Consider the following 57671-nt stretch of genomic DNA (forward strand, 5'->3'; position numbering starts at 1 on the left):
GACCACCGGAACCCATTCGCCTCCTCCTGAGCCAGGCATGCGGCGCGCGGTATCGCGCTGGGAAATCGTCGGGTTCTCCATCAACGACGTCATCGGCAGCGGTGTCTACCTGCTGCCCGCGGCGGCCGCCGCGAACCTGGGCTCGGCCAGCACCGGCGCCGTCGTGCTCGCGGGGCTGGCGGTGCTGCTGCTCGTGCTCTGCTTCGCGGAGGCGGCCAGCTATTTCGACAAGCCCGGCAGCGCCTACCTCTACACGCGTGAAGCCTTTGGAGAGCGGGTGGGATTCCAGGTCGGCTGGATGACGTGGCTGGCGCGCGTCTCGTCCGTGGCCTCGTTGTCCGTCGGCTTCTCCCGCGCGCTGGGCTTCCTGTGGCCCGCGGCGAACTCGGGCCTGGGCCAGGGCCTGGCCATCGCCGTGCCCCTGCTCGCGCTCACCGCCATCAACGTCGTGGGCGTGAAGGGCGGCGCTCGCACCGCGGTGTTCCTCGCCGTCACCAAGACGGTGCCGCTGCTGGTGTTCATCGCCGTGGGCCTCTTCTTCGTGTCCGTGCCGATGGCGACGTCGGTCGCTCCCAGGGATGGAGGCAACCTGGGGTCCGCGGTGCTGCTGCTGCTGTTCGCCTATGCCGGCTTCGAGAACACGGCGGCTCCGGCGGGCGAGTTCAAGAACCCACGCCGCGACGTGCCCTTCGCGCTCATCGTGCAGATAGGCGTGGTCACGCTCATCTACACGGCGGTCCAGTGGGTGGCGCTGGGCACGTTGCCCGGGGTCGCGGATGCGCAGACACCGCTCGCCAACGCCGCCGCGCGGTTCCTCGGAGGCTGGGGTGGGCTCCTCATGACGGTGGGCGGGGTGCTGTCCATCCTGGGGACCAACAGCAACACCGTGCTCGCCGGGCCGCGCTACCTGTACGCGCTGGCGCAGGACGGCTTCGGCCCCGCCGCGCTCGCCACGCTGCATCCGCGCTACCGCACGCCGGCGGTCGCCATCCTCACGCAGACGGCCATCGCGCTGCCCCTCGCGTTCTCCGGCTCGTTCGAGGTGCTCGCCACGCTCTCCGTGGTGGCCCGGCTCGCCACGTACTTCGGCACGGCCATGGCGGTGCCCGTGCTGCGCCGCAAGCTCCAGGCGCCCGCGAACGCGTTCCGCATCCCAGGGGGGCCCGTGATTCCCCTCGCCGCCGCCGCGCTGTGCGTCGTCTTCGCGCTGAGTGCGGAGCGAAAAAACCTCGTCGCCGGGGCCATCGCGCTCGCGGTGGGCTTCGTGCTCTACCGGTTCCAGCGCAAGCCGGACGGGAAGGCGGCGCTCGGATAGCGCGGGAGGTCGCTCAGCGCCGGACCGAGAAGAAGAAGGTCTCCTCGCAGGTCGGGCAGTACTCGATGGTGGCCGGGGCTGGGTTCGCACAACTCCAGCCCTCGGCCTGCCGCAGGAACTCGAGCGGCTGCTGGATGAAGAACTCGCCCTCGTAGCGGCAGATGCCCTCTTGCTTCAGCAACGCATAGACGGGGGCGATGTCCTGCAGGTGCTTGGAGGTCTCCTTCCGCCAGCCAATCCTGAAGTCCAGGGGAGGACGTGGCGGCGAGCCCAGGCTCCACCAGGCCACCGCCTGGGTGACCGCCGCGAAGACGAGGGTGGCGGCGAGCAGCCGCGTCCGGAGCCTCGGGAGGTGGCTCGGGATGAGCACGGCGCCCGCGTAGAAGAGCGCCAGGGTCAGCAGCAGGTAATGGCGCGGAGACTCCCGGCTGGTGAAGAGCGGGAAGCAGGCCGCGTAGAGGGGCAGCACGAGCGCCCAGAACGTGCCGTGGGGGTCGGTGGCATCCTGCCGGAAGGCCCTGACCGTGCGAAGGCACGCGACCCCGACGGTGGCGAGCAACACGCCCACGAAGAGCAACCCCACGAGGCGGAGCGCCAGCGGCGGCACATAGCCAAACAGCCGGCGGTAGAGCACGTCGTTGCCAAGGACGCCCAGCAGCCCGATGCCGTGCATGATGACGAACGGCACCAGCGCCACCCTGAGCCAGACGTGGGGCTTGCGCAGGCGCGAGCCCTCGAATCGGGCGGAGCACCACGCCTGAAGGGAGGGAGCGTGGCGCTCGAGGACGGGCACCAGCGCCCGCCACAGCCCGGTGGCCAGGAGTGGCAGCGCCACGAGGCCAGACAGGACGAAGGTGGGGTGGTGCTGAAAGGATTCGTCGTCCAGCGCCCACTGGAGCACGCAGGCGATGAACACCGGGACCAGGCCCACCGCGTTGAGCACGAAGAAGCGGGAGGTGGCGGCGTCCGCACGGCCACGCCACCAGAGCACCGCCGAGGCCAGCGCGAACGCGAGGCTCCAGGAGACGAAGACGAAGTGGTTCAGCACCCCCACGAGGTTCACCGCGAAGAACAGGAACGCGGTGAGGGCGCTGGAGCTCCCACGGACCAGGAACGCATGCGCCACCGCGACGAGGCACGCCATGCCGAAGAGGTTCCAGGCCATCACCTCCCAGGCGATCCGTGCCTCCAAGAGCAGGAGCAGCGAGGTGCAGCACAGCGCCACGAACAGCCCCGCCGAGCGCACCGACTGGCGGAGCAGCACCAGCAAGAGGATGCCCAGCCCCGCCCCGTTCAGGAGCAGGCCTGGGAGCCGAAGCGACTCGACCGAAGCGCCTCGCGCCTTGAAGACAAGCGAGAGCGCGTAGGGATAGAGGCTCCCCGCGTAGTACCGCATCCCATGGAGCGTGAAGAAGCCTCGCTCCTGGTGCTCCAGGGCCCGGATCCCCACCCACGCTTCATCCGCGTGCAGCCCGGGGAAGGAGGCGAAGTCATGCACCATCATCACGACGGCGGAGAGCCCGAGCGCGAGGAGGACAGTGGTCTGGAGGACTGATCGGATACCCATCGCGCTTCCGCTGCCGGAGCGCGCGCAAGCTAGCGCACGCCTTCTCGAACTGTCGACCCTTCGCCAATCCAAGCGGGGCGTGCGCTCCTTGAGTGGAAGCCCTTCGGTCTCCTGGGCTGAGGCCTGGGCCAGGAACAGCAGGCCCCATGCGGAGTAGAGTGGCCCTCCGGAACGGCTCATGGCATCGCGGCGGATCTCTCCCCAGACCCTCGAGGAACTGCGCCACCGGGTGGACCTGCCCGGCCTCATCTCACGTCACGTGGCGCTCACTCCAAGTGGGAAGGAGTTTCGCGGCCGGTGCCCCTTCCACGAGGAGCGCACCCCGTCCTTCTACGTCGTCCCGGAGAAGGGCTTCTTCTTCTGTCACGGGTGCCGCGCGCGCGGAGACGCGGTGGACTTCCTCCGGCGCATGCTCGGGCTCTCCTTCGGGGAGGCCGTGCGTCAGCTGGCACGCGAGGTGGGACTCCCGGTGTCCGAGTCCGAGGCCTCGGCGGCGGACTCGAGCCAGCGCTTGCGCGACGTGACGAGGCTGGCCCAGGAACATTTCCAGGCCCTGCTCTGGAGCAGTGAAGGCGCATCGGCGAGGGCCTATCTGGAGGCGCGGGGCGTCACGGAAGAGACGGCGCGCGCATTCGGGTTGGGCTGGGCTTCCGAAGCCTGGGACCGGCTCACGGAGCGGCTCGAGCGCGCGGGGCTGCGGGAGGCGGGACTCGAGACGGGGCTCGTGCGGCCGCGCAAGCAGGGCGCGGGCTGCTACGACTTCTTCCGGGGCCGGGTGATGTTGCCGCTGCGCTCGCCGGACGGACGTCCCCTGGGCTTCGGGGGGCGTCTCATGCCCGGTGGCGCCGGGGGAGCGAAGTACCTCAACTCGAAGGACAGCCCGCTCTACCACAAGGCGGACACGCTGTTCGGGATGGACCTCGCGCGGGCGGAGATCCGCCGGCTGCATCGCGCGGTGCTGGTGGAGGGCTACTTCGACTGCGTCCTCCTGCATCAGGTGGGGGTGCGCCATGCCGTGGCGCTCTGTTCCACGCACCTGACGCCGGGCCACCTCCAGCTGCTCGCGCGAGCCGAGGCCCGCGAGCTGGTGCTGCTGCTGGACGGGGACGCGGCGGGGCTCGCCGCGGTGGAGCGCCTGGCCGGACCGCTGCTCGCCGCCGGAGTGGCCACCTCCGTGGCGCTGCTGCCCCAAGGGGAGGATCCGGACACCTTCGCGCTGCGGGAGGGCGGAGCAGGAGTGTCGCGTCTGTTGGAGGACGCCCGTCCGCTCACGCGCCACCTCTTCACCACCGTGCTGCCCGAGGGACGTGAAGCCAGCTTCGAGCAGAAGATGCTCGCGTTGGGACGGCTGCGCGACGTCGTGGCGAAGATTCCCCCAGGCCTCATGCGCACGGCCTTCCTCGACGCACTGTCCGCTCACGTGGGTCTGCCCTCCGCGGAGCTGGAGGACGTGCTCACCGGGGCACCGGGAGCGACGGTGGCCCAGGCGCCCTCCCCTCCCCCCGCGGTCGTCACGCCAGCCGAGCGCGGCGTGGACGCGCTGGAGGCCCGCGCGGTGGCTTGTGTGCTGCGCAATCCCAGCGTGAGGGAGCAGGACGCCTTCGCGGCGCTGGAGCATCTTCAGGAGGCGGGGCTGCGAATGGCGCTGGGCACCGCGACCACCGGAGGCCTCGCGGCCACTGGCGTGGTGGCGCGAGCCCTCGCGGGCGCCACGCGGACCCTGCCCACGGAGGAGGACGCCCTGGTGAAGGTCTTCCGCGTCACCTGTTGTGAGCTGTCCCTCCGCAGGCTGGATGCGGAGCTGGCGAAGCTGACCGAACTCACTCGCGACCCCCGCCCCAGTGGCGCGACCCTCGCGCGACTCTCCCAGCGCTCGGAGTTGCTGGCCCTGCGGCACCGGGTGCTCCAGGTGCTCCAGGACCTTCGCTGAGACGCTAGCGGAGCCGGACCCGGAGCTTGACGTCCGCGACCATGAGCTCGTCGCCATCGGCCAGTCGCTGGCGGCCGGTGAGGGGACGCTGGTTGTGGAAGGTCCCCATGGCGGAGCCCATGTCCTCCGCGAACCAACCCTCCGGCTCGTGGCTCAGCAGGGTGTGCCGACGTGAGATCTGCACGGAGTCAGGCCGGTAGTGACAGTCGAATTGCCGGCCAATGGTGAAGGAGGTCCCCGTGACGGGAATCTCCTGTCCTACCGCCGTGACAAGGGTCAACGCGACGTACTTCGGAGCATGGGCTTGGGGCATGGTGGGCAGGATATCCGCTCGGCCCACCGGCTGCCCTCCCGGCACGGAAGGCCGGAAGGGCAATGCCTTTCAGCCTGTCAGCGCGTGAGGGTGTAGGTGTACTCGATGAAGCCCACCTGGCCGAAGAAGTAGTAATTGCAGTCGACCAGCCGCGTGTACTTGCCGAAGTTCTTGACCATGTGAGCCTCGGCGGCCTCCACCTGCGAGGGAGAGCAGGGGGACGCGACCGCGCTGGTGGCCTTCACCTCGAAGCGGGCGTACTGAAGGGCGGCGCTGGCCGTGACGGTCCGCTCAGCGCCCGTCCTGGCGCCGTCATCCATCGTCACGTCCGACTCGGCGCCACCACAACCGATCATCAGCCCACCGGCCAGAAGTCCCACGGCGATCCGCATGTGCATTTGTCTTCCCTGGTGCTGGTTTGGTTCCACGGCGCGCCCCAGAGCAGGCTTCATGCCAGGCGTCGCGAAGCGCCATCCCTCCTGTCGTGGACGTCTCTCCCGTGACAGGAAATGTATCATTTTATGTCACGGCTTCCGGCCCGGATGTGGCGCTTCGCGCTACACCCGTGGCCCCTGTCGGAGCAGAACAGGTTTGTCAGCACCAAGGATTGGGGCTCACTCGGGAACGGCGCGAGCGTCGGACTGGGGGCTTGGGTTGTCATGGGCCCGAACCCCTCCAGCCATGTGTCTGCTTGACATTCAATCCGCCCGCTCTGTGTAGAAAGTCTTCACCTGAAGCCTCGAAAGTAGGAATATCCGATCAATCAGACTTAGCCCCAAGAGAGGATCCTGCCATGACGTCCTCTTCCCGCTCTCTTTCCCTGCTGTTCCTTGGCACTGTCCTGATGGGCGGCTGTGAAGCGGAACAGACGACGACGCCCACAAGCGAAACCACCCTCCTCCCGACGGATGACATGCGTTCGGTCGAGAGCCACGCGACAGGCATCGAACCCTGCCTGCCGTCGCCCACCGCCTCGGCCGCGCTGGAGAGTTCCGTGTTTTCGCTCATCAACCAGCGACGCGCCGTGGGTGCCACCTGTGGTGGGGTGGCGAAGCTGCCGGTGCCCCCGCTCACCGCGCAAGTGCTGCTGAACTGCACCGCGCGCGCGCACGCCCAGGACATGGCCATGAACAGCTACCTTGGCTACATCAGCTTGAACGGCTGGACCCCCTTGCGGCGGGTCACGACCAAGGGCTACACCCCGCTGTCGTACGTGGAGGAGAACGTCGCCTCGGGCTACAGCACCGCGGAGGCGGTGGTGGATGCGTGGATGGCCAATCCCCACGATTGCAACAACATCATGAACCCCGCGCACATTCACGTAGGCATCGGTCACTCCACCGTGCCGGGCAGCACCTACAGCTATTGGGTGCAGGACTTCGGCCGGCCATAGCGGCACGGCCCACGCGGCTACTACCAGGCTCGGACGGTGGGCGCTGGCGTCGAGAGCCCATCCCGGGCCCTCCTGTCCAGGTGTTTCGGTGGGCATGGGGCCGAGGGATCCCGCCCGTGCCTCGCGGCTCACGTGCTGCAGCGCGAGGTGCCGCCCGTTCTGCCCGGGCGAGCATCCGAAATTCAGTTGGCCCAGCTCTGGCCGTTATAAGTGAAGAAATACCAACCACCGTCCGCCACGGCGCAGATGCGATTGACGTGGTCGAAACACTCCTGGAGCGTGGCTGCGTAAGGCGCCGCTGTAGTCCCGGCGGCGGGCCCGCCCCAGCACTCGAGACGGCAGATGTTGTCAGGAGGAAGTCCTGTCTGCCTCACGGCTGGATTACCGCTTGCGGCCTGGGGAGCTCGCTCCGCGCCGCTCGTGCCATCCGCCGCTGCTTCGGGCCCTCCACAGGCCGCCATCAGTCCCACAGCGACCAGTCCAGCAATGATTGCCGCTCGCATGTGCTTTTCCTGTCTCGAAAGGTTGTCCTACCTTGCCAGGATAGCACCGTCGGGGTCATCCGACCTCGAAGTCCCGCTCACTCCTCCTGGAGGATGAGCAGGCCCCGGTTCGTGTCCACCACGTAGATGAACCCGTCCCCGGGCACGCGGATGCCAATGGCGTTCGAGAAGAACTCGGAGCCCGTCCGGGTCGGCGGGGTGTCCTGGTACGTGTTGAAGTACGCCACCTCGCGCGGCCGGGGCGGCACGGACACGTCCAGCACGCGCACGCCCTCCTGGTAGTACGCGATGTAGAGCTTCGTGCCCACCAGCACCATGTTGTGGATGGAGTACTCGGGGCGCAGCGCGTACTGGCCGATGAGCCGCATGTTCGCGGGGTCGGTGACGTCCAGCACGCGCAGGTGCGCGTTCAACTGCTCGCCGCCCTCGAACGCGATGGTGCGTCCCGCGAAGGTGCCCACCGCGTTCGCGTGGCTGAACGCGTCGCCGTAGGCGTAGCGCCCCAGCTCCCGGACGCGCGTCGGGTCACTCACGTCGAAGGCGATGTAGCCCTCGGTGGTGTGGTTGACGTAGAGGGTGTCTCCGTAGGCGAAGGCGTCGTGCACGCCCCCAAAGCTCTCGTCCGGAATCGAGATGCGCTCCAGCAGCTGCGGCGAAAGCGCCGAGCTCACGTCGAACATGAGCGTCTGGCTGGAGGACGAGGGCGCCATGCCGTAGAGCCGGTCTCCGCGCACGTGCACGGTGTGCACGTTGAGGGCGCCGCCGGGCAGCGCGCGCACGTACTGCGGATCCGCCGGGTTCGTGATGTCGTAGACGATGACGCCGGAGTTGCCGCTCGCGATGTAGAGCGCGTCGTCCTTCGCCCAGGCGCCATTCCAGTAGGTATCCCCCTCCAACTGGATTCGCTTCTTGAGCACCGGGTGGGCGGGGTCCTTCACGTCGTAGACCGCCAGGCCTCCGTCCCCGGTGTTGTCACCAATGGCCACCACGTACGCGTGTCCCTTCGTGACGTAGATGTCCACCGGGAAGGCCAGGGGGACTGCGGACTCGGAGACGAGCCTCAGGCCCGAGGCCTCCCTCTCGCCCCGTCCCCATCCGTGGCGCAGCGCCGTGAAGCTGCCCTTGTTGATCACCCGTCCCTCGGGGGTGCACTGCGCGAAGCAACCGTTGACACGGCCCGGCTCCGGCCGCGTGCAGCCGGCGAAGGTGTAGTGCCGGAAGTTGGGGGTGGGGAGCTTCCGCAGGACCCGGGTCCCGAAGAAGAACTCCCCTTCCCCCACGTCCTGGAAGAGCAGCGGAGTGCCATCGCTCGCGCCCACGCCCCCATCCGAAGGCAGCCGCAGCGTGAAGCCGAGTTGATAGGGATTGGTGGAGGGCAGATGGCGCACCTCGTACGCGCCCGAAGCCCCCAGGCCGTCGAGCGCCCCGGATGGGCACATGGACCTGTCGAACAGGGCCGGGTCCGAGCACGAAGCGAGGGTGGTGCCTGGCTCTGGCAGGAAGGTGCAGTCCGAGTACGGCGCTTGCTCCACCACGTCCCCCGGGTCCACCAGCGTCTGTGCGCCGCCATCCCAGACCTCGCCCGCGTCGGGAGGCCCCGCGTCGGGAGGCCCTGCGTCAGGGGTGCCGCCGTCCACGGGAGGCGGCGGCGTCCCGGCGTCGTCGCCGGAGGAGGAGGAGCAGCCACCCAGGACCAGGGAGGCGGTGAGCAACAGCCAACGGGAGGGATGGGTCATGGAATGGAAAGCCATAACCAATCGAGGTCTGGGTTTACCAGGGCCTCCGGAAAGCACTTGCCTCAGGCAACCATCGGTTGAATCAACCGGCCCTTCCCGCGTTGTCTGTGCACCAGCCGACATGGAACGCCTCCGTCCAGGGCCTGGTGAGCGGACAGGAGACGCGGGCCCACGCGCTAGGGAACAGGCGGCGGGGCGTAGAGGATTTCTCCCGTCTGGCTCATGACCATCGTGACGCGGTCCCAGGACACGGGATTGAAGAGGATGACCTCCGGGGCGGTCTGCGGCTCCCGCAGGTACCACTGCTCCCGCGTCAGGCTGGCGCGCCCCATGCTCCCCTCCGTGAACGTGTGGGCCTTCACCTGGAGCACGTCCGTCGAAGCGGGCTGCATGAAGATGTACACGAGCGCCGGGTTCTCCGTGTCACTGCGTCGGGCCTGACCGAGGAGCACGTCGCCCAGCAGCGTGTTGGACCGGTTGCGCGTGACGAGCCAGTCCGGCTGATCATGCGAGCTGACGGTCCAGCTGGCCATGAGCATGTCCGGGTCCTTCTTCGACGTCGTCAGGCCCTCGACGTCGGTGGGGAGCTGGCCGTCCACGAACGTGTCTGGAGGTTGAATGGGACCGTAGGGCTGCAAGCCCTTGCCGGCGATCAGCTCCTGGTATTTGGTGGCGGGGGTGAGGTGGACGTAGAAGTCCGTGACGGCGCCGTCAGTGCCCTGGAAGTAGAAGGCGCCCGTCGTCCTGTCCACCAGCACCGAGCCCCCTTCCACGGCCTGGAAGACGCGCAGGTTCTCGGGATTGAGCCCCTCGAGCCCCGCGGCGGCGAGCGAGCCCTCCTTGATCTTCGCCGGCATGACGGAATACGTGCTGGCGAGGAACGTCTGGGGCACCTCCCGCATGCCTTGCGAGCCATCGTAGATGTACCGCGTGCCATTCGGGGCCGTGTAGACGGGACGCCCTCCCAGCCCCGTCTCCATCCGCACCGTCAGGGGATCCACCCCGACGCGGATGAGCTCCTTGCTCTCGTAGACGGCGAGCTTGGGCGGCAGGGCCATGCGCGTGTTCCGGGCGCTGTCCACCGTGCTGGGGCGCTGCATCCACTGGACGTAGTCCTGGGCGACTTCCGGGGGCACCTTCGTCGCGTCTCCTCCCGACGCGGCGACCGCGCTCCGGTAGGCGTCCTCCGGGGACATGCCCTGGCCCAGGTGGTAGCGCTGGTACAGCGCCAACGCCTGCGGCGTGTAGAGCCGCTCGGCGCGGACCACCTGGTTGAGCGCGCGCTCCGCGTCGGTCAGGGTCTCCGGGGCCGTCACCGCGCGGTTGGCGATGTCCGCGACCTGTTCGAACGTGTAGCCGCCGGACTGGAGCTGCCGCAGCGCGGTCAGCGTCGCGTCCGTCACCTCGGCGCCGTCGTCCAGCCGGCTCGCCAGCCGCAGGCCCAGCGGCGACGCGAGCAGCTGCTCCAGCGAGCCGAGCATCCGTGCCGCCTCCGTGGCGGCCGTCGTGCCGCGCATCACGCGCACCGCCTGCGCGATGTCCGCCCCGTCCATCACGATGCCGAACAGGTTGAGTCCCTGCTCCAGCAGGTACTGGAACGCGCTGGGGTCCTCCACGCCGGAGAGCTCTCCGAACCGCGCCAGCCGCTGCGCATCCACGAAGCGCTCGTGGGTGCGGAACATGCCGTAGCCGCCGGCCAGCATCGACGTGCCCGCCATCGACGCGATGAGCAGCGGCGCCGCCGCTCCGCCCGAGGCCACCGTGAGGATGGTCGCGCCCAGCCCCGCCACCGCGCCCGTCAGCCCGATGGCCAGGTCCTGGCGCGCCTGGGTCTGCTGCTGCTCCGCGTACTTGTCGAAGAGCCCACCCGTGAAGATGAGCGCGCGTCCCAACGGACCGGGCTGCCCGTTGGCGCCCCCGGCCTCGCCCGGTGACGTGAGCCGCGAGGCCAGGGCCTCGAAGGCGCGGCTCGCGGACGGCAGGAGGTCCATCGCGGTGGGCGGCGGCACGGCCTTCGCGAGGTTGCGCTGCAACGTCACCACGTCCGCCAATGCACCCTGGAGCAGCGCCCCGTACCCCTGGGTGAGGCCCGCGGTGGTCCCCGCGAAGCCCGGCTGCGAGGTGATCCGCTGGAGCATCTCGGCGCTGGAGGCGGGGCTCGCTTCCGGGGCGAAGGTCGTCGAGCCCAGCTGCACGGACGGGCTGAGCTGTCCGTTGGAGACCGTGAAGCGCGCCGTCATGCCGGGCGCGAGATCCTGGACGAGCCGCGCCGGGTCCACTACGCCCAGGAGCGGGTTCTGCTGGTAGAGCGCCGAGACGCGCGCGGAGGCCTGGTCCTGGTATGCCTGGAAGGTGAGGCCGGAGGCGCGCAGCTCCCCGGCCGTGCTCAACGCCTGCGTGAGGCGCTGGCCCGCTTCCGTGGTGCCGAACGCGGGGGCCGGGCTGACGGCGCCGCGCCCCGAGTACTGGCTCATTGCATCCACGACGGCCTGACGCTGGGAGACAGGGAGGGCCAGCAGCGCCTCGGCCGACACGGGCAGGCCGGTGATGGCTCCATTCGTCAGGCGCGACAGCTGGGGCCCCAGCGCCGCGGGCTGCCCCGTCATGCCGGCGGGCGCGGCCTTCCAGTCCCGCTCCACCCCCTGGCACTGGGTGTTGAGCGCCTGCATCTCCGTGGTCAGCGTCAGGAAGGGATCCGGCTGCTGGAGGATGCCCATCAGCGCCTGGAGCTCGGCGGCGGCCACCGCCAGCGCGCCCCACTGCTCCGGGGTGGCGTTGGGCAACTGCAGCGCCGCGCGGTTCAGGTCCGAGCGCTGCGAGGCGAGCTGCGCCTCCGCGAACTCGCGCACGTACGTGTCAAAGCCCTTCTCCGAAGGGGCATTCACGTAGGCGGACATCGCCACCAGCGCCTCGGACTGCGCCTGCACGGCCTGCGCCTCCAGCACCGCCTGTCCTGCCTGCGCGCGATGGGGACCGGGAGGCAACAGGGCCTGGGCCTGCGCCATCACGCCCGCGAGCGCTCCCGCCTCCGCCGCCAGCGCGGCGGCCGGCGCTCCGGCCAGGTCCGAGGGCACGTTGGAGAGCGTCCCCGATGATTCGGCCAGCGCTTGCTGGCCGGTGGTGATGAGGAAGGCGAGGACCTGGGGGTTTGGCGGCTTGCGGGCCAGCTCCAGCTTCAACTCCTCCCGCACCGAGGCAATGGGCTGCGTCAGGCCCTGGCTCAACGGATCCGTCGCGCCGGGAGCACGCGTCGTGGGCAGCATGCGCGCAAGCTGCTGGAGCGCCTGCGCGCCCCCCATGAGCAGGGAGCCCACGCTGAAGCCCGGGGTGGTGCCCGCACGCGCGTCCTGCTGGGGCGCCGCCGTTCGGGTGGCCGTGTTGACGAAGGTGCTCACCGTGCTCACGACCTGCTGGAGCGCGAGCAGGCCCTTGTCGACCGGGGGTGTGACGACGGGCGGAGGCGGAGGCGGGGCGGCTTGCGTCGCCGCCGGCTGCGGCTTGATGACAACAGGTGCCAGTGGCGTGTTGCCACGGATTGGACCAGCCATGCGTGTTCCCCCTTGCGTGCGCCCGGCAGGTCCGGGCGCGCCCAACACATGCCGATGTCCCGGCATCCCCTGGGAGGAATACATCAGGTGTCGACAGGAAAAAAAGGCCCGGCCCGGTAGTCCCCCGACACAGAGCGACTCATGATGCTGGAAGACGTGCCCCGGAGAGGCGTGCCTCCGCCCTGGCCGCCGAGCAACCTCGCGATGAGGGCCGTGCGGGACTGCACGCCAAAGCGCCGGTAGAGGATCTTCGTGTACTGATTCACGGTGAAGCGGCTGATGCCAAGCCGTGCGGCGATCTGCTTGTCGCTGAGCCCCTGCAGGAGCAGCCCCAGCGTTTCGCGTTCGCGCGGCGTGAGCCGCACGCCCAGGGCCCCCTCTTCCGTGGGCTCCGGCAGGCCGAGCAAGGCCCCGCATTCGGCGTGGAACAGGTGCAACAGCTCGCGGTCCGCTTCATCGAAGGGGCGCTCGCTCCGCCCACGATAGATGCCGATGCCCCGCACCGCTCCCGGCACCTCGGACCACCGGAGCGAATACACCGAGTCGTCGAGATTCGTCGGCCGCAGGTAGTGCTCGACGTAGGGCGCGCCGTACCAGGTCCGATCTCCGACGAGCTCCCGCCGTAGCGCGGTGACGACAGCGCCGGGCACCGGAGTCAGCTCCATCAGCGAGCGGATGCTCGGGTTGCACGCGCTGCCCATGCGCTGGAGCGCCTCGAGCGCGGGCCTCGCCGCGCCGTCCCAGCCCTCCAGGACGACGGCCGTGAAGCCTCCACGACCTTCCGGTCTGAAGTCGCCTTCCAATACGCAGGCTCCCGCATCAGCGCCCAGGAGGCGGCACATGCCGGAGAGCAGATGACGCGGCCTCTCCCCCTCCGGCAGTTCGTGCGCTTCGTTGACCAGACGAAACAGGGCACGGACTTGAGAACTTCGAAGACTGCCAGTGGCCATGGGACCTCCAGGGTCGCTCTCTCAGGGAGCGTGTTCCCTCATTTTAGGGATGGCTGTTTCAGTGGCTCGCACTGACTGTTCGCGCGAAGCACCCCACCCAGGAGTGAAACGCATGACGAGGCGGCTCAAGCAGGCATTTCTCACGATGGCGGTCCTCCTTCCGGTCGCGGCGATGGCTCGCTCCGTGCCCGCGAGCGCCGGAAGGCCCGTCCTCTGGAGCGACGGCCCCTGTTTCCAGATGTCATACAGCACCATGACCAATATCTGCTCGACCCGGAGGAGCTACGAGATTCCCCTGACGGCCGACAGTGCCGGTAACAAGACGGTGGTCGTCACTGCTTTTGGCTCGACGTCGTCGAGGAACGTTGGCTGCATGGCGGTGGGGATGAACCGCGAGGCCACCGTCGTCTGGGGAGGTTCTCGCAGGTGGCTCCCCGCCTTCGGCACGCCGCAGCTCATCACGCTGACCGGCGCCTACATTCCCAACAGTGGCTACCTGTACGCCAATTGCCTCGTCGACCCGGGCGGCCAGGTCAACGCCGTTGACTACAATCCATAGCAGAAGCCGGATGAAACCATGATTCTCGGGGCGGGGTGCCCGCGTATTCGTGGGCGCCCCGGTTCATGCGGCATGACAAGAAATCAGGGATGGGTTTGCGCGGTCCTGTTCGTGGGGCTGCTTGCCTACGGCGTGTTTCGGCTCGCTGTCGCAAGCGACGTGAATACATGGGAGCCCGGTGCGCGCGACGCCCCCGAGTTGCAGCGGCTGAAGGCGCAGGTTCGCGAGCTCGAGGCCTCGGTCGCCCACTCCGAGCGACTGGCGCGTGAGGCCCAGGTGGCGGTCCGGGCCGCGGGCCCGCGCGTGGACATACCCCTGGCTCCAGAGCTGTCCTCCGTGGCCATGAGCCCACCCGACGCGGGCCTCTCCACGGAAGGCATGGCGGCGGTCCACCAGGAGCCGACGCCGGACGAGGCCGTCGCACGGATGGACGCGCGCTTCTTCGGTGAAGGCGTGGACACCGCCTGGAGCCCTGCCGCCACACGGCGCGCGGAGCGGCTCGGTGCGGTGCTGCCTCAGGGCGCGCGCATCGTGTCCCTGGAGTGCCGCAGCTCCATGTGCCGGCTCCAGATGTCCCATCCGAGCCAGGACGCCTTCCGGAAGTTCCTTCGCGAAGGCCTGATGGATGACGCGGAAGCGTGGGATGGGCCGTTCATGGCCGCGCTCACGGGCACTCCGGGACGGTCGGGAGAAGTCGAGGCGGTGGCCTACCTTGCACGGGAGGGAGTGGACCTGGCGCCTTGAACGATTCGGGGGTCGGCCTGCCCTTCCCCACCGCCCGACGCGCTTTCCCAGACGGCTGACGCGTCATGCCCCTTCGTTGACATGTCACACCGCGACGAAGACGACGTGCCGTCACACGACAGCCAGGGCACATGAGCGCGGCATGTCGATTGCTGTCTTACTCCGCACTTGAGCCAGGAGGATGCATGCGCTTCATGAGCGGAGTCGTCGTCGCGGTCGGTCTTCTCGGGTGCGGGGGTTCGGAGCCCGGACAGGACCCGTTCGAACCAGTGGGTCACACGGAACAGCAGATCGTGGGGGGCATCGAGGCCCGGCCGAACTCCATCCCCTGGATTGTCAGCCTGAAGCAGGACGGCAGCCATTTCTGCGGGGGCAGCCTGGTGCGGGTGAGCAACAAGGAGGAGAGCGACATCGTCCTCACCGCGGCCCATTGCGTCTATGACGGTCTCTCCAACGCCACGGCATCCGCTGGGGCGCATGACCTGAACCGCCCCACGTCCACGCAAGAGACAGTCGGGGTGACGAGGGCCGTCTACCACCCCCAATACAACCCGGACACGACGCTGAACGACATCGCCGTCCTCAAACTCGACAAGCCCATCAAGTTCGACACGGCCGTCACCGGGGCTTGCGGCCAGTCCTCGGGCATGCGCCCCAACCTGGTTCCGCGGCTCGCGGGCGGCAACACGCGCGTCCCGGTCTGCCTTCCAGCCTCCGGGGAGCGCGTCGCTGAAAACACGATGGCGACGGTCGCGGGCTGGGGCCTGACCCGCGAGGGTGGCTACGACACGTCCAGCATCCTGCTGCAGGTGGGAGTCCCCGTCCTCGGGCATCAGGAGGTCGCCAACAGCTACAGGTCCCAGGGAATCGTCATCGACGAAAACGCCATGTTCGGCGCCGGGTATCAACAGGGAGGCAAGGACGCATGCCAGGGCGACAGCGGCGGGCCGCTCGTCGTCCAAGGCGCTCAGGGCTACGTGCTCCAGGGCATCGTGAGCTTCGGCGTGGGCTGCGCGCGGGCAGGACTGCCCGGCATCTACACGCGGGTCTCCCACTACATCCCGTGGATCCACACGCAGATCCGCAGCCTCAGCGCCGTCAGGTAGGGCGTGCAACAGGAACGGTCGCCCCCATCAGGGGAGGTACAGCTCCACCGTTGGTGCCGAGCCTCCCACGACGAGGACCTTCGGGTTGGGATGGTGAGGCGCTGGTGGCGCAGTTCCTCGGCGACGGCTACAACGTCAGCAAGGCCCTCCGGCAAGGCAAGTCGTGGGAGCAGATGAATCCGGAGCAGCAGGCGGAGTTCATCGAGCTGGCCTTCGGCCAGGGCTGCTTCGAGACGCCTCCGGCGCCGTTCGAACTCGACGGCAAGGACTCCACCGAGCAGTTCGAGGCCGCGAAGAAGTCCCTCCGCGCCGGCCAGTGAGCACCGTGACCATGCGCCTTCACAGAATCCTGCCGCTCGCGCTCGTTGTCCTCCAGGTGTCGCTCCTCGCCGCCTGCCAGCCGCCGCTGGAGGTGACGCTCGCCTCCAGCAACGAGCGCCTGCCGGGTCCCGCCTTCCTCGTCGACGAACCGTCACAGGACGGGGGCCCGCCGCGGTACGACGTCATCCGCGTGCTGGCCGAAGACGGGACGCAGGTGTGGCACGTCCGAGCCCTCTCCTTCGGCGGGACGCGCGGACGCCGCGTTGTCTACGGCGAGGCGCCGGAGGGCTTCGAGACGGTACAGCCCCCACTGCCCTTGGAGGACGGGCGGCTCTACAGCATCGGCGTCTCCGGCGAGGCCTCCGGTGCGCTGCGCTTCGTCGTAGGCCAGGACGGCGGCGTGCGTCCGGAGAATGAGTAGCGCGCCTGGGTCATCCCGCGCGTCCTACCCAACAGACCACACTCGCTCCTGTGACTTAACTTTCTCGTTTTGCCGTGCTGGCATGTTGAACCATGTCAGCCGTCCTCACCCTCCACCGCGCCGCAAGTGTCACCGCCCTCCTCGCCCTCGTCGGGTGCGGTTCGGCCACCGTCGGCGGCGGTGGCAGCCCTGCGCGCGCGAAGTGGGTTGGCCCGGTCTTCACCACGCCGGACGGAGGCCAGCTCCGGACGACCATCTACTACGGGCCCTGGCAGTGCAGCGCCGCGTTCATTGCCCGCTGCGAGTCGAAGTGCGCGGCGCAGGGCTACCCGCTCATGGGCTGCATATGGCTGGCCGACATCAAGGGCGACTGGCAGGGCCGCTTCCTCCTCATGCCCGCGGAGGCAGGCGGCCGCATGGCCATCACCCACTGCTGCTGCGACTACCCGAAGATCAGCAACACGCAACGCCTTCGAGACCAGTGGTCCAACGCCAGGGACCGGTTTCGCGACGAGTGGGCCTCCGAGTTCGGCGCGTGGCCCACAACGAGCGCAGGTAAGAACTTCCCCGGGCACCACATCTTCGACCTGGGCCACGGCGGCCCTCCAGTGGCTCCGGGCAACATCCTCCCCGTCCCGGCCGACATTCACCAGACGTTCAACGACGAGTACCCCGCCTGCTACGCGCCTGGCGGAAAGTGGCTGACGCCCGGGCCCGCGCGTCCGTACGTAGACTGAGGACGCGCTCATGCTCATGGACAACCTGTTGGCCGAGTTCCTCCGGCACCACCATCCGAATCCTCCTGCGAGCGCCCAGCAGATCGCCGCCTTCGAGGCGCGCGTGGGATGGCAGTTGGATGCGGAGATGCGCGCCTTCTACCTGCGCTCCAACGGAGGGGGGCTCTTCTCGCTGATGCCGAACCCGAAGTACGGCATCCTGCCGCTGGACGGGATTCAGCGGGCTCGTGTCGCCATCCGGGGCCGAGACCAGGGGAGCGCGGGTCCAGCCTCCCACTTCACACTGGTGGACATGCAGGACACCGACTTCGTCATCGTGGACGTGGCCAGGCGCGAGAACGACAGCTACCCGCTGCTTGACGCCTTCCATGAGACGTACCCGGACGAGACGCCACGCATCGCGTCGAGCTTCGGGGAGTTCCTAGAGAAGGCCCTTCGAAGTCGGGGCCGAACCTTCTGGTTAAGCGAGTGAGCACTGGTCGCGCATGGCGCGCATCCCTCATGCGTGCGATGTCCGCGCCGTGCCGACCCACGACAAGACGAAGACGCCGCTGGAGCGGCGCCGAGTACCCGCCGGCACCACCGTGCGCATCGACAGGCTGCGCCTCTTTCGCGAGGCGTGGGCGCAGGCGGAGTCCTTGACGGCCCAGCCCCTCCGCGCGGGCATCCCCTGCGCCCGCCCGTCCTGCGCGCTCGAGCTGCTGGTGCCGCATCCGGAGGCAGCCGCCCAGATCCTGGCCGGAGGCTGCCGCGTCTACCGCTGCGCAACCCGCGATGCCTGGCTGGATGCAGCCGGCGCCATCACCCATCAGGACGCGCTGACCGGGCACGAGGTGCAAGGGGCAACGTGACGACGAAACGCATCGTCACGTGAGCATTGCCAACTTACGACATCTCGAATTCTGACAGCGTACAGCTCATGAAGTCGACCAGCCCTATCTTTCGCAAGAACTCACATCGACGCAACTGATTCCCATCGTTCGTTACAAGAATATCGGAATACGCAGCAGCACTCGCGACAGCCAAGTCATACTGGGTGCCCTTGCCCTTGTCACCAGCCTTCGTGCGCCATGTGCCCAAAACGTCTTCATGGCTCTTGTCATATGCCATCTCGGCAGTTGAATCTGGGCGGTCAATGCAATTTGCCAACATGGTTCTCCACTCCAGATTGGCCATGAGGTGCGTCGCCTTGAATCGCGTCGGATTTCCGGTAATCGCCCTGACGCTCAACCCCCCTCGAGACAGTTTCGCCACTTCACAAAACAGCACATAATCAGGCGGAACACTGTCAGCGCGCTCAATCGCCTGGACGACAAGATCCGATCGCTGTTCGATGCCGCTTAAAGACAGCTTCCGAGGAAGCGATAAATCACGATCCAGAAGACTACTCTTCTTATCTTGAAGCCAGCCATGCGCAAATGGAGAAAGAACTGCCTCGCTGTGCAGTTCAGACAGTCCCGCCGCAACAAACGACTCCCAGCCTCGCGAATACACCAATGGAGTCAACACGTCGCCTTCGACCTCGGCCTCCATCAACTCCATATGGTCATAGGAAGGGCATGCGCGACGACCAAGGAGCTGGAACAGCAGCTGAAGTCGCCTTATCATCCCAAAACTATACTCGACACGCGAAATGGCAGTAATCTCGAAGAGAACGATCCGAGAGACAAGGACTACTACACGACGTTTCCGCGCAGTAGCAGCGAAGGAGGCAACGGATTCATCAGCCTCAAGCACGCGGCTCAAAGCCGATGTGTCGAGGGATAGAAATGCGTCGCGCATCGCAGCTTCTCCTTCTGAGGAGACCATAGCGGCCGAGAAAACCACCTCCAAGAAAGAGGACGATGCACAGCGGCCCATCCTCAATGCCAAGGACGGGCCGCAGCACTACAGGCCGAACGTGTACCGGATGCCCGGCGCCTGCTCGCGGAGTTCTACGCGCGCACGCCGGAGGACCTGGACGCGCGGCTGGAGCTGGCCGCGCTGCACTGCAGGGCCGGCGCCCGCGAGGCCCTGGCGGACCTGCTGGTGGAGCTGCGGCCACGCCGCTCCGGAGACGCCCGCCGTCAGGCCCGCCGCGAGTTGGCGGAGCTGTGCCTCTCCCTGGGCCGCGCGAGCGCTGCGGCGGATTCGCTGCGCAGCCTGCTGGAGGAGGAGTCGCAGTACGCGTGGGCGGCGCAGGCGCTGCTGGAGCTCTTGCCCCGGCCCGGCACGGGCACCTCGGAGAAGGAGGCCGAGGCGCGCGCCCCGGGACGCGCACGGGCTCGGGGCGGATCGTCCAGCTCGGCCTGGAACTCACCGCGGTGGAGTCGCGCCGGCCCTCCGCGTGGGGCGCGTATCCGTGCCCGTCATCGTCGCGGCGAAGGCGGGCACGTGCACGGCGGAGGGGTGCAGCGGCGGCTCCTCAAGGGCGAGTTCGTGGAGTACTCGGCGGCTACCGGCACGCTGAACCTGGAGTGCGGTGCAGCCCAGGGCCAGCGGCCCCACCGATGGAGGGCGGGGCGCGGACGCCTTCACCCGGCACCCCATTCGCCATTGATGCACGTCGCGTAGCAATGCCCATTTGACACGCACGCGTTGCCCGCGAAGGGGCCTCCGATGCAACGCCCATTGACCTTGGCCGAGCAGCTGACGCCCGAGTAGTAGCCCTGGCCATCCCCATAAAGCACTCCCTGAAACTCACACTGCTGGCAGGCAGTCGATGCGCCATCACAATTCACGTAGCCCGTAGCGCCATCCACTGCGGAGCAGACATTGCCCGTGCAGGTCAAGGTCGTGATGGGACCGCAGACGGCCGAGCAGGTGCTGAGCTGGGACACCGTCCGCGCATCGGCCTCGGGGCCCGCCGAGATGTCGAGGGCCGGGCCACCGCAACCCAGCAGGGAAAGGCCGACAACCACTACTGCCGCAAGTGAGCGCGTCACGGGCAACTCCTCGTAGTCCTTCGAGTGAGGTTCAAATCCTACCGCCAGGGAAAGGATTTACTGCGCGCATCAGTCGAGCAGTGCGACTGGCAGACACTTCCTCCGGGGAGCCGGTGCGGTCGCAAGGGACACAGTGGAGTTGGCACGACCCAGGAGGAAAGACATTGGCACCACCCATAGAGTCCCCATTCCTCACGCTTCCCCCTGGAGGTTTCCATGCTGTTCCTTCGTCTGGCGGCCCTGTGCGTTGGCTTGGCGCTCGCCGTCACTCCCCTTCCCAGCAGTGCCCAGACGCCGCTTGTCGTCACCAGCGTGTCCGTCGACCTTGAGCAGAAGACGCTCACCATCTTCGGCCAGGACTTCGGGAGCGCAGCGCCCGCGGTCAGCCTCGCGGGCTTCGGCCTCATCATCAGCAGCCATAGCCAAACTGCTGTCGTGGCGTTCCTACCAGAACCCGTTGCCGTCTTTCCCGGCACCTATCTTCTGACGGTAACGGCGCAGGCGACGGACGCCACCGGGTACGACCGCTTCAACGTCAGTATCGGCACGGGAGGCCCCGCTGGCCCGAAGGGCGACGTCGGACCGGCAGGCCCGCCCGGGCAGGCTGGTGCGCGCGGCGTGGAGGGTCCGCCCGGTGAAGCAGGCGCTACTGGCCCGACCGGTCCCCAGGGGCCCCAGGGTGACACGGGTCCCCAAGGGCCTGCAGGAGCGCGAGGTGCGGACGGCCTCCCCGGGGCAGCCGGCCCGACCGGTCCCCAGGGACTGAAGGGCGATACCGGCCCCCAAGGGCCCAGGGGTGACGTCGGGCCCCAAGGGCCTCCGGGACAAGCGGCGGAATCACTGGGACGCGGGGCCTCTGTCAAATCATTCTTTGGCAAGATTTATGGAATGAATGAACTCATCTCCCCGAGCCTAACGCCGCCTTACGTCGTTCCGGCGGGAAAGACACTCATTATTACCGACATCGTTTCGCCTGCCTCCGACGTCGACAGCGTCTATCTTGCCAGCTTCAACAACTCATCACCAAGCACTCCTTTTCGTCGGGCACATGTTCGCAGTTGCCTAGCCAGCCTAAACCATCCTTGGAATTGCTCGACCACATTTCAGTCGGGAATCCGGTTCAATGCAGGGGAAGCGGTCATTGTTTACTCTCGGGACACCTCCGAGTCGGCACAGTCAAGTGTCACGCTGAGCGGTTACGAGTTTTGAGACTCACCTCCTCGTGACGCCAAGCGCCTCCGGTTGATTTCGGCAGCGACTGGCGAACGCCTATCTTGAAAAGCGGCGAGCGCAGCCGTTCGCGGCCAACCCTACCTACCTTCCCCGGACAAACGTGTAGGTCATGCCACCAGGGGCCATCTCCTCGCGAATCACCTTCCGGACGGCATCGGCGAGGCGCCGGCCCAGGCGCTCCGCCTCCACGCGTCCACCCTCTCCTGACGCGCTCACCTTGGAGGAGCCGTCCGCGTTGACGGTGATGGGAATCAGCACGTCCCCTCCCCCAACCCATTATTGGGGACGATGCGGCCGGAGCTGGAGGAACCCCGCGGCCTTGAGACGCCCTGCCAAGACACGAGCTACAGGGGTTTCGAGGCTCTACCGGAACTCGTTCACGATGTAGACGCCCGCACGGGGTGAACCGAGCACGGCGGTTCCAGGCTTGGACTCCGGCAGCTTCCGGAGTTGTCCGAGCCCGAGCCTCGCGACCGCGCAGATGGGAACCGGATCCCCTCCATCCAGGGGTTGGGCCGCGTAGTACCGGATCACAGCCTGCGGCCCGTCCGCCCAGACGCGGCCGTAGAGCCGGGCCGGTGCGTCAATCGGCCCCAGGTTGTCTTCGAGGACGCTTTCGATGGGGCCAGCGTACAGAGTGATGGGATAGGCGCGGGACTGGTTCGCGTCGAGCTGAACCCAGGCGGAGTCCCCCACGAACAGCCGCAGGTACTTCATCGCCTTGCGTGCTTCTTCGGGACATTCCTCCGGTCCCGGCGTTCCGTCGGAGCGCAAGGCCACCCTGCCCGTCGCCGTGCCCGGACAGCCAGGTGCCGTCATGAGCAGGACCGCGCAGCCCAGGAGCTTGAACGTGCGGGATGCCATGCGTCGCGCTCTTATCGCGCCAGGAGCGCTGGATCTAGCTGGACGAACGCCTGCCTCAAGCCGTCCTGGCGGTAGATCTCAAGGAACAGGCTGGTCAACACGCCTTCCTCCATGAAGGCACTGCGGTCCACGACGGCGGCCACCACGCCGGAGCTTCCGACCGTGATTTCGCGCGTCGTGACGCGAATCGCGACGGCTCGCGCATGACCGCCATCCTTGGTCACCAGCCGCGCCGACTTCAGGCTCCAGGGCTTTTGAGAGTGGGTGTTCTTGACCTTGAAGACGACCGCGACCTTTCCCTTGCCCTGGAACACCTGGGCATCCACTTCGCTGTCGTCATCCTTGCCGGAAAAGCGGTCCGCGAGCTTGAACGGGGTCTGCGCGATGGACTCCGAAGCCAGCAGCGCCGCGAGCGCATGGTCCTCCGAGGTCTCTTCCTTGCGGTAGCGCTCGTTCTCCTCGGTCAGGGCGACGTTCTCCTTGACCGCTCGGAGCAGCGCCGCGTGCATGCCCGCGTAGCTCTCTGGATCCTTGAACACGTTGACCTGCTGGTCCGCACCGTCCGATTGCCTCCAGCCCGGGGGGCGCAGGAGGAACGCCACCTCCGTCCCATCCACCAGCGTCACGCTCAGGGGAATGCCTTCGTCGTCGGCGAGGTCATGCATGGGCTCCAGGACGACCTTGTTGCGGACCACCGCCAATGGTTCGAGGCGCCCCTCCCACCCGAGCAACTTCGTCTTGCTGGCATCCACGGCCTTCTCGAACCGCAGCGTCGTGACCACCTGCCCCCGCACATAGACGCGGTGGGTGGCATCACCCGGATGCTCTGAGAGCATCAGGGGCCGGATGACCGGTTCGCGGTCACGGGCCACGGCAGCGGAGGCCACGAACAGGCAGAGCAGCGCGGTCCGGAAAGGTGGGCATGTTCGCATCGCCTGGGCAACCTAACAAGGCAGGTTCTCCATGGACAACCACCGAGGGCGGCTCGGCTCAAGAAGCGGGGGACTCTCACCGGGGATGCACGCTGTGCAGCCGGGCACTCCCCCCTGTGTAGCGGGCTGCACACCCGGTGGGGGCGCGGGGCGGCGGCCGGGCCCATCCCCTCGGAAGGAGGGGGGCTTCCCGGCTGGCCCTGTTGGTGCACTGCTAACGCTCCATGTGCCGGGAACGCGCCGCCCCCCCTTTTGACGGCCTTCGCGCCGCCCAGCCCAGCGAACACACCCGCTGGCTGGCGGAGCCTGATGAGCCCGCGCTGCGCGAGCTGCTCCACGCTCGCTACGCCGGGAGCTACTCCTACCGCTTCCTCCATGAGCCTGGAGGGGCCTCGCGGCTCTGGAGGGCCGGCGCGCTGCTCAGCCTGGGGGAGTTCGACGCCCAGGGCACGCTCCTCTGGCACACGGGGCTGTGGTGCAAGCCGGGGCGGGACTCCCTGGACTCGGGGCTCTCCATGGCCCTGCCCTGCCGGCGCACCGCCATGGACCGCTCCGAGCACGAGCGGCTGTGGAGCCACCTCCTGGAGCTGATCAGGCGAGAGCCGCTCAACGCGCGCGTGGGCTTCCTGCACCAGCAGACGTCCACGCTGCACCTCATGGCGCAGCGCTACGCGTCACGCTTCATGCGGGCCGTACCGGTGGGCCTCATCGTCGACTACACCGAGGGGGAGACGCTGGTGGGGGTGGAGGGCTCGGGCCTGCCGATGCAGGCGCTGGCGATGACGACGGTGCTCGCGCCGCTGCCTCCGCGCCGGCGCTTCCTGCCCGCGGGGCCGTGGGGGGAGTGGCTCGCGTCCATCCTCGCCGCCTCGGGCCTGCCGGGGACGGTGGAGCTGACGCCGCTGGAGCGCCGCCCTCGCGCCGGGGGCCTCGTGCCGCGCCCGCTCGACTGGAACGAGTCCCTGCGGCTCGAACGGCGGGAGCTGGTGGGGCCTGCCGGGGAAGGTCAGGGGGCCACGGCGCTCCCGTCCTCGCGGGCGCGCGTGGACCTCGTCCACCTGTCCATGGGCGAGCCCCAGCGGGTGGCCGAGGCCACGCCCGTGCTCCTCGCGGCGGGCTACCTGCCGACGGGCCTCCGCCCGCGCCTGGACGCGCCCGACGACATCGTCTTCCAGCACCTGCCGGCGCCGGAGCGGGCGCGCGAGGCGGTGGGGCGGGCGCGGCTGGACGGCGAGGCGGCCCGGGCCCTGTGGAGCGGATGGGTGGAGCGATGCGCGCGAACTTCGTAGACACGCTCCTCGCGCGGCTGGACGGCGAGGTGGCCACCATCTGGGCCACGGTGCTGCTGCGCATCGACGCGCGGCCCGACGTGGCGCGGCTGCGCGGGGCCTTGCGCGCCCTGGTGCGCGAGAGCGAGCGCCTCAACGTGGCCTGGGACGACGCGCGCGGCGCGTGGGTGCCCGCGCCGCGCACGGACGAGGCGGTGGACGCGGCCCTGCTGGAAGGCGCCGAGCCGCTGGACGAGCCCGAGGCGGTGACGCGGGTCATCAACACCCGGGTGGACCTCGCGAGGGACGTGCCGCTGCGGCTGCACCTCCACCCCCTGGCCGATGGCGCGCCGGGCCCGTGGCTCTTCGCCATCCAGCTCCACCACGCGATTGGGGACGCCAAGGCGCTCGCCCACCTGCTGGAGCGGCTCTGGCTGCACTGCGCGGGGCGCGCGTCGGAGTCGCCCCCGCTGGGCCCCTCGACGCTGACGGATGGCAAGGTGCTGCTCGCGGCGCTGCGCGGGCCAGGCCGGGTGCTGGGCCTCGCGAGCCCCCGCCGCCGGCTCCTCGCGCAGCGGGGCCTGGGCCTGCGCCGCAGTGGAGACACCGCGGGCCGCTCGTTGATGGCGACGGCGCGCCTGACACTCCCGGCGGGCCGCACGGACGTCCAGGCCTCGGAGGTCTTCTTCGCCGCGCTGCTGGCGGGCGTCGCGCTGCGCGAGCCCACGAAGGACGGGCTCATCCGCCTGCGGGTGCCGGTGGACCTGCGACGCATGCTGGGGCTGGGGCGGATGCTGGGCAACGGCTGCTCGACGGTGCCGCTGGAGTTTCCCCTGCGGGAGGTCCGCGCCCGGCTGGAGGACGCGCCTGCCCTGGCGGCGCTGGTGCGCGAGGCGCTGCGGCGCGTGCTCGACGAGGGCGTGCACTGGACGACGGCGCTGGAGTGCATGGCGGTGGCGCGGCTCGCCCCGGGGCCCGTGCTGCGGCGCAACGCGCGCCCCGGGCTGGTGGCCGAGCCCCGCACCAACACGCTGGTGGCGACCTACCTGGGGCGGCTCGACAAGCACTTCGTGGACGCGCCCTTCCGCATCCACTCCCTGCGCAGCCACACGGCCACCTGGGGCGCGACGGGCCTGGGCTTTGGCGACACGCTCCACATCAACACGGCGACGTTCGACGGACTGTGGACCCGGGGCGAGCTGCGCGACTTCACCGAGCAGCTCGCGGGCTGGGCGTCCTCGGGCTTCGGGCTTGCGGCGGAGGTGGTGGGACCATGAAGGGGCTTCGCGACGCGCCCGCGCTCTACCTGGGCTTCATCTCGCTGCACCTGCTGCTGGGGCACCTGGGCTCCAGCCTCGTCTACCGCCTGCGCTTCGGCCGCAGCCCGCTGGCCTACCGGAGCACCGGGGCCGACTCCGCCCACACGCGCCTCACGCGGCGCATCAGCGGCGCCTCGCTGGTGTGGGCGGGTTCGGTGGTGGCGGCGGCGCTCTGGCCGCGCTGGTCCGAGCTGCCCTGGGGCCGGCCCCTGCTGGCCCTTCCGCCGGAGGTGGGCTGGGCGACAGGCGTGCTCGGGCTTTTAGGCATGCTGGCGGCGCAGTACGGCATGGGCGCGACGTTCCGCATCGGCGTGGACGCGGGGGAGGCCCTGCCCGTGCTGCACGAGAGCGGCCTCCACCGCTGCTCGCGCAACCCCATCTACGTCTTCTCCTACCTGTACCTCGTGGGCGCCTCGCTCTGGGCTCCGTCGTGGGTGACGCTCGGGGCGTGCGCGGTGCTGGGGGCGCTGTTCCACGGGCTGGTGCTCCAGGAGGAGCGCTACCTCTCCGCCCGCCTCGGCGAGGCCTATGCGCGCTACCTCCAGCGCGTCCCCCGCTACCTCTAAAGGCCCCATGCAGCCCGCCCTCGCCCCTGCCTCCGCTTCACCCGCTGCCCCCTTCCGCGACGAACTGGTGGAGTTGCTGCGCATCCGCCCCGCGCGGGCTCTGGGCATGGCGGCCCTCCACCTGGGCGTGTGGGGGCTGGCCGGCGTGGGGCTCGCGCACGTCAGCGGCTTCTGGCTGAAGCTGCCCCTGTGGCTGCTGGCGGCCCAGGGCGTCATGGGGCTCATCCAGCTGGACCACGACGCGTGGCACGACACCCTCTTCCCGAGGCCCTGGCAGAACCGCCTCTTCGGCAACGGGCTCAGCCTGCTCGTGGGCATCGCCTACGAGCCGATGCGGCACGACCACCTCGCGCACCACCGCTGGAACCGCACCGAGAAGGACCCTGACGCCTACAACGCGGGCCGCCGCTCGCCCGAGCTGTGGGCACTCTTCTACGCCACCGTGCTGCTGGGCCTGCCGCTCAGCCTCGTCTACTTCAACGTCCTCTACCCGGTGCAGCACTTCGACGCCGCCCGCCTGCGCCGCCATGCCCTGGTGCTGCTCGGCTACGGGGCCTTCTACACGCTGCTCCTCTGGCTCCTGGCGGGCCACGGGCTCCTCGGGGGCGCGGTGGAGTGCTGGCTGCTGCCGGTGCTCTTCGCCAGCCCCCTCAACGGGCTCAAGTCCATCTCCGACCACCACGCCAACGTCTGGCGCGGCGACCGCTTCCACACCGCGACGACGGTGCGCGGCACCCGGCTCGTCACCTTCCTGTGGAACGGCCTCAACCACCACCTGGACCACCACCTCTACCCGAGGGTGCCCGGCTACAACCTCGCGCGGCTGCACGCGCGCCTGCGCCCCGAGCTGCTCGCGCGCGGGGCCCCCGTCTTCGACAGCTACCTCCACGTCATGTGGCGGGCCCTGCTGGCCGGCCCCATGGTGGTGGAGGAGGACGTGCGACTCGTCACCCTGGAGCGAAAGCGCCCATGAACGCCCTGCGCCGGCTGTACGCGGACCTCCGCTACGAGGACGGCCGCTGGCCGCTGTCCCGGTGGGACCTCAACCTGCGCTACATCACCAAGAGCCTCCTGCACCTGCCACAGCCGCGCTCGGCCGAAACCGGGGAGCACTTCGCGCGAGTCGCCCGGCACCTCGCCTCGGGGAGCTGGCGGCACGCGGGCGAGCCGGAGTTCCGGCTGAGCGCCGTGGGCGACATGATGTGGATTCGCAGCGGCTTCCACCGCGCCCTCTCTCCCGGTGTCCGGGAGGTGATGGCGAATGACGCGGTGGCCTTCGCCAACCTGGAGACGCCGGTGGACCCGGCGCGGCCCGTGCCCCGGCGCGTCTACGAGACGCTCCACTACAACGCCCCGCCGGACTACCTCGCGGCCTGGGAGGGCACGGCGCGCCACCGCGTCTTCTCCCTCTGCAACAACCACGCGCTCGACCAGGGCGCCGAAGGGCTGGAGCGGACCCGGGGGACGGTGCTGGCCTCCTCCCAGCACCGCTGCGTGGGAGGCCCCCGGCCGGAGGACGCGGTGGCCGCCCTGGAGGTGGACGGGGTGCGGATGGGCATCGCCGCCGTGACGTATGACATCAACCACCTCGTGGGGGCGCCGCCCGCCGGGGTGCCGGTGACGCGGCTGGGCAGCCCCCTCCACGCGCCGGACTGGGAGCGGCTGGGCGCGCTCATCGACGCCGGTCGCGCGGTGGGGCCGGACCTGGTGGTGCTGATGCCGCACTGGGGCTTCGAGTACGAGTACTGGCCCGAAGCCCTCCAGCGCGAGCACGCGTACCGGCTCATCGAGCGCGGGGCGGACGTCCTCCTGGGCTCCTCGCCGCATGTCCTCCAGCCGGTGGAGTGGGTGTCCATCGACGGCGCGGACGCCACCTGCCCCACGCAGGTGCGCCGGGGCGGGCCCGCGCGGATGGGGCTCATCGCGTACTCGCTGGGCAACTTCCTGAGCATCATGCCCACGCTGGCGTGCCAGACGGGGGCCGTGCTGAAGCTCGCGCTCGCCCGGGACGCGCGGGGCGTGCTCCAGCCGGTGGACTTGCGCGCGGTGCCCACCGCCTGTGGACGGGGACTCGGTGGGGAGGGGTTCCTCGACGCGGGCGTGGTGCGCCTGGACGAGCTGCCCCCGAAGCGGGCGGCGCCGCACCTCGCGCATGCCCGGCGGACGTTGGGCGCGCTCGTTTCGGACCGGAGGGACTGAGGATGTCTTCGATTGAGGAGCAGTTGGATGCGCTCACCGTCGGGATGGCTCGGCAGGTCGCGAGCTGGCTGCCGGCGGTGACGCCAGAGCGCTACGTGGCGTTCCTCGACATGATGTACCACTACACGCGGCGCAGCGGAGACCGGCTGCGGCTCGCGGCCGAGCTCGCCACGCTCCCCGAGCTGAAGGCCTTCTTCGCGGAGCTGGCGGGGGACGAGCAGTCGCACTACCTGCTGGCGAAGGCGGACCTCGCGGCCTTCGGGAGGGAGCCCTCGTCCGACACGCCTCGCGAGGTGGCCGACTTCCACGCCTTCTGGGAGGGAATCGGGCCGGAGCGGCAGCTCGCCTTCCTGGGCGCGCTGCGCGTGCTGGAGGGCGTGGCGCGGCACCTGGGAGGCGAGGCCCGCCAGGGGCTGGGGCGGCTCGGGCTGGAGCGGACGAAGGCGCGCTTCCTCCTCGTCCACCTCGACGTGGACCTGGAGCACGGCGCGCGGGCCCAGGCGCTCTGCGCGGCGCTGGGGGCCGGGCACCCGGAGCCGCTGCTCGAAGGGGCCCGGCGGGCCGCCGACTTCTGGGTGGCCATCCACCGCGCGGCGCTGGCCGCACGCTGAGCCGTGCCCCCGCACGAGACGGCGACGGCGGCCGCACGAAAGTCTGCTTTTGCAGCTGGGTGTCGGTCCGGTGCGTCAGGGCATGCCTTGCAGTCCGGTCCAGTCGTTCCTGACCTGGAAGAGATTGCCCATGAAGCTGACGCAACCCGGGTAAGTCCATACTCGTCCGTGGCTTGATATGGCTTGGAATGTCATTGCCGCCCCGTGGAAAGCCCTTAGAAACCGAAGCCCGGGGACCGCCGCTGAACCCGGCGGTCCCCGGTAGAGGGCCCCCTACCGCGCCGCCGGGCTGGGGCAGGTGCCTCGCAGGCGGCGTCCTGCTCGGGCGACGTCGACTGAAGGAAGCATTCGTCATACTGGATGAAGCAGGCTCGCTCGCAGGCCCGCTGCGACTGGGCCGTCACCTCGCGGCGGGCGCCAGGTAGAGGGAGCAGGCCGCGGCGCAGGAGTTGCTATCGTCGCTGCAGACCTGCAACTCCTCGGGCGTCGTCGCCTGATAGCTACAGGTCCGGTAGGCCGCAAGGCATTCCCGCTCACACGGCGACAGCAGCTGGGCTTCCACGTCCCGCGACTCCATGTCCGCGCCGCCACAGCCCGCGAACAGTCCGACCGACAGCAGTCCCGCGATGATTGCCAGACGCATGCCACGCTCCTTGAGTTGAGGATGAAGGTGCCCCGTGAGAGGCCGCGCGAGAGTGACAGACATTGCCAGGACCGTCACCCCCGGGAGGGTGTGCGAGTGAAAGGATTTGAACACCCCTCGCTGACGGAGATGCTCGAGGACGACCTGCACGTCAAACGAATCTGGGACTGAAGCAGGTGCGCGTGAAAACGCCGGAGCGTCGAGACAGGCTGCTGCCCCATGGCGGTGACGACGCGGGCTGGCGGCGTTCCCGCCGCCGGGTAGGACGCACGTGTGGAGTCCTGGTCCCCGCTTCGTTCGCACGTCGTGGATGTCCTCTTCGCGGGCCTGGCCCGCCGCGCCCGCCTCTTCACGGATGGCTGGCGTCGCGACGGCACCTTCACCTCGCCGCTGCCGCACCTCACCCCGCCCGTCCAGACGGCGCATGTCCGCTGGCTGAGCGCGGAGCGCACACGGGGCCGCGCGGCGTGCGTGGTGCTCGCGGCCTCTCGCGAGGAGGGATTCGCGCTGCGCGAGCGTCTCTACACGCCGCTTGTCCGCGAGGGCATCGACCTGTTCCTCCTGGAGAACCCATACTACGGCGTGCGCCGTCCCCCGGGGCAGAAGGGCGGAGCGCTGCGCACCGTGAGCGACCGAGCATAGGCGGGATAAAGGCCATGTTGAGGGTGAGGGCTGGAGCGCAGGAGCCGAGGAGGGCCGCTGACGGGGCCGCCCGGGCAGTACGCCAGGCGGGTGGAGAAGCCGCGCAGGCTCGACCCGAAGCGGTTGATAAACGCTGGAAGCCGGGTACGTTGTCCAGTCGTGACCCGACAACCCGAGCTCCCCTCACCCACAAGCACGATTCGCTTCGCAAGTCCCATCGGCCACGCGTCGCGGCTGCGCAACGGCGCGCTCTTCGTCGACACGAGTGCGGGCGCACACATCGTCCGGGGGGACGCGGTTCAAGACCTTCCGCCGACCCCGTTGCGCTGGCCTGAATTGCCCTACCGCTGCTCGGCCAGCGTATGGGAGCTGACAGGGGGGCAGCTTCACTGTCACCGCGACTGGAAATCGACGAATCTCGCCTACGTTCTCGGCGCCGACGATGAAGTGACACTGGCAGGGGCGGCGTTGCCGTCCGAGATCTCCGCTTCGGCGAAGTTGAACAGGGCCCTTCCCGGGCTGCCGGGCGAGGCGATCTTCCCTTCTGGGAACAAGCTCGTGAGACTCGATGCGCTCACCGGCGCCTACCACGTGATCCAGGTCGACGAGCGGCCCGACAGTCTTCGCCCGGAAGGTGCTCGTCTGGGCGAGTGGTACGTCGCGTGGACGCACCGGTTGGTCAAGGTGTTCGATCTCACGCTGAGGGAGCGGGCCAGCTTGTCGTTCCCGTCGCCGAACGTGTCGGGGGTCGCGGTGCTCGGCGAATGGGTGGTCGTCCGATTGCAGAACGAGGTCCTCATTCTGGATTCGGCCCTCGAGGAGTATGGACGCGTCGCGTGTCGGGCCGCGCCGCGCTTCTACGAGCTCTCGGGCACGTACGCAGCCGACGCCGACCACGGGTGGCTTCACCTGGCGGGCAACGGTCGCCTGTCGACGCTCAATGTCGCGGCGGGCAAGGTTCGATGGGAGAAGGAGGTCTCCTCGGACGTCGAGGGGATCGTCGCCCTCGGGGACTTACTTTGCGTGTACCCGCAGACGTCGGCGCACGCCTTCGCGAGGGCCGCCAAGACCGGATACGACCTGGTGCTCGGCAGCGTGGTGACGGCGCGGTTCGGCGGCCATGCCGGGCAGCTACGGGCCTGGGGCGTGGTGCGGCACGCCATCGGGCTGGGCGGCACTCGGCTCGCGTGCGTCTGGCACACGGCCACCCCTGCCGACGGCCACCGCCGCACCGTTGCCGTCTGGATGAATCCTTCCGAGGAGGGCGACCCCGTTATCGTCGACGAATACAGCGGATTGACGGGCGAAATATGCGAAGACGGCGACGGGGCCCTCGTTTCGTGGGGGGACGGCACGCTCCTGAAGCGCTGGACGCTGAGCGCGCTCGAGCGTTGCGAGCCGACGCGGCGCGACTGACGCTCCTCAGTCATCGCAATCGAACGCAGTTGCGTATGCCCGCCCCTCGCTCGCCCAGCACGGCGAGCACCGTGCGCACGTCGAGCTCTCCCGCGGTCAACCACCCGCTCGCCGATCGGGACGCAGGGCGCATCGTCCCGCCCGAGCGGGTACTCGAAAAAGTACCCCTCGTAGGTGTAGACCTCGCGCGCGCCGGTCATGCGCGTCTGCGGGTCGGCCTGCTGCGACCGGTGGCGTTGCCCGGCGCGTGGTGTCGGCTGACCGTCGGGCACCAGGCGCAGCACGCTCCGGCCGTCGCCGGTGTCGAGCCGCTCGGCCAGCACGCCGCCTCCGCGGCGTTTCGGCTCGCACGCGGGTCGTTGAGCCCGGAACGGCGGGTGTGGCACGCTACGGGCGCGACCCTCCGCGGACGACCGTGACGCGCGCCACGACGAACAATCACTTCATCACCGTCTCCCGCGCGGGCGCGCTGATGGCCCGTCGCAAAGGCGCTGCACCCGTGTGCGTGGCCCTCGCGGCCACGGGGCTGCGCGTCGAGACCGATGCCGCAGCGCGCGCCAGAGGCGCTCCGGAGACGGTCGTCGTGCGCTTCGCGCCGGGCGGCGGCAACCGAGAGATCCGGGTCACCGGCATCGAGCACCAGGGCGCGGAGATGGAAGTCGACGCGTTCCTCGCGCGGTTCGAGGTCTCGGAGAAGGCGCTGGGGCAGTGGATTCGCGCCGAGGTCGAGCGCGCGCTCGACGCGGCGAGCAACCGCGGCTAGCGCTGGCGCGCCTTCGTGGTGATCAACAGGTCGCCACGCTCGCGCTGAACTCGGCGCGCGGCTCGGTGGCGACCTTCACCCCCTCCTCACGCGGTGTGCGAGCCCGGCTGATAGAGCACATCGGAACGCAGCACGTACTTGGTGCCACGCGTCACGCGCCGGCCGGCATGGAGGAGCATGTGCTGGAACCACAGGCCCGTACCGGCCTGCGGAGCGATTTGCCGCTGCTGCTCGGGGAAGTCGGTTTCGCCGCCCTCGAAGTCGTCGTTCAGGTAGATCATCAGGGTCAGCAGGCTGCGCGAGCCGTCGGGCCCGGCATACGACTGATCCTGGTGCAGGCCGAAGTGCTGGCCGGGTTCGTACCGGTAGATCCGCAACGGCACGAAGATCCCGGCGACGTGCATCGGAATGCGCGCGCCGCGCTGGCCGTCTTCGACGTGCATCACCGCGGGCACGTGGGGAGCGATGCGCGCGTACAGGTCCCGCGCGCGCGCGTCGTCGCGCAGGATCATGGTCGTGCTGTCGCGGATCTTCGCGTCGACGACCCGCCCCGCCTGACTGTTGACCGTCGCCGGCAACCACTCGGCGCTGGCCGCGTCCGCGAGCAACTGCCGACACTCCGCAAGGGAGTAGAGCCCGGGAACCGTTTGCAGCAGCGGCCGGGTGAAGTCGAAGTGCCCCGCGTAGAGCGCCATGGTGCGAATATCGTACGCCGCTCGTCCGGGAGCAAACCGTTGCGGGATTGCTCTTCACGGCTGGAGTTCGTTGCGCACGCGACGGCGCCCCGATCCGGGTCCGCTCGGAAACGGTCTCCGTTTTTGCGCCGCACCGCGTGCGAGTCGCGCGTCGGCGCAGCGACCCGGGTTGCGCTGGCGAGGGGACCGGCTCGTCGGAGCGAAAGATCGAGGGCGTGTTGTGGCGCGCTGCCGCGCCGGGTGTGGCGTGCCGTTCGGCGCCGCGGCTGCGCTCGGGAGCTGCGCCCACTGCGCGCTTGAAGCCTCTTGAGCAGGCCTTCTTGTCGGCGCTCCGCCTCGCGCACCGCGTGTCACCCCGCCCTCCCGACGCCCGCCCCTACCCCACTGCCTCCCCCCCACAGGGGCCCAGTCCTTCCTTTTGTGAAGCGGCGCCCCGAGTCAAGTACCTGCGTTCGTCTGGCTTCGTTGTCTTGCGGCAACACCTCGCCCTGGCCTCCGCGGACGCAGCTGCGCTCTGCGCAGCACCGACCGCGGAGGAACGGGGTGCAGGGGTGTAGCCCCTGCGACTTCGACTGCATGTAGCTGCCCGAGCTGCTGCGAGCTCCTCGAGGTTTCTTCGTCCTTTTGTTCGCGCTCTTGGGTAGCGGTCCGTGCCGCCGGCGCCTTGGGGGATTCGACGGGTGGGGGCGCCATCTATGCGTCGGCCGTCGTACTGCGGCCAAGGACAACAACCCGCGCTCTCCCACCCATTCTGAAAACCTGTTGGAGACAGCAGCCTTCAAGCAGTCGCTGTCCGTCAGTGACTCCGTCTCATGCACCTGAAACTGCCCACGCAGGTGCCGCGCCTGGCAGCGAATGCCGCGCATTCCTCAGCCGGATCTGACTGCCTCGCACTCCCCAACAGCCCCTCGATTCCTCCTATGCACCGGTGAGGAAGAGGCGGGACGTGGGGGAAGCACGGGGGCAGGCCCAGGTGCTCCAGAATCGCTCGCACTCCACCCCCTCCCTGCACATACGCCAGCACCCGCCGCCTGCCTCCACACCTCACTCAGACGAACACGTCCAAGTCGAACGTCCTCCGGAGCAACTCTGCGTAAGTCCACTCGCGACCTCCTCTCCTTCATCCGCTCCTTCCTGACCGCTGCCTGGGGCGCCTCGCTCGCCTCCTCCGCACCTGCTTGAGGGACCAGAAATGGCCGCAGTTGCGCGCCTGGAGCGAAGACGCCGTGGAACCTCGTGAGGTTTGTCCGAGGCGGAGGTACCAGGGACGCTACACGCCGTAACAGTTCCAGCCCGGTGAAGAGCAGGTGCGTGGTGCCGTCCGGCAGCGGGCGCTTCATGCGGTAGGCGATGCGGCCGTCCTCCGCTCGTGACAGCCGCTCCAGCGCCAGCGCACCGCGCGCCCCCTAGCGGCAGAGCCGCTCCAGTCCTTGCCTGTCGTTGGCGTGCAGGTGCGTATTGGCGTGCAGGGAGAAGCCCTCCAGCAAGGCGCACCGGGACTGCTTTCGGGGAGGGGGCCTCACGTCCACCTCCGTCCAGCGCAGCCGCTGTTGCAGGCAGTGCGCCTGGTACGCCTGCCGCGCGTCCTCAGGCCCTTGGGCGGGCAAGGCCCCTCTTTTCTCCAACAGCCGCAGCACCCGGTGGTGCACCCCCCTCAGCAACCGCTCCACCTCTGCTTGCGTGGGCGGCGGCAACGGCTCGAAGCGCACGCCGCCCTCCCGTGGCACGAAGACACCGTCCGGCACCAGCGAGTGGAAATGAGGAGTCACCTGCAAAGCGGAGCCGAAGAACTGGATGAATGACACGGCCCCGACCTGCCCACCACGTAGGCCTGACTGCTCGGGGGTTCGAGGCGCGACCGGGACAGCGCTTCAGGAGGGGCAAACCCGGTACCCAACGGGTACCAGATCCAGCGAACCCGCCTGAACGCCACCGGACAAAAAAACGCCCTGCTTCCACGGACTTGGGAAGCAGGGCGAGTGACCCCGACAGGAATCGAACCTGTGGCCTGCGGTTTAGGAAACCGCCGCTCTATCCAACTGAGCTACGGGATCGGAGATGGCGGGCGTTATAGCAGGGGACTTGTCGCGCGCAATGCGTGAGCGCTCCCCTGGCCGGCGGGTGACCGCCGGTCGACGGATGCCCCCAGGCCTGGCAAGGAATCCAGTGCCTTGAAGTCGGCTGGGGAATCATCAACATTGCCCGGACCTGCGTGCTTCCGGGCCTGCCCGGGCGCCTGCTCCCCTACCCCGCGAGGGCCCCCACCATGCTCGACCGCCCGATGTACCTGAAGCCCGATGTCGCCATCGAGCCGCTGTTCAACCAGTGGTACGTCTGGTGGTACCTCATCTCCCCCGCCACCGCGCCGCTGTTCGTGTCCCGCCTGCACCTGAAGCTGATGCAGTCGTTCGTCGCGAACCCGGACGTGCACGTGGCCGCGCTCCAGAACCCGGCGCTGATGGGCGGCCCCTTCATCAACCACCCCGTGTCGCGCGTGGGGGACGTGAAGGCCCTGCTGGAGCGCACCACCCGCGAGCACGCGGACATGCTGGCCTACACCAAGGCCATTTCGGACCTGGAGCAGCTCCTGGCCAGCTCCAAGGGCGAGTCGCTGGAGCCGCTCTACGCCAAGGTGCCGGACATGCTCCGGGGCTACGTGGAGCTCACCTACGACCTGGCCCACCGCGCCAACGCCCGCATCATGGAGCCCCTGCTCTACCGCAGCAGCCTCTACAAGGAGTCGTCCCAGAGCATCTCGCTGATGCGCGTCTCCGGCGACGCTCGCAAGTACGTCTTCAGCACCCCGCGCCTGGAGGGCGACTCGCCCCTGTGGCTCCAGGTGCCCTTCCGGCATGAGGGCATCGACGCCCTCTTCCGCATGCGCCACACGCCGGGCAGCCCCGGCCAGGTGGCGGAGATGCTGGGCGTGCCGTCCTCCGCGGCGGAGGCCTTCGCGGACCTCTTCACGGAAGCCGCCCCTCGCAAGCCCGAGCCCTACACCGGCCCCGGCGTGCGCGTGCGCTACTTCGGCCACGCGTGCGTGCTGATGGAGACGCGCGAGGTGTCCGTCCTCACCGACCCCGTCATCAGCTACGAGTTCCCCACGGACCAGAAGCGCTTCACCCACGCGGACCTGCCGGAGAAGATCGACTACGTCCTCATCACCCACGGCCACGCGGACCACCTGATGATGGAGACGCTGCTTCAGCTGCGTCACCGCATCGGCACCATCGTCGTGCCCCGCGCGAACGCGTACTCGCTGGCGGATCCCTCGCTGCGCCTGGTGCTGGAGAAGACGGGCTTCCGCAACGTCGTGGAAATCGACGACCTGCAGGAGATTCCCATCCCCGGTGGGTCGCTGATGGGCATTCCCTTCATCGGCGAGCACAGCGACCTGGCGGTGCAGGCGAAGACGGCGCACCTGGTGCGGCTGGCCGGCCGCTCCATGCTGATGGCCGCGGACTCCAACGCGCTGGAGCCGCGCATGTACCAGCACCTGGCGCAGCTGGTGGGCCCGCTGGACGCGCTCTACCTGGGCATGGAGTGCGAGGGCGGCCCGATGAGCTGGATGTACGGCCCGCTGCTCAGCCAGCCCCTGCCGCGCAAGATGGACCAGTCGCGGCGGCTCAACGGCTCCGACAGCGCCCGCGCCACGGAGATCCTCAACCACCTGAACCCGCGCGAGGTGTTCGTCTACGCCATGGGCCAGGAGCCCTGGCTGCGCCACGTCATGGTGCTCCAGTACGACGAGACCGCGCCCCAGATGATCGAGTCGAACAAGTTCATCGAGGTCTGCCGCGGCCGGAACATCCCCGCGGAGCGCCCCTTCCTCACCCAGGAGCGCATCCTGGAGTGAGCGCGGCCCTGCTCGCGGGCTTCCAGCTACCCGGGACGTGACGCCCGACAGTGCAAAGACGCCGGCAGGGTCGCTGCCGGCGCCTCGCGCTCGCGCCCTTCGCTCAGAGGGTCTTCCTGCCCGGCAGGTCGAAGCGGTCCAGGTTCATCACCTTGGTCCAGGCGGCGACGAAGTCCTGCACGAAGTGCGCTTCGCCGTCGCGGGCCGCGTAGACCTCCGCCAGGGCGCGCAGCTGCGAGCTGGAGCCGAAGATGAGGTCGTTGAGGGTCGCCGTCCAGCGCAGCTGCCCCGTCGCGCGGTCGCGGCCCTCGAACACGTTCGGCGCCGCCTCCGAGCGCTTCCACGCCGTGCGCATGTCGAGCAGGTTGACGAAGAAGTCCGGGGTCAGCTGGCCCGGGCGCTTCGTGAACACGCCGTGCGGCGTGTGGCCGTGATTGGCGTCCAGCGCGCGCAGGCCTCCCACGAGCGCCGTCATCTCCGGCGCGGTGAGCGTGAGCAGGCTGGCGCGGTCGATGAGCGCGGCGGCGGTCGTCGCCTCGGCCCCCGCGCGGACGTAGTTGCGGAAGCCGTCCGCAGCCGGCTCCAGGACCAGGAACGACTCGACGTCCGTCTGCTCCTGCGCCGCGTCCATGCGGCCCGGAGTGAAGGGCACGGTGACCGTGTGGCCGGCGGCGCGCGCGGCGGCTTCGACGGCCGCGCTGCCGCCCAGCACGATGAGGTCCGCCAGCGACACCCGCTTGCCACCGCGCTGCGCGGCGTTGAACTGCTGCTGGAGGGCTTCGAGCTTGCCGAGCACCTTCGCGAGCTCCGCGGGCTCGTTGGCCTCCCAGTCCTTCTGGGGCGTCAGGCGGATGCGAGCGCCGTTCGCGCCGCCGCGCATGTCGCTGCCGCGGAACGTCGACGCCGAGGCCCAGGCCGTCTTGATGAGCTGCTGAATCGAGAGGCCGGAGCCGAGCAGGTCGGCCTTGAGCGCGGCGATGTCCGCGGCGTCGACCAGCGCATGGTCCACGGCCGGGATGGGGTCCTGCCAGAGCAGGTCCTCCTTCGGCACCAGCGGGCCCAGGTAGCGCACCTTGGGGCCCATGTCGCGATGGGTGAGCTTGAACCAGGCGCGCGCGAAGGCGTCCGCGAACTTCGCGGGGTTGGCCATGTAGTCGCGACAGATGCGCTCGTAGACGGGGTCGAAGCGCAGCGCGAGGTCCGCGGTGGTCATCATCGGCGCGTGGCGCTTGCCGGGCACGTGCGCGTCCGGCACGGTGCCGGCGCCGCTGCTGCCCACGGGCTTCCACTGGTGCGCTCCGGCCGGGCTCCGGGTCAGCTCCCACTCGTAGCCGAACAGCGTCTCGAAGTAGGTCATGTCCCACTTCGTCGGCGTGGGCGTCCACGCGCCCTCCAGGCCGCTGGTGGTGGCGTGCGCGCCGATGCCGGTCTCGTAGGCGTTCCTCCAGCCCAGGCCCAGCTCCTCGATGTTCGCGCCCTCCGGCTCCGCGCCGACGTGGTGCACCGGGCCCGCGCCATGGCACTTGCCGAAGGTGTGGCCGCCGGCCACGAGCGCGACGGTCTCCTCGTCGTTCATCGCCATGCGCCCGAACGTGTCGCGGATGTCCCGCGCGGAGCCGACGGGGTCGGGCCGGCCGTTCGGGCCTTCGGGGTTGACGTAGATGAGGCCCATCTGCACGGCGGCCAGCGGGTGCGCGAGCTCGCGCTCGCCGCTGTAGCGCTCGTCGCCCAGCCAGGTGGACTCCGGGCCCCAGTCGATGGACTGCGGCTCCCAGATGTCCTCGCGACCGCCGCCGAAGCCGAAGGTCTTGAGCCCCAAGGACTCCAGCGCCACGTTGCCCGTGAGGATCATCAGGTCCGCCCACGACAGCTTGCGGCCGTACTTCTGCTTGATGGGCCACAGCAGGCGGCGCGCCTTGTCCAGGTTGCCGTTGTCCGGCCAGCTGTTGAGCGGCGCGAAGCGCTGCTCGCCCGAGCGCGCCCCGCCGCGGCCGTCGAAGATGCGGTAGGTGCCCGCCGCGTGCCACGCCATGCGGATGAAGAACGGGCCGTAGTGGCCGTAGTCCGCGGGCCACCAGTCCTGCGAGTCGGTCATCAACGCATGCAGGTCCTTGATCACCGCGTCGAGGTCGAGCGACTGGAACTCCGTCGCGTAGTCGAAGTCCTCGACCATCGGATCCGACAGCGCGGAGTGCTGGTGCAGCATCGCGAGGTTGAGCTGGTCCGGCCACCACTGCGTGTTCGTGCGAGCGCGGCGGGGGCCGTGCGCGACGGGGCACTTCGACTCGTCGTTCATGAGGTCTCCAGTGCGGGTGCCGCCGTGCACCGAGGGCGGACGCGCGGGGACAACGGACTTCGGGATGTCCGATAGTCCGGTGTCGGGAGCACCGGAAATGGGATTCGCGGGAGGACCGGGCCGCCGTTCTTTACCGAACCCGAGGCCCGCTCGCGGCGCCTGGAACCACACAGCACCTCGAGCGCCTGCCCGGGCCCCATGACGCGGCGCGCGTTTGCTATGAAGCCGCCATGTCCTCGGATTCCACTGATTCCCGCCCTGTGCTGAGGGTGGTCCTCAACGTCGTGGTGGGTTTCCTTGAGCTGCTGCGCACCGTGCACCGCGTGGTGTTCGACGCGGTCCGCTGGCTGCGGCTGCGCCATGTGTGGCTGAAGCCCCGGCCGGGAGACATCTACATCTCCACCTTCCCCAAGTCCGGGACGACGTGGATGCAGCAGATCGTCTACCAGCTCCTCACCCGGGGCCGGGGCGAGTACGACCACATCCTCCAGGTGGCGCCCTTCCTGGAGGAGCTGATCCTCTCCCCCCGGGCCGAGCAGGTGCTGGATGGCCTTCAGAGTCCGCGCATCCTGAAGACGCACCTGAAGTACGGGTTCCTCCGGCCGCCACCGGACTCCCGCATCATCTACGTGACGCGCGCCGCCCCGGACGCGCTGGTCTCCCGCTACACGCACAACTGCGTGATGACCGGCCTGCGCCTGGACTTCGACAAGTTCGTCCAGAAGGTGCTGCGCAAGGACGAATGGGGCGCGCACCTGGCCTCGTGGTGGCCGCACCGCGCGGACGCGAACGTGCTGCACGTGCGCTATGCGGACCTCGTCGCGGACCGCGAGGCGTGTCTGCGCCGCATTGGCGCGTTCCTGGGCGTGCCCGTGGCGGACGAGGACCTGCCGCTCATCCTGGAGAAGACGAGCTTCGAATACATGAAGCAGCACGATGCCCGGTTCGACCCGCGCACGGTGGTGTACGAGCCGAGGGAGCCGGGGACGGGCTTCATCAACAAGGGCGGCGTGGGCCGGGGCAAGCCGGCGCTCAAGCCGGAGCACCGGGCCCGGATGGACGCGCAGTTCCAGGCCGTCCGCCAGAAGCTGGGCATCACCGAGGACGCCATCTGAGCGGCGCGGTGCGCGGGCTTCAGTGCTTGCGGCGCTGGAGCTTGCGCAGGCCCGCGAGCAGCGCTTCTCCATCCGGAGTGCCCAGGCCGGTGCACGCGTTCCAGAGCGTCTCCTGACTGGCGAAGTAAGCGCCGTTGCCGCCCTGGGTGATGCGGCGGACGACGGGCGCGCCCTCGCTGACGAGCGCATACAGCCGGGGGTGGAGGAAGCCCACGCGCTCCCCCAGCGCCTCGTTGAGGCGGACGATGAGCGCGGCCCACATGGGCGCGGCGGCGCTCGTGCCCGCGGCGACGCCCTGCTGGCCCTTGAAGACGATTTGATAGCCGGTGTGCAGGTCCGCGTTCGCCGCGACGTCCGGCACGCCCCGGCCGGTGCCGCGGGAGACGTCGAAGACGCCGTTCTTCCACGAAGACTTCACGAGGTCCGGCACGCCCATGCCGCGCTGGTACAGCGGCAGCGCGTTCATGGTGCTGACGCCGCCGCTGCTCGCGCCCGCCGCCGTGGAGGTGCTGCCCAGCGCGCCCATGGACATCGCCTCCCCCAGCCGGTTCCACACGCGCTCGTGGTGGAGGACGTCCCCCAGCGCCTCCAGCGTCGTGCCGCCGCAGCCCAGCACCAGCGCGCTGGCGGCGGGGTAGCTCGTCGCGGCCAGGGTGATGGCCCCGGTGGGCGAGTGGCCGTTCACGGGCACCTGCGAGCCCAGGTCGCCGGACGCGGCGCACACGGTGATGCCCAGCAGCGCCGCCTCGATGAAGAGGCGCTCGAAGGCCACCTCCTCGCCCTGCTGGATGAGCGACCCTTCGTAGAAGGACCAGCTGGTGGTCAGCACCGACGGCAGGTTCTCCCGATCGCTGATGGCCTCCGCCAGGACGCGGTGGTAGTCGCGCAGCGAGTAGTCCTTCGAGGCCGCGTTGTAGACGACGACGCGCGCCCCCGGACACACGGAGGCCACCAGCTCCACGTCCATGGTGACCTCCGCGTTGGAGGCGGTGTTGAGACGCCCCGCCTTGTTCGGCCCCACGTTCACCACCGGCGCCGTGCGCTCCACGCCCACCGACTTCAGGTATTGGGCCAGGTCCGCCGGCTTGTAGCCGCCCGCGAGCTCGATGATGCCCACGCACTGGCCCTCGCCCTGGTTGCGGGGGTAGCGGTAGAGGTTCGCCACCTGGGGCGCCGTGTACGAGCGCACCCCGGCCTGCTTCGCCAGCTCCCGGGGCACGGGCAGCGCCGCGGAGTTGTGGGTGACGAGCGGCCGGGTGTCCAGCCCGAGCACCCACTCCGCCACGCCCCGCAGCGCGCGCGGCAGGGCCACCGGCTTCGTGTGGGTCAGGTAGGACGTGGGCCCGTGGTGGTAGCGCCGCAGGTCCACGCCGAAGGCCTTGCGCATCGCCGCGGTGGAGCCCTGGAGGACCACGTAGCCCCGGGCGCGGTGCTCGGACACGACGCGCAGCGCGTGCTGCTTCGCGAAGGCGCGGACGGTCTTCAGGTGCTTGGGATCCGTGCCGTACTTCGCCTCGAACTCGTCGTGGGTGAGCGGGCGGCGCGGGGGCTGCGCGCACAGCTGCGCCACCGTGGGCAGCGGCGAGCCGTGGCGCAAGAGCAGGGTCACCTCCACGGTGCCGGTGGCGGCGCGGCGCCGGAGGGGAGGATGCACGGACTCCGGGGACACACGCGCGCTCTGCGCCAGGGGGATGCGGGCCATGCGCGGCGTTCTACCACGCGGAGTCCAGGCTCCCGGTAGGCGGGCCCCGTCATAGGCACGGGCGCGGGCCCCGGTTAGGCTCGCCCGCCTGCCCATGGACCGAGTCCTCCGCATCAAGCCCCACCTGCGCGCCGAGGTGCTCGACGCGCGGCGCGTGTTCCTCGTCGGGGAGCGCGCCCAGTTCCTGCTGGAGGGCGAGCTGCACGCGAGCATCGTGCCCCTGCTGGATGGCCAGCGCACCGTGGCGGACGTCATCGCCGCGCTGGCGGGACGGGCCTCCGCGCCGGAGGTGCTCTACGCGCTGTCGCTGCTGGAGGAGCGCGGGCACGTGGAGGAAGCGCATGACGTCTTCGACGCCAGCGTCGCCGGCTTCTGGGAGTCGCTGGGCGTGGACGCGGCGGTCGCGGCGGGGCGGCTGCTGGACATGTCCGTCGCGGTGCGCGCCGTGGACGGCGAGGACGGAGAGCGGCTGGCGGAGGCGCTGCGCGACACCGGCCTGGACGTGCGCGACGACTCCGACCGCCACGTGCTGCTGGTGGACGACTACCTGTCGCGGGAAGCGCTCGCGCTGGCCCGTGAAGCCCGGAGCGCGGGCGCCGCGTTCCTCCCGCTGAAGGTGTCCGGCACCGCGTGCCATGCGGGCCCGGTGGTGGGCACCGGCGAGCGCGCCTGCTGGACGTGCCTCACGGCGCGGCTGTTGGACAACCGCCCCATCGAGAAGTACCTCGCGCGCAAGGGCACCTCCCCGCGAGCCACGCGTCCGCCGCGCACCGGCCTGCCCACCACCGCGCAGGCGGGGCTGTCCTTCGCCGCGACGCTCGTGGCCCGCTGGGTGGTGGACGGGCCTGGCGGCGCGGGACAGGCGCGGCTGTGGACGCTGGACTTCGCCACCTGGAAGCTGGAGTCGCACGCGGTGGCGCGGCGGTCGCAGTGCCCGGATTGCGGCGACCCCCACTGGATGGAGGCACGCGCGAAGGCGCCGCTGGAGCTGGCCTCGCGCCCCAAGCGCTTCACCGGCGACGGCGGCCACCGCATCCTCACGCCCGAGGAGACCTGGGAGCGCCACCGCCACCTCATCAGCCCGGTGACGGGCGTGGTGAGCGACCTGCGCGCGGTGCCGGGAGACGCGCCGCTGGGCCACATCCACTCCGCCGTCTTCCGCGTGTGCCCGTGGACGGACGCGCCGGCCTCCGACGACTTCCACCGCGTGGCCAGCGGCAAGGGCCGCACGGAGGCCCAGTCCCGCGCGGGGGCGCTGTGCGAAGCGCTGGAGCGCTACAGCGCGGTGTTCCAGGGCGACGAGCCCCGCGTCCACGCCACGGCGTCCCAGTTGGGCGCGAAGGCCGTGCCCCCGGACGCGCTCCAGCACTTCAGCGCCGCGCAGTTCCAGGCCCGGTCCGCCGAGCCCGGAGGCTCGGCCCGCCGCGACATGCGCACCGCGGTGCCCCTGCCCTACGCGGATCAACCCATGGACTGGAGCCCCGCGTGGTCGCTCACGCACGGGGTCCACAAGTACGTGCCCACGTCGTTCGCGTACCTCTTCACGCCCACGCCCTCCCCCGGCGGCGGGCCGTTCTGCTTCTTCAACTCCAACGGCAACGCGGCGGGCAACTGCGTGGAGGAGGCCATCCTCCAGGGCTTCCTGGAGCTGGTGGAGCGCGATGCGGTGGCGCTCTGGTGGTACAACCGCCTGCGCCGTCCGCGCCTGGACCTGCGCTCCTTCGAGGAGCCGTGGTTCGCGTCCGTGGAGGCGCACTACCAGTCGCTCGGCGTCCAGCTGTCGGTGTTGGACCTCACGCACGACCTGGGCATCCCGGTGTTCGTCGCGCTCGCGTGGTCCCCCGAGCGCGGGCGGGCATGGGCTGGGTGCGGCTGCCACTTCGACGCGAAGCTCGCCGTGCAGCGCGCGCTCACGGAGGTGGCCCAGTGCTACGACCCGGAGGACACGTCCCCGTCTCCCTGGGACGCCAGCGCGCACGACGACGTCCGCTGGCTCTTCCCGGACGACTCCGTCCCCGCTCGCGTCCGCGCCGACTTCCCGCGCGTGTGGCATGACGACCTGCGGGACGACGTGCGCGAGTGCGTGGCCCGGGCCGCGAGCGTGGGGATGGAGACGCTGGTGGTGGAGCAATCACGGCCGGACGTGGGCGTATCCGCCGTGAAGGTCATCGTCCCGGGGCTGCGGCACTTCTGGCCCCGGCTGGGCCCCGGCCGGCTGTATGACGTCCCGGTGCGGATGGGGTGGCTGAAGGCCCCGAGGACCGAAGCGCAGCTCAACCCCGTGCCCTTCTACTTCTGAGCGATGGCGTCCGTCCTTCCCCCCAAGCCGCGCATCCTCCTGGTCCAGTGCGGACCCGACCGGCGCCACGTGGACCGGGAGACGGAGGACTTCGACCCGGAGCGCGGGCTGGTGAAGCGCGCGACGATGACGCCGCTGGCCTGCGCGACGCTCGCGGCGCTCACGCCGGACACCTTCAGCGTGGACATCTGGGACGAGGAGCTGCACGGGCAGCTGCGCGCGGACACGGAGCTGGGGGACTACGAGCTCGTCGGCGTGTCGGTGATGTACTCCGCCCTCACCTACCAGGCGCGCTTCCTGGGCGGCCTCTTCCGCGACCGGGGCGCCACGGTGGTCGCGGGCGGCCCCGCCGTCTCCGCCGCGCCGGAGGACTACCGCGGCTTCTTCGACGCCGTCTTCGTCAATGAAGCCGAGCGCACCTGGCCGCGCTTCCTCGCGGACTGGCTCGGCGGCGAGTACGCCCCTGAGTACCGGCAGCTGGACAAGCCGTCGCTGAGCGAGAGCCCCCTGCCGCGCTGGGACGCGGTCGCGGCGGACCTCCCGCGCTATGCGTGGGGCTCCGTGCAGACCACGCGCGGCTGTCCGTTCGACTGCTCCTTCTGCGACGTTATCTACCTGTACGGCCGCAAGCAGCGGCACAAGCCGGTGGAGCGCGTGCTGGACGAGGTGCGCGCCCACGCGGCACTGGGGGCGGAAGGTGTCTTCTTCGCGGACGACGAGTTCATTGGAGACGCGGCCTACGCGAAGGAGGTGCTCGCGGGGTTGGTGCCCTTGAACCGCGCCCTGCCCCGCCCGCTGCGCTTCTTCACCCAGGTGACGATGAACCTGAGCCGCGACCCCGGGCTGCTGGAGGGCATGGCGGACGCGAACTTCTACACCGTCGTCCTGGGCATCGAGTCCTTCGACGCGGGCGCGCTCAAGGAAGCGCAGAAGCACCAGAACGTGCGCGCGGACCTCGTGGGCGACCTCTTGCGCATCCAGGCGCACGGCATCGGCCCCCGGGGCAGCTTCATCGTCGGGTTCGACCACGACACGCCCGCGGTCTTCGACTCGCTGCACGCGAACATCCAGCGCACGCACCTGCCCTGGGTGGTGGTGGCGCCCCTCCAGGCCCCGCGAGGCACGAAGCTCTGGACGCGGCTGCGCGCGGAAGGACGGCTCGCCACGCCGAGGAAGGCGAACTCCCGGGACCGGGGCGCCATCGTGCTCAACGTGATGCCCCTGGGCATGACGCGGCCCCAGCTGCTCGAGGGCTTCCGCGACCTGGTGGAGCGGCTGTCCACCTGGGACGCCGCCTGCGAGCGCATCCGGGGCTTCATCGCCGGCATCCAGCGCCCGCCCCAGGTGAAGGAGCCCGGGTGGCCGGAGGCCGTCACCGACCGCTTCCTGCGCGAGGCCACCGCCGCCTGGGCCCTGACGCCGGCGGAGCGCGGGGCCCTGGGGGACACGCTGGCGGAGGTGCGCCGCACCGCCCCGGCCATGCTGCCGCGCGCGGTGTTCTTCCTCGCGCGCAACCAGAACGAGCGCCGCCGGCACGAGCGCCTCTTCACGGACTTCGACGCGGTGCTGGCCGCCGAGCGCCAGGGCGACCTCGTCCCGGACACGCAGCCCGTCTACGTCCCGGCCACCTTCGCCACCGCGATGCGCGACGTGTTCCCGGACCTCTTCGTGCGCCTGAGCCGCGACCTGCCTGACCGCCGCGACGTGCCGGAGGCCTCGCGCGACGTGCTGGTGGACTTCGTCGCCCGCTGGGGCGAGGGCTTCCAGGCGCTCCAGCCGCAGCACCACGAGTTCCTGCGCGAGCTGTGCGACCGCGCGGTGGAGGCCCGGGGCGGACGCGCGGGCACGCTGGAGGACGCGGAGGAGCAGGCCCTGCGCGCCCAGGCCCGCCGCACCGGCCTGCTGGAAGCGCTGCTCAAGGACGTGCGCGACGAGCTCGCGAGCTGGGGACCCTGACGCATGCGCGACGGCCTTCACATCTTCGACGCGGACCGGCACGTCCTGGAGCCGCTGAGCCTCTGGGCGGAGCAGCTGGAGCCCGGCCTGCGCCGCCACGCGCCCCGGCCGGGACGCCTGCCGGACGAAACCCTGGAACAGCGCCTGGAGCGGCTGGGCCCCCAGGGCCTGCTGCCCGTGCAGCCCCTGCCGGAGGTGGACGGCAAGCCGCTGTGGAACCACATGCCGGAGAGGGCCTGGGTGGAGTTCTCCGCCCGCGCCTACGCGCAGCTGGGCCGCAACGAGCTCTTGCAGCGGCCGGACGTGTACCTGGCCCAGATGGACCGCGACGGCGTGGACATGGCGGCCCTCTTCCCCACCTACGCGCTGCTGCTGGAGGGCTTCTCCCCCCTGAAGCCCCAGGTGGCCACCGCGTTCGCGTCCGTCTACAACACCTGGCTGCATGGCTTCTGCGCGCACCAGCCGGAGCGTCTGCGGGGCGTGGGGCTCATCAGCCGCCACGAGCCGGAGGCCATGGTGGCGGAAGTCCGCCGCGTCGCGGGCTTCGGCTGGCGCGCCGTCATGGTGCGCCCCAACCCCATCGGCGGCCGGCTCCTGTCGGACGCCGCCTACGCGCCCTTCTGGGCGGAGTGCGAAAAGCTCTCACTCGCGGTGGTGCTGCACGGCAGCGGGCACGTCTACGTGCCGTCCGCGGGCGCGGACCGCTTCGACACCCGCTTCGCCAACCACGTCTGCGCCCACCCCATGGAGCTGATGATGGGACTGCTGGCGCTCCTCCAGGGGGGCGTGCTGGAGCGGCACCCGGGCCTGCGCCTTGGCGCGATGGAGGCCGGCTGCGGCTGGTTGCCGTACTGGGCGTGGCGGCTGGACGAGGAATATCGCGCTGTGGGTGCAGAGGTCTCCGCCACCATCCGACAGCTCCCTTCCTCCTACCTGCGCCGGCACTGCTTCGTTTCCCTGGAGCCGGATGAGCCGTACCTGTCTGACGTGGTGCGACACCTCCCGGAGGACCGCCTGGTTTTCGGAACCGACTTCCCCCACCTGGACCACGGCGAGGATGTGCTGGGGTCGCTGCTGTCCTTGCGTGACGTGATGACCGAAAGTCGTCTACGAAAGGTTCTCTGGGAAAACCCGACTCAGTTCTACGGTGTGGAGCCGTGAGGCCGCACGAATGAGATTGTCGCTCGCCGAAGGTGTGGCGCTGCGTTGCCCCGACGCGGAGGACGCGCGCGTGGAGGGCCCTGGCCGCTCGCTGCGGTTGGGCCCGATGGCCCCCGGTGTGCGCGCCGTGTTCGAGTCGCTCGCGGACGGAGGCATCCACGAGGTGGAGGTGCCGGCCGCCGCGGGCTCGGACACGACGCTCGCGTGGTACTGGCTGGACCTGGCGGGCGACGGCGGCCTGCTGTCGTGGACGGTGGAGGAGCGGGGCAACCTGCTGCTGACGCTCACGCCGGCCTCCGCGTCCTTCCTGCGCCACCGCGCCACGTTCGACGCGACGCAGCCGCTGCAGCTGTCGCGCTTCGCGCACACGCGCATGGCGGAGGGCCGCGCGGTGCTGGACTGCCCCACGGTGCACGCCACCGCGGCGCTGCACGACCGGCGCGTGGTGTCGCTGCTCTTCGACATGGCCCGCCCCACGCTGCTGGCGCGGCTCAACCAGTTCAACACCGGCATCGAGTCCTTCACGCTGCGCGAGCTGGTGCGCCTGTTGGCGGAGACGGGCATCCTGGTCCCCAACGGGCTGGACGTGCCGGCGTCGGAGGAGACGCAGACGGCGCTGAAGCAGTGGGAGCCGCACGACCTGCTCTTCCACCTGCGCTCGCGGGGCTGGGGCCACCAGACGCGCGCGGGCGCCACCTACCGCTTCCGGGGCGAGCTGCCCAACCCGCCCGCCCTCAAGCCGTCGGTCATCCAGGAGGCGGTGGACCTCTACCGGCCGGACCTGGAGGCGCTGCGCGCCGGTGGCGACCGCACCTTCACGGAGGTGCTGGAGGCCCGCCGCAGCCTGCGCGGCCGGGGCGCGGCCCCGCTCACCGTGCAGCAGCTGGGCGAGCTGCTCTACCGCGCCGCGCGCGTGCGCGACGTGCGCACCACGCAGGACGGGGACATCACCGACCGGCCCTACCCCGGCGCGGGCGCGGTGTACGCACTGGAGCTGTACCCGATGGTGGGCGAGTGCCAGGGGCTGGCCCCGGGCGCGTACCACTACGACCCGCTGGGCCACCGGCTGGAGAAGCTGAGCGGCCCCACGCCGGAGTTCCACGCGCTGCTGGACGAGGCCCGCGCGCCGGTGGAGCCCTACGAGCGGCCCGAGGTGCTGATGGTGGTGGCCGCGCGCGTGCCCCGGCTCGCGTGGAAGTACGAGACGCTGGCGTACTCGCTGGTGCTGCAGGACACCGGAGCGCTGGTGCAGACGCTCTACCTGGTGTCCACCGCGCTGGGGCTGCGGCCCTACGCGCTGGGCCGGAGCGACCCGGACTTCTTCCAGCGCGTGGCGGGCGTGGACGGCTTCGGCGAGGCCTCCGTGGGCGCCTTCGCGGTGTCGGGGGGCGATCCTCCGGAATCAGCCCCCTGAGCCCGGCTTGAAGCCGCGCGGCGGCTTCAGCAGCAGGGGCTGCCGCAGCAGTGCGAACGGCCGTAGGTGTCGGTGAGGCTGGAGAGGGCCACGGCGTGGTCGGCCACGTCGGCCGGCTTCTTCGGCAGGTGCAGCTCCACCTCCGCGCTGTTCACCTTCCAGGTGCTGTCCGCCGCCGCGTCCTTCGCGGTGGAGGGGACGACCTTCAGCTGGATGCTGGCCGGCAGGTCGAAGTCGAAGCGCTTCTTGAGGGCCTGGCGCGGGTCCTTCTGCAGCGCCGCCTCGAACTCGGGCTCCTTCCACGCCAGCGCGACGGCGCGCATCCACACGGCCTGCCAGTCATTCACCGTGGCGGCCTGGCCCCCGGCGCTCCGCGTGGGCTTGCGCGCCACCGGGCGGGCCCGTGCGGGCGCGGGCGCGGCCTTCGACTCCGGCTTCTTCTTGCTCATGTCAGCGTTCTCCCTCCCAGCGCATCCAACAACGCGCGGGCCTCCGAGACGGGCGGCGTTCCCCATCCTTCGGAGAAGGTACTGTAGACCGTTTGCAGCCGTTGCCGGGCTTCTTCCTGACGTCCCGAGGCCTGGAGCACCCGCGCCAGCGCCGTGACGGCCTGCAGCTCACGCATCCGCGCCCCCTGGGCGTGTGCGACGTCCGCCGCCTGCCGGAAGCAGGCCTCCGCGGCGGGGGCGGTATTTCCGTCCCGTTGCAGTAGCACCTGCCCCTTGACGCGCAGCAGCTTGGACTCGTGGTACGCCTCGCCCAGGACCTGGGCGCGCTGCCGGCCGTGCTCCACGGTGGCGAGCGCCGCCTCCCCATGGCCCAGCTCCAGCTCCAGCTCCGCGAGCATGGCGTAGTAGGCCGGCTGGTCCATCTCCGTGCCGAACGCCTCGCGCATCGCCACGCTCCGGCGCATCGCCTCCAGGTCCTTCGCGGCCCACCCGCGCAGGATGCCCACGTACGCGGACTGCTCCAGCAGGCCGTAGCGGTGGGACAGCTCCGCGTGCTGGGAGATGAGCTGGAGCGCCTCCGCGCGGTCGCCGTGCTCCTGCGCCATCAGCAGCAGGTAGATGAAGGACAGGCCGATGCTGGTGCCGTGGTTCAGCTCGCGGCCCCACGCTACCGCGGCCTCGCCGTGCGCCTTCGCCTGGTCCGGGAAGCCCAGCAGCCACAGCCCCCGGCACAGCACGGACTCGCCGCCCACGCGCGTGTCCTGGCCGTAGAGGATGCGGTGGATCCGGTGCGCCTCCGGGTCGAACAGCGCCAGGCAGCGGTCCGCCTTCGCCTTCGCCTCGCCCAGCCGGCCCTCCAGGAGCTCGATGTTGGAGAGGATGGTGAGCGCCACCGCCTCCTGCCCCGCGTCCCCGGTGCGCTGCGCCAGCGCCACCAGCCTGTCGAGCAGCCCGCGCACCCGGCGCTGGTCACCTCCCAGGTGGTAGAAGATGGAGAGGACCCACAGCGTCGGGGCCGCGTAGGGGCTCTCACCCACCGTGAAGAGCAGCTCCAGCGAGCGCTCCGCCACGTCGCGCAGGTCCTGCGAGCGCCAGCCCTGCGTGGACATCAGCGCCGGCGCGAGCACGCCGTTGAGGCTCAGCTCCAGCTGCGCGCGCTCCACCGGGTCGTCGATGGCGTCCAGCCACGACAGGCCCAGCCGGGCGAAGAGGATGGCCTCCAGGTAGGCGGAGCGCACCAGCGCGGCGAACGCGGCCTTCTGCGCGTAGACGATGGCCTTGCGCTTCAGGTTCGCGGCGGCCCAGTGGTGCGCGAGCAGGTCCGGCCGGGACTCCACCTGCTCCGGGAAGTGCGCCTCCAGCGCCTCCGCCGTCTTCGCGTGCACCTGCTGCCGGTACCGCTTGAGCATGGAGTCGTAGGCCGCGTCCCGCACCAGCGCGTGCTTGAAGAGGTACATGGGCCCCTTCGGCCGGCGCTTGCGGTGCAGCAGCCCGGAGCCCACCAGCCGCTCCAGGTCCGCCTCCAGCGCTTCCGGCGTCAGGGGGCTGACGTGGCGCAGCAGCTCATGCGTCAGCTCGCGCCCCAGCACGGAGGCGATCTGCGCCGTCTCCTTGCCTCGGCCCAGCCGGTCCAGGCGCGCGACGAGCAGGTCGCGCAGCGTGCCCGGCACCGCGGGGCCCGCCTTGCCCGCCTCCAGCGCGAAGCGGCCCTCGCGCTCCACCAGCGCGCCGGACTCGCGCAGCGTGCGCACCAGCTCCTCCACGAACAGCGGGATGCCGTCCGTGCGCGTGACAATCTCCTCCAGCGCCTCCGCGGACAGCGGACCTCCCGCGGCGGCGGTGGCCAGCCGCTCCACCTCCGCGCGAGCCAGGGCGCCCAGCTGCACCTGCGTCACCGACGACGAGGCCCAGGGCGGCTCGAACTCCGGCCGCGCGCTGAACACCGCGAGCAGCCGCGACGAGGACACCTCCTCCACCAGCGCCTTGAGCAGCTCCAGCGTGGAGGGGTCCGCCCAGTGCAGGTCCTCCATCGCCAGCACCACGGGCTGGCGCTCCGCCATCGCGGCGAGCAGCGACAGCAGCGCGTTGCGCGTGAGCTCCCGGTGCTTCAGGGGCGACACGTCCAGCGGCGCCCACCGCTCCGGAGGCAGCGGCAGGGACAGCAGCGACGCGAACAGCGGCAGCGTCTCCGGCAGGTCGAAGCTGTAGCCGGACAGCAGCGCCTCCAGGCCCGTCAGCCGGCCTTCGGGAGGCAGGTCGCGGTTCGGGTCCAGCATCCGCGTGAGCAGGTCCACCACGGGCATGTACGCCTGGCCCGAGCCGTCCTGCGTGCAGCGGGCCTCCAGCCACGTGTGGGGCTCCGCGCCCAGCCGGTCTCCCAGCTCGCGCGTGAGGCGCGACTTGCCGATGCCCGGCTCGCCTGAAATCAGCACCGCCTGCCCCTGCCCCGCGCGCACCTGCTCCCAGCGCGACAGCACCAGGTCCAGCTCCCGCGCGCGGCCCACCAGGGTCAGCGCGTCGTCGGCGCCGCTCCACGTCGCGTCCGCGCCCTGGAGCACGAACGTCTCCAGGCCCGGGGGCAGGAGCTCGTTCGGGGACGCGGGCACGCTCTCCAGCGGGAAGTGCTTGCGCACCAGTTGCTGCGTGTCGCCCGTGACGAGGATGGCGCCCGAAGGCGCGGAGGTGGACAGCCGGAAGGCCAGCTTCGGCGTGGTGCCCACCACGAAGCCCAGGCCGGAGAGCGTGGGGTCCCGCTGCTCGCGAGACACCACCAGGCCCGTGTGCAGGCCCACGCGGATCTCCACCCGCGTGCCGCGCTCGGCTTCAATCGCACGGCCGCGCCGCCGGACCTCCGCCACCATGTCCAGCGCTGCCTGTGCCGCGCGGCGCGCGTCGTCCTCCCGCGCCGCCGGATAGCCGAAGTAGAAGAGCACGATGTCGCCCAGCGCGCTGGCGATGTGGCCGTTGTAGCGCCGGGCAATCTCGATGCAGACCTCCTGCTGGGCGCCCAGCACGTGGTCCAGCTCCTCGATGTCCACCGGCCCCGGCGTCGTCTGCGTGGCGGACAGCGTGCAGCACACCACCGTGAGCTGGCGCCGCTCCCCTTCCGCCCAGCGGCGCGCGCGCGTGGACAGCGCGTTGGGCGTGCGGCTGGACAGCTCCACCGTCGCCGTCTCCGCGTTGGGGGCCGCGGGCTGGATGCGCACGGGCGAGGGCCGGCGCGGCAGGTTGGACACGTCCACCGCCTCCAGCTGGCGCAGCAGCACCTCCGCGGACACGGTGCGCTGGGACGGGTCCTTCGCGGTGACGCGCTGGAGCAGCTTGCCCAGCGGGTGCGCGGCGATGGCCGGGGGGATGGGCACCGGCTCCGTGGAGAGCTGCTGGAAGATGACCTCCGCGACGGTGGCGCCCTCGAAGACGCGCCGGCCGGTGAGGCACTCCAGGAACACCAGCCCCCACGCGTACAGGTCCGAGCGCGGCGTGGGCGCCTGCCCGCGAAGCTGCTCCGGCGCCGCGTACGACGGCGTGCCCAGCGACTCATTGGTGGACGTGATGCGCGGCTGGGCTTCAGCGCGCGTCAGCTCGTCCGTCACCGACCCGATGCCGAAGTCCAGCACCAGCGCGTTGCGCCGGGCGCCGGTGGGCACGACCATGATGTTCGCGGGCTTCAGGTCGCGGTGCACCACGTTCTGCGCGTGCGCGCACGCCAGCGCGTCCAGGAGCTGGAGCATCAGGTGGCGCGTCTCCACGGGGTCCAGCACGCCCTCCTCCGCGAGCACCTGCGCCAGGTTCTTCCCCGGCACGAACTCGAAGATGGAGTAGACGGCGCCGCCCTGCGCCCGGCCTGAATCGATGAGCCGCACGATGTTCGGGTGGTGCATCTGCGCGCACAGCTTCATCTCGCGCTCGAAGCGCGCGCTGCGGCGCTCCACGGACTCCGGCGTCGCGCCGTCCGTCAGCCGCAACAGCTTCACGGCCACGTTCTGGCCGGTGGTCACCTGGCGGGCCTTGTAGACGCGGCCGAAGCCGCCCTCGCCCAGCTCGGACAGGAGCTCGTACCGGCCCTCGAAGGCCTCCAGCAGCTGCGGGTCCATGAGGTTCTTCATCGTGCTCCCGAGCCTCGCTCCATTGATGACCGTCCCCCCCGCCTGGGCAGGGTGATGACGAACTCCGTGAACTCACCCGGCACCGTCTCCATGCGGAAGGTGCCCTGGTGGCCCTGCACGATGATGTCATGGCTGAGTGACAGCCCCAGCCCCGTCCCCTGCCCCGGCGGCTTCGTGGTGAAGAAGGGGTCGAAGATTCTCGCCGCACTCTCCACGGGGATGCCCGGCCCGTTGTCGCGCAGCCGGACCTCCACCTGCTCCTGACGCGCGAGGGTGCGAACCTTGAGCACCGGCACGTACGTGGCGCCCTGCGCCTGGCGCTTCTGACGCATGGCGTAGAGCGCGTTGTCCACGACGTTGATGATGACGCGGCCCACCTCCGCGCGGCTGAGCTCCAGCTGGCCCACGGCCGGGTCGTACTCGGACTCCAGGCGGACCGTCAGGGGCTCGCCGCGCATGCCGCCCTGCCCCAGCGCGACGCTCTCCGCCACCAGGGCGTTCAGCTCCACGGATTCACGTGGGCCGGGTGAGCGGCGCGCGTGCTGGAGCATGCCCTGGATGAGCGCGTCCGCGCGGCGCCCGTGCTCGTTGATCTTCTGGACGTTGGTGCGCAGGCACGCGAGCGCCTCGTCCACGTCGCGCACGGACTCCGGCGTCAGGCGTTCGCGCTGCGGCTCCATCACACTGGCCAGGTCCTCCGTGAGGCCCACGGACAGGCCGGCGAAGTTGCTGATGAAGTTGAGCGGGTTGCGCAGCTCGTGCGCCATGCCGCCCACCATGGCCGCGAGCGAGGCCAGCTTCGCGTCCATGATGAGCTGCATGCGCTGCACCGTCTCCTGCTCGATGCGGCGGTAGAGCCGGGCGTTCTCCAGCGCGAGCGCCGCCTGTCCCGCGAACGCGACGAGGAAGTCCAGGTCGTCCTCGGAGAAGCTCTTGGGCGTGGAGACGTTGTCCACGTACAGCACGCCCAGCACCTCGTCGCGGGGCTTGAGCGGCACGCACATGGAGGCGCGGATGGAGCTGAAGATGACGGACTCCGCGGCGCCCAGGCGCGGGTCGTTCACCGCGTCGGAGAAGAGGGCCGCCACGCTCCGGCGCAGCACGAAGTCCACGATGTTCTGGCTGTAGATGGGCCCGCGCACGGCCGTGCCCTCCGCCGTCTTCGTCACGCGCGGCTCCAGCTTCCCGGTGCCCTCGTCCACGAGCAGGATGACGCCCCGGTCCACGTGGAGGATCTGGAACGCCAGGTCCAGCACCTTGCCGGGCAGCGCCTCCAGGTCGTCCGTGACGGACAGCAGCTTCGCCACCTCCTGGAGGATGCGCATCCGCTCCCGGGCGCGAGTGGCCGCGCTGGCGGCCTCCGCCGCGGACCGCTCCGGGTCGGACACCGCCTGCACCAGCGTCTTCAGCGGCACACGCGTGAGCGCGCGCGTGAGCTGGGGACGGGGCTCGTCGGACGCACCGGACAACGCGCCGGCCTGCCCCGGGACCGTGGAAGGCGGGGGTTCGTGGGTGAGCAGGAACACGAGCTCGCCCAGGGTCAGCGTGTCGCCGGGGCGCAGCTCCTTGCGGCGGATCTGCACGCCGTTGACGAAGGTGCCGTTCTTGCTCTGCAGGTCGGTGACGAAGAAGCGCCCGTCGGCCGGCTCGATGCGGGCGTGCTGGCGGGACAGGCTGCGGTGGGGGATGCAGATGCCCTGGTCGTCCGCGCGGCCAATGGTGATGGGCGCGTCCCCCAGCGGGTAGGACAGCTCATCCGGCTGCCCTGGGTTGTAGACGAGCATCGGCACGGCCTTCAGACCCCCTCCAGGGTCGGAGCCTAGCCGAAAAGCCCGGGCGCGGACCGCCCCAGCCGACTCAGAAGGTCCTGCGCCGCAGCACCGACGCGTCCAGCGACGGGAGCGAGGGCCGGCCCGCGAGCGCCAGGGCCAGCAGCAGCTCCTCGCGCAACAGCGACAGCAGGTGGCCCACGCCCTCCTCGCCGCCCGCCGCCAGCCCCCAGTACACCGGGCGGCCCACCAGCACCGCCTTCGCGCCCAGCGCCAGGGCCTTGAGCACGTCCGTGCCCCGCCGGATGCCGCCGTCCATCAGCACCTCGCAGCGGCCCTTCGCCGTGGCCACCACCTCCGGCAGCGCCTCCAGGGGAGGGATGGCGCCGTCCAGCTGCCGGCCGCCGTGATTGGACACGATGACGCCGTCCACGCCCGCCGCCACCGCGCGCGCCGTGTCCTCCGCCGTCAGCACGCCCTTGAGGAGCACCGGCAGCCTGGACACCGAGCGCACCCACTCCACCGCCTCCCACGTGAGCGAGGGGTCGAAGTCCCGCGACGCATGCGACGCGATGCCGGACTCACCGGAGGCGCGGGCCGCTAGCGCGGCGGTCACGCCCGCGTCGAAGTTGGCCGCGCGCACGTGGGCGGGCAGCCCGAAGCCGCTGCGCAGGTCCCGCATCCGGCGGCCCAGCCGGGGCGTGTCCACCGTGAGCACCAGCGCCTTGTAGCCCGCGGCCTCCGCGCGGCGGATGAGCGCCGTCGTCACCGCGCGCTCGCGGAAGCAGTACACCTGGAACCAGAGCGGCCCCGTCGCGGCGGCGGCCACGTCCTCCAGCGTGCGGCTGGCCATGGTGCTCACCACCATCAGCCCGCCCAGCGCCCCGGCCGCCCTCGCGGTGGCCACCTCTCCGTCCGGATGCGCCAGGGCCTGGTACGCCATGGGCGCGACGCCCAGCGGGTGCGCCAGCCGCGTGCCCAGCAGCTCCACGGAGGTGTCGCAGCGGGCCACGTCCACCAGCACGCTGGGGCGCAGCCACCACGCGTCGAAGGCCCGCCGGCTGTCGCGCAGGGAGCACTCGTCGTCGCTGCCGCCGAACACGTAGTCGAAGACGTCCGCGGGCAGCCGCGCGCGGGCCTGGTGTTCGTACTCGTCCAGGCAGAGGGGGCGCGCGGTGGGGCTCACGCCTGCGCCCGGGCGTAGTCGCGCTCCACCGCCTCGAAGAGGGCGCGGATGTTGGCGCCGCCGAAGCCCCGGGCCTCCTGGCGCTGGATGACCTCGAAGAACAGCGTCTGCTTCGGGTGCTCCGAGCGCGTGAACGTCTGCAGCAGCGTGCCCCACGCGTCGCGGTCCACCAGGATGCCCAGCTCGCGCAGGGGCGCCAGGTCGAAGTCCAGCGCGCCCAGCCGCGCCTCCAGCCGCTCGTAGTACGGGGCTGGAATCTCCAGGAACCGCGTGTGCCGCCGCAGCTCGCGCACCGCCTCCACGATGTCCGGCGTGAGGAGCGCGATGTGCTGCACGCCCGGGCCGCCGTTGCGGCGCAGGAACTCGCCAATCTGCCCGGGGTTCTCCTCGGACAGCGGCTCCTGGAGCGGCAGGGTGATGCGCGTGGACGGGCTCTGCACCACCTTGGAGTTCATCCCGCTCTGGTGCGTGTGGACGATCTCCTCGTGGGACTGATGGAAGCCGAAGACGTGCTGGTAGAAGCGCACCGTCGCGTCCAGCGTGCCCGGCTCCAGGCAGATGGCCAGGTGGTCCAACCCGGAGAACGGCGCCGGCGCCGGCGGCTCCACGGCCTCGCACGGCACCAGGCCCGGCGGCAGGAACGCGCCCACCGCCGCGTCGGACTGGAGGAACGAGTGCACCAGGTCCCCCACCGTCGCCACCGTGGCCTGGAGCAGGCCCTTGCCCTCCCCGTCCACGCCCTTCACCGGCTCGCGCAGGGGCCGGGCCCCGCGCCAGGTGACGTGGCCGAAGGCGCCCACCGCGTCCTTCGTGCGCAGCGCGATGTCCCGCACGCCGTCGCCGTGCCGCTCCACGAACACGGAGGCCCCGTCATCCGGGGTCAGCCCCTGCGTGAGCAGCAGCCGCAGCGTGCCCTGCTGCAACAACACGGAGCGCCGGCCCTCGAGCCCCGTCTCCGGGCCCCCTTCCGCGACGCGGCGGAAGCCCATGCGACCCGAGTAGAAGCCGGATGCACTCGCGACGTCGGCGACGCACAGCTCGATGTACTCGATGTCATCGAAATACATGGATTCGGCCCATTCCCGGGGAGTCGAGGTTGCGGGAGGATAGAGGATCCAGGAGGGCGGCGCGCCCTCCTTCTTTC

At 70.3% G+C, this 57671-nt stretch carries 46 protein-coding genes, 1 tRNA gene and 2 pseudogenes; 28 read left to right on the plus strand and 21 right to left on the minus strand.

Features of this window, described 5'->3' with window-relative positions; all coding sequences use genetic code 11:
• The first annotated feature begins 37 nt into the window (after positions 1 to 37).
• Positions 38 to 1315, plus strand: a complete 1278-nt coding sequence (locus NR792_RS09750) for an APC family permease (RefSeq protein ID WP_375759785.1) — start codon at positions 38 to 40, stop codon at positions 1313 to 1315.
• A gap of 13 nt (positions 1316 to 1328) precedes the next feature.
• On the opposite strand, the gene NR792_RS09755 is transcribed toward NR792_RS09750, so the two are convergent.
• On the minus strand, positions 1329 to 2882 hold the full coding sequence (locus NR792_RS09755) for a hypothetical protein (protein WP_375759786.1): 1554 nt from the start codon (positions 2880 to 2882) through the stop codon (positions 1329 to 1331).
• 178 nt (positions 2883 to 3060) lie between these two features.
• Between NR792_RS09755 and dnaG the strand changes: the two genes are divergently transcribed.
• Positions 3061 to 4812, plus strand: coding sequence for a DNA primase (gene dnaG / locus NR792_RS09760; protein ID WP_375759787.1), 1752 nt, complete (start codon positions 3061 to 3063; stop codon positions 4810 to 4812).
• A gap of 4 nt (positions 4813 to 4816) precedes the next feature.
• Here the strand turns inward: dnaG and NR792_RS09765 are convergent, their stop codons facing one another.
• Entirely contained in the window at positions 4817 to 5125 is a 309-nt protein-coding gene (locus NR792_RS09765) for an FHA domain-containing protein (protein WP_375759788.1), read from the minus strand.
• A 77-nt stretch (positions 5126 to 5202) separates the two neighbouring features.
• Entirely contained in the window at positions 5203 to 5517 is a 315-nt protein-coding gene (locus tag NR792_RS09770) for a hypothetical protein (RefSeq protein ID WP_375759789.1), read from the minus strand.
• A 401-nt stretch (positions 5518 to 5918) separates the two neighbouring features.
• Here NR792_RS09770 and NR792_RS09775 point away from each other — a divergent pair, with 401 nt between their 5' ends.
• Positions 5919 to 6518, plus strand: a complete 600-nt coding sequence (locus NR792_RS09775) for a CAP domain-containing protein (protein WP_375759790.1) — start codon at positions 5919 to 5921, stop codon at positions 6516 to 6518.
• Between the two features lie 580 nt (positions 6519 to 7098).
• On the opposite strand, the gene NR792_RS09780 is transcribed toward NR792_RS09775, so the two are convergent.
• The 3 genes from NR792_RS09780 to NR792_RS09790 form a co-directional block, all read right to left on the minus strand.
• The gene (locus NR792_RS09780) at positions 7099 to 8757 is read right to left on the minus strand and encodes an LVIVD repeat-containing protein (RefSeq protein ID WP_375759791.1); all 1659 of its coding nucleotides are present in this window, start codon (positions 8755 to 8757) and stop codon (positions 7099 to 7101) included.
• 176 nt (positions 8758 to 8933) lie between these two features.
• A complete protein-coding gene (locus NR792_RS09785; protein WP_375759792.1) occupies positions 8934 to 12305 on the minus strand; it encodes a hypothetical protein in 3372 nt (1123 codons plus the stop codon).
• A gap of 83 nt (positions 12306 to 12388) precedes the next feature.
• Positions 12389 to 13108 carry a response regulator transcription factor gene (locus NR792_RS09790; protein WP_375759793.1) on the minus strand — a complete coding sequence of 240 codons (720 nt, stop codon included), beginning with the start codon at positions 13106 to 13108 and terminating at the stop codon, positions 12389 to 12391.
• A gap of 259 nt (positions 13109 to 13367) precedes the next feature.
• Here NR792_RS09790 and NR792_RS09795 point away from each other — a divergent pair, with 259 nt between their 5' ends.
• The 8 genes from NR792_RS09795 (at position 13368) to NR792_RS09830 (ending at position 17994) form a co-directional block, all read left to right on the plus strand.
• Complete coding sequence (locus tag NR792_RS09795) at positions 13368 to 13814, plus strand: hypothetical protein (protein ID WP_375759794.1); 447 nt, start codon at positions 13368 to 13370, stop codon at positions 13812 to 13814.
• A 159-nt stretch (positions 13815 to 13973) separates the two neighbouring features.
• On the plus strand, positions 13974 to 14558 hold the full coding sequence (locus tag NR792_RS09800) for a hypothetical protein (protein WP_375759795.1): 585 nt from the start codon (positions 13974 to 13976) through the stop codon (positions 14556 to 14558).
• 194 nt (positions 14559 to 14752) lie between these two features.
• Positions 14753 to 15664: a serine protease gene (locus tag NR792_RS09805; protein WP_375759796.1), complete on the plus strand. Its 912-nt coding sequence runs from the start codon at positions 14753 to 14755 to the stop codon at positions 15662 to 15664.
• 104 nt (positions 15665 to 15768) lie between these two features.
• Complete coding sequence (locus NR792_RS09810) at positions 15769 to 15984, plus strand: hypothetical protein (RefSeq protein ID WP_375759797.1); 216 nt, start codon at positions 15769 to 15771, stop codon at positions 15982 to 15984.
• An 11-nt stretch (positions 15985 to 15995) separates the two neighbouring features.
• The gene (locus NR792_RS09815; protein ID WP_375759798.1) at positions 15996 to 16406 is read left to right on the plus strand and encodes a hypothetical protein; all 411 of its coding nucleotides are present in this window, start codon (positions 15996 to 15998) and stop codon (positions 16404 to 16406) included.
• A gap of 92 nt (positions 16407 to 16498) precedes the next feature.
• The gene (locus NR792_RS09820; protein WP_375759799.1) at positions 16499 to 17143 is read left to right on the plus strand and encodes a hypothetical protein; all 645 of its coding nucleotides are present in this window, start codon (positions 16499 to 16501) and stop codon (positions 17141 to 17143) included.
• A 10-nt stretch (positions 17144 to 17153) separates the two neighbouring features.
• Complete coding sequence (locus tag NR792_RS09825) at positions 17154 to 17615, plus strand: SMI1/KNR4 family protein (RefSeq protein ID WP_375759800.1); 462 nt, start codon at positions 17154 to 17156, stop codon at positions 17613 to 17615.
• A 13-nt stretch (positions 17616 to 17628) separates the two neighbouring features.
• Entirely contained in the window at positions 17629 to 17994 is a 366-nt protein-coding gene (locus NR792_RS09830; RefSeq protein WP_375759801.1) for a hypothetical protein, read from the plus strand.
• Positions 17995 to 18028: 34 nt separating this feature from the next.
• On the opposite strand, the gene NR792_RS09835 is transcribed toward NR792_RS09830, so the two are convergent.
• Complete coding sequence (locus NR792_RS09835) at positions 18029 to 18925, minus strand: hypothetical protein (RefSeq protein WP_375759802.1); 897 nt, start codon at positions 18923 to 18925, stop codon at positions 18029 to 18031.
• 126 nt (positions 18926 to 19051) lie between these two features.
• Here NR792_RS09835 and NR792_RS09840 point away from each other — a divergent pair.
• A pseudogene (locus NR792_RS09840) lies at positions 19052 to 19696 on the plus strand (tetratricopeptide repeat protein); the annotation flags it as partial.
• 587 nt (positions 19697 to 20283) lie between these two features.
• Positions 20284 to 21276, plus strand: coding sequence for a hypothetical protein (locus NR792_RS09845; RefSeq protein ID WP_375759803.1), 993 nt, complete (start codon positions 20284 to 20286; stop codon positions 21274 to 21276).
• A 105-nt stretch (positions 21277 to 21381) separates the two neighbouring features.
• Here NR792_RS09845 and NR792_RS09850 read toward each other — a convergent pair whose 3' ends face one another.
• The 3 genes from NR792_RS09850 to NR792_RS09860 form a co-directional block, all read right to left on the minus strand.
• The gene (locus NR792_RS09850; RefSeq protein ID WP_375759804.1) at positions 21382 to 21558 is read right to left on the minus strand and encodes a hypothetical protein; all 177 of its coding nucleotides are present in this window, start codon (positions 21556 to 21558) and stop codon (positions 21382 to 21384) included.
• Positions 21559 to 21663: 105 nt separating this feature from the next.
• Entirely contained in the window at positions 21664 to 22164 is a 501-nt protein-coding gene (locus NR792_RS09855) for a hypothetical protein (protein WP_375759805.1), read from the minus strand.
• An 11-nt stretch (positions 22165 to 22175) separates the two neighbouring features.
• Positions 22176 to 23096 carry a DUF2381 family protein gene (locus tag NR792_RS09860; protein ID WP_375759806.1) on the minus strand — a complete coding sequence of 307 codons (921 nt, stop codon included), beginning with the start codon at positions 23094 to 23096 and terminating at the stop codon, positions 22176 to 22178.
• A 224-nt stretch (positions 23097 to 23320) separates the two neighbouring features.
• On the opposite strand from NR792_RS09860, the gene NR792_RS09865 reads away from it, so the two are divergent.
• The 6 genes from NR792_RS09865 to NR792_RS09890 are packed head-to-tail and all read left to right on the plus strand — an operon-like array spanning position 23321 to position 29059.
• Complete coding sequence (locus tag NR792_RS09865; RefSeq protein ID WP_375759807.1) at positions 23321 to 24385, plus strand: hypothetical protein; 1065 nt, start codon at positions 23321 to 23323, stop codon at positions 24383 to 24385.
• Complete coding sequence (locus NR792_RS09870) at positions 24367 to 25641, plus strand: hypothetical protein (RefSeq protein WP_375759808.1); 1275 nt, start codon at positions 24367 to 24369, stop codon at positions 25639 to 25641. The genes NR792_RS09865 and NR792_RS09870 overlap by 19 nt, the downstream gene beginning before the upstream one ends.
• Positions 25638 to 26249: a methyltransferase family protein gene (locus NR792_RS09875; protein WP_375759809.1), complete on the plus strand. Its 612-nt coding sequence runs from the start codon at positions 25638 to 25640 to the stop codon at positions 26247 to 26249. The genes NR792_RS09870 and NR792_RS09875 overlap by 4 nt, the downstream gene beginning before the upstream one ends.
• Positions 26250 to 26256: 7 nt before the next feature.
• Complete coding sequence (locus NR792_RS09880; protein WP_375759810.1) at positions 26257 to 27222, plus strand: fatty acid desaturase family protein; 966 nt, start codon at positions 26257 to 26259, stop codon at positions 27220 to 27222.
• A complete protein-coding gene (locus NR792_RS09885; protein WP_375759811.1) occupies positions 27219 to 28448 on the plus strand; it encodes a CapA family protein in 1230 nt (409 codons plus the stop codon). The genes NR792_RS09880 and NR792_RS09885 overlap by 4 nt, the downstream gene beginning before the upstream one ends.
• Positions 28449 to 28450: 2 nt before the next feature.
• Entirely contained in the window at positions 28451 to 29059 is a 609-nt protein-coding gene (locus NR792_RS09890; protein WP_375759812.1) for an iron-containing redox enzyme family protein, read from the plus strand.
• A gap of 400 nt (positions 29060 to 29459) precedes the next feature.
• On the opposite strand, the gene NR792_RS09895 is transcribed toward NR792_RS09890, so the two are convergent.
• Entirely contained in the window at positions 29460 to 29702 is a 243-nt protein-coding gene (locus NR792_RS09895; protein ID WP_375759813.1) for a hypothetical protein, read from the minus strand.
• Positions 29703 to 29975: 273 nt separating this feature from the next.
• On the opposite strand from NR792_RS09895, the gene NR792_RS09900 reads away from it, so the two are divergent.
• The 3 genes from NR792_RS09900 (at position 29976) to NR792_RS09910 (ending at position 32523) form a co-directional block, all read left to right on the plus strand.
• Positions 29976 to 30344 (plus strand): alpha/beta hydrolase family protein, encoded by a 369-nt coding sequence (locus NR792_RS09900; protein WP_375759814.1) that lies wholly within the window; start codon positions 29976 to 29978, stop codon positions 30342 to 30344.
• Between the two features lie 159 nt (positions 30345 to 30503).
• Complete coding sequence (locus NR792_RS09905; protein ID WP_375759815.1) at positions 30504 to 31760, plus strand: hypothetical protein; 1257 nt, start codon at positions 30504 to 30506, stop codon at positions 31758 to 31760.
• A gap of 415 nt (positions 31761 to 32175) precedes the next feature.
• Positions 32176 to 32523: a hypothetical protein gene (locus NR792_RS09910; protein WP_375759816.1), complete on the plus strand. Its 348-nt coding sequence runs from the start codon at positions 32176 to 32178 to the stop codon at positions 32521 to 32523.
• Positions 32524 to 32609: 86 nt separating this feature from the next.
• Here NR792_RS09910 and NR792_RS09915 read toward each other — a convergent pair whose 3' ends face one another.
• From NR792_RS09915 to NR792_RS09925, 3 genes and pseudogenes are all read right to left on the minus strand, one after another.
• Positions 32610 to 33218, minus strand: coding sequence for a prolyl hydroxylase family protein (locus NR792_RS09915; RefSeq protein ID WP_375759817.1), 609 nt, complete (start codon positions 33216 to 33218; stop codon positions 32610 to 32612).
• Positions 33219 to 34087: 869 nt separating this feature from the next.
• Positions 34088 to 35023: pseudogene (locus tag NR792_RS09920) on the minus strand (transposase).
• A gap of 175 nt (positions 35024 to 35198) precedes the next feature.
• Positions 35199 to 35272 (minus strand) — tRNA-Arg (locus tag NR792_RS09925).
• 212 nt (positions 35273 to 35484) lie between these two features.
• On the opposite strand from NR792_RS09925, the gene NR792_RS09930 reads away from it, so the two are divergent.
• Positions 35485 to 37074 carry an MBL fold metallo-hydrolase gene (locus NR792_RS09930; RefSeq protein ID WP_375759818.1) on the plus strand — a complete coding sequence of 530 codons (1590 nt, stop codon included), beginning with the start codon at positions 35485 to 35487 and terminating at the stop codon, positions 37072 to 37074.
• Positions 37075 to 37177: 103 nt separating this feature from the next.
• On the opposite strand, the gene katG is transcribed toward NR792_RS09930, so the two are convergent.
• On the minus strand, positions 37178 to 39370 hold the full coding sequence (gene katG, locus NR792_RS09935) for a catalase/peroxidase HPI (protein ID WP_375759819.1): 2193 nt from the start codon (positions 39368 to 39370) through the stop codon (positions 37178 to 37180).
• A 284-nt stretch (positions 39371 to 39654) separates the two neighbouring features.
• On the opposite strand from katG, the gene NR792_RS09940 reads away from it, so the two are divergent.
• Complete coding sequence (locus NR792_RS09940; protein WP_375759820.1) at positions 39655 to 40485, plus strand: sulfotransferase domain-containing protein; 831 nt, start codon at positions 39655 to 39657, stop codon at positions 40483 to 40485.
• 19 nt (positions 40486 to 40504) lie between these two features.
• Here the strand turns inward: NR792_RS09940 and NR792_RS09945 are convergent, their stop codons facing one another.
• Complete coding sequence (locus NR792_RS09945) at positions 40505 to 42187, minus strand: protease pro-enzyme activation domain-containing protein (RefSeq protein ID WP_375759821.1); 1683 nt, start codon at positions 42185 to 42187, stop codon at positions 40505 to 40507.
• Positions 42188 to 42281: 94 nt separating this feature from the next.
• Between NR792_RS09945 and NR792_RS09950 the strand changes: the two genes are divergently transcribed.
• The 4 genes from NR792_RS09950 to NR792_RS09965 are packed head-to-tail and all read left to right on the plus strand — an operon-like array spanning position 42282 to position 49017.
• Positions 42282 to 44486 carry a TOMM precursor leader peptide-binding protein gene (locus NR792_RS09950; RefSeq protein ID WP_375759822.1) on the plus strand — a complete coding sequence of 735 codons (2205 nt, stop codon included), beginning with the start codon at positions 42282 to 42284 and terminating at the stop codon, positions 44484 to 44486.
• Between the two features lie 3 nt (positions 44487 to 44489).
• Positions 44490 to 46442, plus strand: a complete 1953-nt coding sequence (locus NR792_RS09955) for a radical SAM protein (protein ID WP_375759823.1) — start codon at positions 44490 to 44492, stop codon at positions 46440 to 46442.
• A 3-nt stretch (positions 46443 to 46445) separates the two neighbouring features.
• Positions 46446 to 47603: an amidohydrolase family protein gene (locus NR792_RS09960; RefSeq protein WP_375759824.1), complete on the plus strand. Its 1158-nt coding sequence runs from the start codon at positions 46446 to 46448 to the stop codon at positions 47601 to 47603.
• A 10-nt stretch (positions 47604 to 47613) separates the two neighbouring features.
• The gene (locus NR792_RS09965) at positions 47614 to 49017 is read left to right on the plus strand and encodes a SagB family peptide dehydrogenase (protein WP_375759825.1); all 1404 of its coding nucleotides are present in this window, start codon (positions 47614 to 47616) and stop codon (positions 49015 to 49017) included.
• 26 nt (positions 49018 to 49043) lie between these two features.
• Here the strand turns inward: NR792_RS09965 and NR792_RS09970 are convergent, their stop codons facing one another.
• The 5 genes from NR792_RS09970 to hppD form a co-directional block, all read right to left on the minus strand.
• A complete protein-coding gene (locus NR792_RS09970) occupies positions 49044 to 49466 on the minus strand; it encodes a BMA_0021/BMA_0022 family TOMM bacteriocin (protein WP_375759826.1) in 423 nt (140 codons plus the stop codon).
• Entirely contained in the window at positions 49463 to 53572 is a 4110-nt protein-coding gene (locus NR792_RS09975; protein WP_375759827.1) for a TOMM system kinase/cyclase fusion protein, read from the minus strand. The genes NR792_RS09970 and NR792_RS09975 overlap by 4 nt, the downstream gene beginning before the upstream one ends.
• On the minus strand, positions 53569 to 55356 hold the full coding sequence (locus NR792_RS09980; RefSeq protein ID WP_375759828.1) for an ATP-binding protein: 1788 nt from the start codon (positions 55354 to 55356) through the stop codon (positions 53569 to 53571). The genes NR792_RS09975 and NR792_RS09980 overlap by 4 nt, the downstream gene beginning before the upstream one ends.
• A gap of 73 nt (positions 55357 to 55429) precedes the next feature.
• Positions 55430 to 56527, minus strand: a complete 1098-nt coding sequence (locus tag NR792_RS09985) for an alpha-hydroxy acid oxidase (RefSeq protein WP_375759829.1) — start codon at positions 56525 to 56527, stop codon at positions 55430 to 55432.
• A complete protein-coding gene (hppD, locus tag NR792_RS09990; RefSeq protein ID WP_375759830.1) occupies positions 56524 to 57594 on the minus strand; it encodes a 4-hydroxyphenylpyruvate dioxygenase in 1071 nt (356 codons plus the stop codon). Before hppD ends, NR792_RS09985 begins: the two co-directional genes overlap by 4 nt.
• Positions 57595 to 57671 lie beyond the last annotated feature (77 nt).

It is taken from the genome of Corallococcus exercitus (assembly GCF_042231735.1).
In the GTDB taxonomy this organism is placed as follows: Bacteria; Myxococcota; Myxococcia; order Myxococcales; family Myxococcaceae; genus Corallococcus; species Corallococcus exercitus_B.

Coding starts and splice junctions, on each gene's coding strand:
- NR792_RS09820 (WP_375759799.1), top strand. CDS start 16,499: ATGTCAGCCGTCCTCACCCTCCACCGCGCCGCAAGTGTCACCGCCCTC.
- NR792_RS09875 (WP_375759809.1), top strand. CDS start 25,638: ATGAAGGGGCTTCGCGACGCGCCCGCGCTCTACCTGGGCTTCATCTCG.
- NR792_RS09755 (WP_375759786.1), bottom strand. CDS start 2,882: ATGGGTATCCGATCAGTCCTCCAGACCACTGTCCTCCTCGCGCTCGGG.
- NR792_RS09785 (WP_375759792.1), bottom strand. CDS start 12,305: ATGGCTGGTCCAATCCGTGGCAACACGCCACTGGCACCTGTTGTCATC.
- NR792_RS09895 (WP_375759813.1), bottom strand. CDS start 29,702: ATGCGTCTGGCAATCATCGCGGGACTGCTGTCGGTCGGACTGTTCGCG.
- NR792_RS09775 (WP_375759790.1), top strand. CDS start 5,919: ATGACGTCCTCTTCCCGCTCTCTTTCCCTGCTGTTCCTTGGCACTGTC.
- NR792_RS09765 (WP_375759788.1), bottom strand. CDS start 5,125: ATGCCCCAAGCCCATGCTCCGAAGTACGTCGCGTTGACCCTTGTCACG.
- NR792_RS09780 (WP_375759791.1), bottom strand. CDS start 8,757: ATGACCCATCCCTCCCGTTGGCTGTTGCTCACCGCCTCCCTGGTCCTG.
- NR792_RS09885 (WP_375759811.1), top strand. CDS start 27,219: ATGAACGCCCTGCGCCGGCTGTACGCGGACCTCCGCTACGAGGACGGC.
- NR792_RS09770 (WP_375759789.1), bottom strand. CDS start 5,517: ATGCGGATCGCCGTGGGACTTCTGGCCGGTGGGCTGATGATCGGTTGT.
- NR792_RS09955 (WP_375759823.1), top strand. CDS start 44,490: ATGGCGTCCGTCCTTCCCCCCAAGCCGCGCATCCTCCTGGTCCAGTGC.
- NR792_RS09805 (WP_375759796.1), top strand. CDS start 14,753: ATGAGCGGAGTCGTCGTCGCGGTCGGTCTTCTCGGGTGCGGGGGTTCG.
- NR792_RS09870 (WP_375759808.1), top strand. CDS start 24,367: ATGCGCGCGAACTTCGTAGACACGCTCCTCGCGCGGCTGGACGGCGAG.
- NR792_RS09930 (WP_375759818.1), top strand. CDS start 35,485: ATGCTCGACCGCCCGATGTACCTGAAGCCCGATGTCGCCATCGAGCCG.
- NR792_RS09830 (WP_375759801.1), top strand. CDS start 17,629: ATGGCGCGCATCCCTCATGCGTGCGATGTCCGCGCCGTGCCGACCCAC.
- NR792_RS09950 (WP_375759822.1), top strand. CDS start 42,282: ATGGACCGAGTCCTCCGCATCAAGCCCCACCTGCGCGCCGAGGTGCTC.
- NR792_RS09865 (WP_375759807.1), top strand. CDS start 23,321: ATGTGCCGGGAACGCGCCGCCCCCCCTTTTGACGGCCTTCGCGCCGCC.
- NR792_RS09855 (WP_375759805.1), bottom strand. CDS start 22,164: ATGGCATCCCGCACGTTCAAGCTCCTGGGCTGCGCGGTCCTGCTCATG.
- NR792_RS09960 (WP_375759824.1), top strand. CDS start 46,446: ATGCGCGACGGCCTTCACATCTTCGACGCGGACCGGCACGTCCTGGAG.
- NR792_RS09825 (WP_375759800.1), top strand. CDS start 17,154: ATGCTCATGGACAACCTGTTGGCCGAGTTCCTCCGGCACCACCATCCG.
- NR792_RS09845 (WP_375759803.1), top strand. CDS start 20,284: ATGCTGTTCCTTCGTCTGGCGGCCCTGTGCGTTGGCTTGGCGCTCGCC.
- NR792_RS09815 (WP_375759798.1), top strand. CDS start 15,996: ATGCGCCTTCACAGAATCCTGCCGCTCGCGCTCGTTGTCCTCCAGGTG.
- NR792_RS09890 (WP_375759812.1), top strand. CDS start 28,451: ATGTCTTCGATTGAGGAGCAGTTGGATGCGCTCACCGTCGGGATGGCT.
- NR792_RS09795 (WP_375759794.1), top strand. CDS start 13,368: ATGACGAGGCGGCTCAAGCAGGCATTTCTCACGATGGCGGTCCTCCTT.
- NR792_RS09980 (WP_375759828.1), bottom strand. CDS start 55,356: ATGCTCGTCTACAACCCAGGGCAGCCGGATGAGCTGTCCTACCCGCTG.
- NR792_RS09915 (WP_375759817.1), bottom strand. CDS start 33,218: ATGGCGCTCTACGCGGGGCACTTCGACTTCACCCGGCCGCTGCTGCAA.
- NR792_RS09880 (WP_375759810.1), top strand. CDS start 26,257: ATGCAGCCCGCCCTCGCCCCTGCCTCCGCTTCACCCGCTGCCCCCTTC.
- NR792_RS09835 (WP_375759802.1), bottom strand. CDS start 18,925: ATGCGCGACGCATTTCTATCCCTCGACACATCGGCTTTGAGCCGCGTG.
- hppD (WP_375759830.1), bottom strand. CDS start 57,594: ATGTATTTCGATGACATCGAGTACATCGAGCTGTGCGTCGCCGACGTC.
- NR792_RS09860 (WP_375759806.1), bottom strand. CDS start 23,096: ATGCGAACATGCCCACCTTTCCGGACCGCGCTGCTCTGCCTGTTCGTG.
- NR792_RS09945 (WP_375759821.1), bottom strand. CDS start 42,187: ATGGCCCGCATCCCCCTGGCGCAGAGCGCGCGTGTGTCCCCGGAGTCC.
- NR792_RS09750 (WP_375759785.1), top strand. CDS start 38: ATGCGGCGCGCGGTATCGCGCTGGGAAATCGTCGGGTTCTCCATCAAC.
- katG (WP_375759819.1), bottom strand. CDS start 39,370: ATGAACGACGAGTCGAAGTGCCCCGTCGCGCACGGCCCCCGCCGCGCT.
- NR792_RS09975 (WP_375759827.1), bottom strand. CDS start 53,572: ATGAAGAACCTCATGGACCCGCAGCTGCTGGAGGCCTTCGAGGGCCGG.
- NR792_RS09965 (WP_375759825.1), top strand. CDS start 47,614: ATGAGATTGTCGCTCGCCGAAGGTGTGGCGCTGCGTTGCCCCGACGCG.
- NR792_RS09970 (WP_375759826.1), bottom strand. CDS start 49,466: ATGAGCAAGAAGAAGCCGGAGTCGAAGGCCGCGCCCGCGCCCGCACGG.
- dnaG (WP_375759787.1), top strand. CDS start 3,061: ATGGCATCGCGGCGGATCTCTCCCCAGACCCTCGAGGAACTGCGCCAC.